Origin of the sequence: Allofranklinella schreckenbergeri (genome assembly GCF_003703475.1) — a bacterium.
Classification (GTDB): Bacteria; Pseudomonadota; Gammaproteobacteria; order Burkholderiales; family Burkholderiaceae_C; genus Lampropedia; species Lampropedia schreckenbergeri.
This window is the reverse complement of the sequence record NZ_RDQM01000015.1, coordinates 1-46,656: the sequence shown is the minus strand read 5'-3', so window position 1 is coordinate 46,656 and position 46,656 is coordinate 1. Positions and strand designations below refer to the sequence as shown.

The window sequence follows — 46,656 nt, the reverse complement described above, 5'->3', positions numbered from 1 at the left end:
GCTTGCCCATCTGGGCTTTGATACGCAACACCTCTTTCACTACCCACTGGGGCTTGGGTTGGCCGATGCGCACTTGCCCCTGGTTTTGCGCAGCCGCTTCGCTGTCGGTGGGGGTGAGAGGAGCGCGGCGATACCGGGAGGCTCTCTTGTGACATCGAATTGGGGCGAGCCAAAAATACACGAGCAGGGTGAATAGGATCAGGCAAAGCAATAGCACGGGGCTTCAAAACGTACGGGGGATAACTGGGGAATGGCCGGACGTCTGGTGCCTGACCAACAGCATATTTCCCCCTCACCGCAGAAACCAAGCCTTACGGCGTGACGCCAGCGGCGAACTGCTGCAAGCGCTGCCCCTCAGCCCGAGCCGCGGTCAACAACTGGTTCCAGTCGTCAGGAGGATGAGTACTTTCCAGCATCTTGCGGAACACCCGGTAGGTGTCGTCGTGGCTCTCGTAGACGTGCTTGGTGTCCTCGTCGTTAACCCACGCGAACACGATCAGCTTGCTGGGCGCGTGATAACGAAAGAACAATCGGTACTGCTGGAAGAACTTCGCGCGGAACCAGTGCTCGTGATCGTCGCCAAGGGTGCTGCCTTGGCGATACTCCGGTCGGGCCGGATCTTCGAAGGCCAACTTCGTGATGGCCGCCAATCGCTTGCTGGCGTTCTTTTTCACGTACCCGAGGGTCCTTTTGCTTCAAGACCTCGACCTGTTGTACCAGCGCTTCAATCTGTGCAAGGAACAGCGGATGGGCAAAGACCGTCCAACCATGAACGACCAAGGGTGCGGGCGTGCCCGTGCTCATTCATCGTCTGCTGACAGGGCTGCATCGAGATCGACTTCGACGCCGCCGACCAGGGATTGCAGACGCTGGACGAGGGCTGTGTCCACCAACTGCAGGCGCTCAGGATGGCGAGTCATGTCCTGGGCCAGGAAGCCCAGGAACTGTCCGAGCACCGGGTCATCGCCCTCGGACATCTTGGCTCGGGTCAGCACCACCTCGCCGCTGGGGCGGATGGTGTAGTGGATTTTGTCGCGCTCGCCGAGCTTGAGGACACGACGCACGGTTTCCGGCACCGTGGTCTGGTAGCGGTCGGTCAACATGGATTGGACTTCCAGGGTGGTGGGCATGGCACTCGTCGGTCAAAGAGGTGGACGCCTTCAACGCAAGTGCATTGCCTGCCGAATCCTCAATGGGTCGAAATCGCGTCCGGTGACAGCCAGCCGTGGGAGCGTAGCCGCTCTTCGGCAATGGCAAGCTGGCGCGGGGTGAACTGCTGCTTGCGTGCATTCCAGTTATAGACCTGTCGTTCTACGCTCTTGTGCTGTGTGGCCCCCTCGCGGCTTATCACCCAATGCACTGTGGCGAGGAGTTCTAGCCCGTAAGGTGATTCGAAGCCCTCGACCAGCTTAGTTACGCGCTCGAAACGGGCGCGGCTGATGTCGTGCTGATCCAGATACTTCTTGGCGTCTTCCACCGCACCGGGCACCAACGTGAGCGGCTTGTCTGGCTCATCGCCGCCATCGGCATAACCCATGATCAAATGGCCTTCCACCGCCTTCAGCACATGCCGAAGGTTCTCGGCGTAAGGGCCGTAGTGATGCTTGACGTATTGGAGTCGCAGCGGCTCGCCGGCTTCCTGCATGAAGTACATCAGCTTGTGGACTTCCAGCAGAGTGACAAAAGGGTCAAGCAGGCCGCCAAGATAGCGCTGCATCAGTTCGACCAAGGCGGCGCGACCCGCCGTCATCTTGGGTGCCTCGCGCACATGCGCCATCTTGTCGTTGGCCGGGGCTCCCTTGGGCTCAAACACCAGCACGCGTACGTCGGTAAGCTCTGCCAGTGCGCGCTCAATGCGTGGGCGCACCTCTTTCCAGTCCAGCCCACCCAAGCCTGCGCCCAGCGGCGGGATAGCGATGGAGCGAATGCCCTTGTCGCGGATGACATTGACCAGATCGACAAGACCCACATCAATGTCTTCAATGCGGCTCTTGCCGCGCCAGTGGCGCTTGGTTGGGAAGTTGATGATGAAGCGCGGCAACGTGAGCTGCCCCGTCTCAAAAACGAACATGCGACCAGGCTGCACGGCATCGCGTTTGCAGGCGGCCTCGTAAGCCTGGAAGTTTTCGGGGTAGACGTTCTTGAACTGCAAGGCGATGCCACGCCCCATCACGCCGACGCAATTGACGGTGTTGACCAGTGCGTCGGCCTCACACTGGAGGATGTCGCCCGAGGTGTACTCAATCATGGCTGTGCTCCTCTCATTCAGTAATACCAGTCCGGGCGCACTTCAACCGGAGGCCGGTGTCCGTGCGCCGGAAGGACGTTAACAACTTGTCGATAGATCGTGGCCGAGTGCACGCCGATGCGTTCGATCAGGTGCCACGGAAAATGTTGCTCCAACAGAAACTCAGCTTGTTTGCCTTCTTTCAGGCCGCCACTCCAATTGTTCGCCTGCACCGCAACCCAATTGATTTCACCAAGACGCGCCAAGTCATTGCGGTCTTCAAAAAAATACGATCCAGCGTTTGATAGCGTGAAAGCCCAGCGCACGCGTTGCGCATTAGCCCAGGCCACAGTTGCGCCCAAATCCGCCTGCAAGTGGATGATGGACGCTTGCCCACCTTGGTAAGCCAGCTCTGCGTTGCGCCGGTGGATCAAATAAAGCATCACGGATCGCGGGCAGAAGTAAAACGGCACGCAGGCACCGACGAACAAGCCGGGATGACTTGCAAGCTGAAGCTCAGTCAAACGACGCTGCTTGATGGGGTTCATCCCAATCATCGTTCCGCCCAGCGCCTGCGCTTGCACCATTGCGTCCGACAAGAGGCCACCTGTTGCCACGATGGAGGGCAGACGATCTACGTGTGCAATGTGGTAGATCTTCGGCTGCGGGGGTACGTCGTTCATGGCGCTTCGCCTCCTAACAACCCCAATGAGACCAAGGCAACTTCCTGTGCAGGCTTACCGCATCGGGCACGAGGAGCAAGCAGTTCGCTCTGCGCCACATCGCCCAAGGCGTGTTTGAGCGCTGCGCGCCAGCGCTTCTCCGGGCTCGGCGCCAACCAATTGCGCACAGCAACTGGAACCCCCTCTATCTGCTCGACGAGCCAGGCCAGTACGCATAATTCCTTGCCGAACAACCGATCCGCCGAGCTGTCGCCGACCTCCCAAGCACCGGGCTCAATGCCGTGCGCGACCAGACGAGCGTCAAAGGCTCGTTGAATTTCGGCGCGGAAGGCGGTCCATCGGGGACGACCTAGCAGATCGCGGTCGATCACCGCATTACGAAATGTGAGCGTGGCAGTCTTGACTCCGGCCATAGCCTCTCCAGAAGCCACCGTAAACGCACAGTACTTTACCGTATCGACTTGACTTCAACAATGCAAGGCAGAAATCCGCCTCGGCCTGCTGCCTTGTCGAAGTTTGAAAGAGGTGGCTCTCCAGGCGTTCGGGATGAGTGACGGGTGACTGGCATTGTTGTTGGCATGAGCACCATGAACGCGCCGTTCTGCCAAAAAGCTAAGCTGGGTGCGTTTGACGCGTTGCTTAACGGCCCTTTTGCGACCAAATCGTCAAACGCAGAATCGCTCCCGAACGGTGTACATTGCAGCTCATTGAGGCCCATTGCAACCGTATAAGGGCGCGCGGCGTCGCCTCACCACCACCAATACCTTGTACAGAGGCCGCTAGGAAAGACCACCTGGCGGCCTTTTTCATTGGGAAATCAAGGCATTACGCAGCAAGGAAGCACAAGGAAGAATATTGGCAGCCAGAGCAAGACCGGGGAACATATCGGGGAACAAAAGCCATTTTTGCCTTGATAGCCCACCGACAGACATGGGTGACCCAACTCTCCAGCGCGTTGTAGCTGTCTCTCCTGCCTACCTGCGTGGGACCCTCCTCGCCTCGAAACCTCTCTCCATCGAGCGTTACTTCGGCTGCTCAGAACACCTGCTGAAAGACTGCCAACTAAAGGGAGCGCCCTCATTTGCACTGTCCGGATGGGTACAAAAATCAAGTGGTTTTTGATCTTTCACATACTAGATGTAGTGTTTATAAAAGACAATGCACACTACATCTAGTGTCCAAGAGGATATTTATGTCGACTATCGAGATGCCCGGCAGTGTGATCGATCATGATGGGCAACGCATGGCTTTTGAGAAGGCGCGCATCTTTGCGGCGATCACGCGGGCAGGGATGGTGAGCGGGGAGTTTGGGGAGGACGAAGCGGCGCGGTTGACGGATTCGACGGTCAAGGCATTGGCACAGCGCTTTGGCAGTGGCGCACTGTCGATTGCGCAGATTCAGGATGCAGTGGAGCAATGCCTGATCATGGCCAACCACATGGTGACAGCACGTGCCTATAGGGCCTATCGTCAGCGCCATACAGCGTTGGGGGTGGACATGAAGACGCTGGTGGATGTGGAAAGCTCCATTAACGAATACCTCACCCGTGCTGATTGGCGCGTCAATGCCAACGCCAACCAAGGCTATTCGCTGGGGGGGCTGATTTTGAATGTGGCGGGCAAGGTGACGGCCAACTACTGGCTCTCACATGTGTATGCACCCGAGATTGGTCAAGCGCATCGCGAGGGCGACTTGCATATCCATGATCTGGATATGCTCAGCGGCTATTGCGCTGGCTGGTCGTTGCGCACGCTGTTGACCGAGGGCCTGAATGGCGTGCCCGGCAAGGTGGAGGCAGGCCCAGCCAAGCACATGTCCTCAGCGGTGGGGCAGATCGTCAACTTTTTAGGCACTTTGCAAAATGAGTGGGCAGGGGCGCAGGCGTTTTCTTCATTCGATACCTATATGGCGCCTTTTGTGCGCAAGGATCGGATGGACTATGCGGCAGTGCGCCAGTGCATGCAGGAGCTGATCTACAACCTCAACGTACCCTCGCGCTGGGGCACGCAAACGCCATTCACCAATTTGACGTTTGACTGGACTTGCCCGGAGGACTTGCGCGACCAGACGCCGGTGATTGGCGGACAGGAGATGCCGTTTTGCTATGGCGACCTGCAAGCGGAAATGGACGTGATCAATCGCGCATATATTGATGTGATGACCACGGGCGATGCCAAAGGCCGTGTGTTCACATTCCCCATCCCCACTTACAACATCACGCGCGATTTCCCGTGGGACAGCGAAAACGCCGCGCTGCTTTTCGATATGACGGCCAAATATGGCCTGCCGTACTTCCAGAACTTCATCAATTCTGAGTTGGAGCCACACATGGTGCGCTCCATGTGTTGCCGCTTGCAGTTGGATGTGCGCGAGCTGCTCAAGCGTGGCAACGGCTTGTTTGGCAGCGCTGAACAAACGGGCAGCCTGGGCGTCGTCACCATCAACTGCGCACGTCTGGGGTATTTGCATGCAGGCAATGAGGCCGCCCTGTGGGCTGCGCTGGACCGACTGCTGGAGCTGGGTCGGCAAAGCCTGGAGGTCAAGCGCCAGCTCATTCAGCATCTGATGGATCAGGGCTTATTCCCATACACCAAGCGCTATCTGGGCACGTTGCGCAATCACTTTTCCACGCTGGGGGTCAATGGCATCAACGAAATGGTGCGCAACTTCACTGGCGATGCACATGACATCACCAGCGCATGGGGCCACCAGTTTGCACTGCGCCTGCTGGATCACGTGCGCGAGCGCATCGTGCAGTTTCAGGAGGAAACCGGCCACCTCTACAACTTGGAGGCCACGCCCGCCGAGGGCACGACCTACCGCTTTGCCAAGGAAGATAAAAAACGCTGGCCAGATATTCTGCAAGCAGGCACAGCCGCACAACCGTACTACACCAATTCCTCCCAACTACCCGTCGGATTGACCAGCGACCCTTTTGAGGCGCTGGCGCGCCAGCAAGACCTCCAGTCCAAATACACCGGCGGCACGGTGCTGCACTTGTACATGGGAGAGCGCCTCTCCAGCGGCCACGCCTGCCGCGAGCTGGTGAGGCGGGCGCTGACGCACTTTCGCTTGCCCTATATCACCATCACGCCCACCTTCTCCATCTGCCCCGTGCATGGTTACTTGGCTGGCGAGCACGCTTACTGCCCCAAGTGCGATGAGGAGCGTTTGCAAGCCAAACGCGCGCAGCAGGCCGCCACCAGTGGCCTGGCGGGCATCGATCTGGCTGTGTCCTGACGCGCCATCGCATCGCGCATGCTGTTTCCGTTGCTTTCTCAAGCTTTTTCAACCTTGCTGCATCAAAAGGATTGACCATGACAACCCCAACCACCCCTTCTTCCCGTCTCAATGCCACACCGGATGCCCGCACGCCCAATGCTGCCGAGGTGCAACTGAGCGATGCCGAACGGCAGCCATGCGAAGTCTGGACTCGCGTCATGGGCTACCACCGCCCCGTAGCCAGCTTCAACGTTGGCAAGCAAGGCGAGCATCGCGAACGCCAATTCTTCATCGAGCCAGGCCGTGCCCAACCCCACGGCTGATGCCTTGCGCATTGGCGGCATTACGCCCTTTACCACCATTGACTTCCCCGGCCGTTTAGCTGCTGTGGTGTTCTGCCAGGGGTGTCCTTGGCGCTGCGGTTACTGCCATAACGGCACCCTGCTGCAGGCAGGCACGCCACCGCGCCATCGCTGGGCCGAGGTGGATGCTTTGCTGCGCCAGCGCCAGGGCTTGCTTGATGGCGTCGTTTTTTCGGGTGGAGAGCCTACTTTGCAAACAGCGCTGGGCTCGGCGGTGGAGGCCGTACGCAATCTGCGCATGCAAGTGGCGCTGCATACCGCTGGCATGTACCCCGAGCGCCTGGCCGCCTTGTTGCCCAAGCTCGATTGGGTAGGGCTGGACATCAAAGCGCCGCTGGCTCAATACGACGCCATTACGGCCACACCAGGCAGCGGTGCCCGTGCCTTCGAGGCGCTGGGCGCACTGTTGGCCAGCGGCGTAGCCTACGAGTGCCGCACCACATGGCATGCACAGCTATTTGGCGTGGCACAACTGCTGGACTTGGCCGACGCCTTGCGTGCACAGGGCGTGCGGCACTGGGCATTGCAGGAATGCCGCGCTCCTGGTGCGCCCGCCTGGTCGTTGACGCCGGAGGATGTCGCCCAGCTTGGCGCAGGTTTTGCCACCTTTACCTTGCGGCGCGCATAAACGCCGCCCCATGTTTTTTTCAAATCATCAGAAAATATTATTCAATATCATCAAGCCAAAACAAGCAATAAAATTTTCCTTTGAAATACAAACAATAGAACCTTGACACCTCGTTCACGGGGAGCGGCTCTGCCATCTGGCACCAAGTTCGCAACACGCTCTTGCAGGCTGCTCCCGAGAGAGAAGCCGATAATCCCCCGCTTTTTCCGCCCTCGTTGTGGGGGCGTTTAGCTCCTCTTCGCCATGTCCGAGTCCAGCCCGCCCAAGCGCCAAACGCTCTCCCTGCCCCCCAAAGATGCCCGTGCGGAGTCCGCCGCAGGTCGGCAGCCTCGCCGTGCCGCCTTGCGGCCTGGCCCTGGCGGCAAGCGGTTGCGCAAAGGCGCGGAGGCGACCAACCCAGGTGGGTTGAAGCAAGGGCCAAACAGCGGACAAAAGCCCGGCAACGGCGGGGCAGCCCGGCGCCAGTCGGCCAATGGCGCGGGGCGCGCTGCATTCACGCGGTCTGCGGCCTCGTCGGCGCAGCCGGCATCGGGCCGCGCGCCAGCCAGTGGCTCCCCGGCCGGGCGCACTGCCAAGCCCAAGCGCCCGGCAGGAGCCGCCAGTGCAGGGGCGCGATCGGGCGCACGCACGGGGAGCAGCGCTGCCCGGCCCGCGCCCACAAGCGGCCCGAATGCCCGGACGGGCGCTGCGCGCCATCGCGCGGGTGATGCGCGCGGCCGGCCCGCTCAGCCTTTCGCCGCATCGTCGCGCCCGCCGCAACACCAGGGGGATCGCCCACAAGCGCAACGGCAGGCGCGGCGCTTTGAGACGGCGGCAGCACCAACACAACCGCCAACGCCTCGCCCAATCGGCCGGGCGAACCGAGCGAACCGGGCAGACTCTGGAGCATCAGCCCCTCACTCCACCGCCTCGCACACCCCCCTCCCCCCTCAACAAGCCCAGGGCGTGCGCCTGAACAAATATTTGGCGGACGCCCAATGGTGCTCTCGCCGCGAAGCCGATGAATGGGTGGAGAAGGGCTGGGTGCGCATCAATGGGCACCCAGCCCAAATGGGGCAGCGAGTGCTGCCGGGCGATGTGGTGGATGTGGCGGAGCTGGCCCGCGCCCGCCAGGCCCGGCGCGCCACCATCGTGCTGCACAAGCCGGTGGGCTATGTCAGCGGCCAGGCCGAGGATGGCCACACGCCTGCACTGCGGCTGATCACCCACGCCAACCAGTGGATGCCCGCGCATGGCGGACGGCGCGGCGCGCCCGCCTCGCTCAAAGGCTTTGCCCCGGCGGGGCGGCTGGATATCGATTCGACGGGCCTGCTCTTGCTCACGCAAGACGGCCGTCTGGCCCGGCGCATCATTGGCGAGGACAGCACGATTGAAAAGGAATATTTGGTGCGCGTGAGTTGGCGCTCGCCCACGGGTGAGGAGGTGAGCGAAAACGTGCAAGCGGCCTTCCCCGCCGAGGGCTTGCAGCGGCTGCGCCACGGCTTGGAGCTGGACGGCAAAGCGCTGCTGCCCGCACAAGTCGATTGGCAAAACCCGGAGCAGTTGCGCTTCGTGCTGCGCGAGGGCAAAAAGCGGCAAATCCGCCGCATGTGCGCGCTGGTGGGCCTGCATGTGACGGCGCTCAAGCGCGTGCGCATCGGGCGCTTGCCGCTGGGCCAGCTCCCCCAGGGCCAGTGGCGCTATCTGGCCGATGATGAGGCGATTTAGATACACTTTTATTTCAAATCAAAAGAAATAAAACAATGTCATTTCGGCATGATGGCATTAGAATTTATTTTACTTTGATTTGTAAATAGAAGAAGGAGCAGGCATTGCGGCGCACAACAAGGTAACAAGTCGCAGCAGGCGGCGGACGAGGCCGGCGCGGCGGTGGCTTTGGGGCACAATCCGGCCCGGTGCGGCAAGGGCGCGTTCATGCCCGAGGCCCGCGCAGAAATGGGAAAACACATGAATCAGCATCGTTTGTCGCCGGGCGCGCCAACCCCAGCGATCACACGCCGCAGCGCCCTGGCAGCCGTTGTGGCGACGGGCGCAGCGCCGCAACTGTTGGCCCAAAGCCCCACTGTGCTTATCACCGGGCACAACTCGCAACATCCCATTGGCATCGCCAGCTTCCGCGGCGAGGAGCAGTCGCCCCAGCGCCTCTCGCACATCATCCGCGCCGATCTGGAGCGCAGCGGCTCGTTCAGGAATATCGACGCTGGCGGCATCCCGCTCGATGAGCAAGCCCGCCCGGATATGAACGTCTGGCGCCAACGCGGGGCGAGCTGGCTCGCCGCAGGCAGCGTCACCCGCCTGGGCGATGGCCGCTACGAAGTGCGCTTTCGCCTGTGGGACACCACCCGTGGCGATGCGGGGCAGGACTTGGGCGGGCAAAGCTACGTCGTCGCGCCCGCCGATTTGCGCCTGGCCGCACACCGCATTGCGGACTTCATTTACGAGAAGGTCATGGGCAAGCCCGGCATCTTCTCCACCCGCATCGCCTACGTCACCAAGGCCGGGCGCTACTCGCTGTGGGTGGCCGACTCGGATGGCGAAAACGCCCAGGCAGCGCTGACCAGCCCCGAGCCAATCATCTCGCCGGCCTGGTCGCCTGATGGGCGCCAGTTGGCCTACGTCTCGTTTGAGTCGCGCAAGCCCGTGGTCTATGTCCACAACGTGGCCACCGGCCAGCGCCGTTTGCTGGCCAACTTTCGCGGCTCCAACAGCGCGCCCGCCTGGGCGCCCGATGGCAGCCGCCTGGCCGTCACCCTCACGCGCGATGGCGGCTCGCAGCTCTACACCATCGCCGCTGGCGGCGGCGAGCCACGGCGCCTGATGCAAAGCCTGGGCATCGATACCGAGCCGGTCTATTCCGCCGACGGCCAATACATCTACTTCGTCAGCGACCGTGGCGGCGCGCCGCAGATCTACCGCATGGGCGCCGCTGGCGGCGGCGCGCAGCGCGTCACATTCTCTGGCGGCTACAACATTTCCCCGTCCATCAGCCCCGATGGGGCCTACCTGGCCTTTATCTCCCGCACCGGCGGCTACCGCCTGCACGTGCAGGATTTGGCCTCTGGCCGCGTGCAGGCGCTGACCGACACATCGGCCGATGAACACCCCAGCTTTGCTCCCAATAGCCAATTGATCGTCTATGCCACGCGGCAAGGCGGCTCCAGCGCATTGATGACCACCACCGTTGACGGCAAGGTCAAGGTGCGCCTCGCAGCCAAGGGAGGCGAAATCCGCGAGCCGGCCTGGGGGCCGCTGTTGCGGTAATCCCAAGGGTCGGCGATGCGCCGCCCGCGTTTTTTGAGTTGCCGAGTTCACGCACCCAAGTGCTTTTTAGAGGAGAGAGGTCCATGTTGACTTTGAAAAAAACCATCGCTTATTCCATGCTGGCCGCCGCCGTGGCGTTGGCCGGTTGCAGCTCCAAAACCCAGCTGGCCGATCAGGCCCAGGCGGGCACGGGCACGCCCACTGGCGCTTACGACCCCAACCAGGGCGCGCAAAGCACGGTGCCGGGGTTTGACGTTTCCATGTCCAGCCTTCCGGGCCAGGGGCCTGTCAACGTCTCGCACACGATTTACTTCGACTTCGACAGCTACGTCGTCAAGCCCGAATACCAGGCCACGCTGCAAAAGCACGCCGAATTCATGCGCGCCAACCGCAACATCACCGTCGCCCTGGAAGGCCACACCGATGAGCGTGGCGGCCGCGAATACAACCTGGCCCTGGGCCAGCGCCGCGCCGCAGCCGTGCAGCAAACCCTGGAGCTGATTGGCGTGTCCGCCGCGCAGCTTGAAGCCATCAGCTACGGCAAGGAAAAACCCAAAGCCATGGGCCACAACGAGGATGCGCACGCGGAGAACCGCCGCGTCGAGATCCGCTACAACAAGTGATGGCCATGAAGCGATTTGCGGCACCGTCATTGGGCGCCATTGCAGCAGCGGCCGCGCTGTTGTTGCCTGGCGCAGCCCACGCTTTGTTTGAGGATGGCGATGCCCGGCGCGCCATCCTTGACCTGCGCGCCCAGGTTGAGCAGTTGCACAAGGCCGACCAGGGCGCTATCGCCGAAATCCAGCAAGTGCGCTCCATCCTCATGGAGCTGCAAGGGCAAATCGGCGTCTTGCGCAACGAAGTGGCAAGCTTGCGCGGTCAAAACGAGGAATTGCAGCAAAACCTGCGCCGAGCCGAATCGCGCCTTCAGGCGTTTGAAGCCCAGCCCGCGCAAGGCGGTGACGCCGCATCGGCGGCCGCACAACCCGCCGAGCAACAAGCTTTTGAGGCCGCGCTGGAACACTTGCGCAAAGGCCAATACCAAGGCGCGCGCGATGCGTTCCGGCAATTTCTTGCGCAATACCCCGACAGCAGCTACGCGCCTTCGGCCCAATTCTGGTTGGGCAATTCGCTGTACGCCACGCGCGAGTACTACCGTGCCATTGAAACCTTCAACGCCATGCTCAAGCAAGCGCCGCAGCACGCGCAAGCGCCCGATGCGGCGCTGGCCATTGCCAAATCGCAAATCGAGCTGAAAAACGTGGCCGGTGCGCGCCAGACCCTGCAAAACCTCGTCAAGGTCTATCCCAACTCGTCCGCCGCCAAGGAAGCGCGCGAAAGCCTGACCCGCCTCAAATGAGCGCAGGTCCGGCATTGAAAGCACCGCAGGCACAGTCGGCAGCGCTGCCGCCTGATGACGCCCAATGGCAGCGCCGCTTCGGCGGCCTGCAACGCCTCTACGGTGTGGCGGGCGCGGCGCGGCTGCACGCAGCCCATGTGGCCGTTGTTGGCATTGGCGGCGTCGGCTCCTGGGCCGCCGAAGCGTTGGCGCGCAGTGGCGTCGGGCGCATCACGCTGATCGATCTGGATCACATCGCCGCCTCCAACATCAACCGCCAAATCCATGCGCTGACCGATACCCTGGGCCAAGCCAAGGTGCAGGCCATGCAAGCGCGCATCGCCCAGATCAACCCGTTGTGCCAGGTGCAATGCGTGGAGGAGTTTCTGGACGAAACCAATACCGCCACATGGCTGGGCCGCGCGGAGATCGATGCAGTGATTGATGCCTGCGACCAGGTGCGCGCCAAAGCCGCCATCGCCAGCCTGATGGTGGCGCGCGGCAAGCCATTCATTACCGTGGGCGCGGCGGGCGGGCGCACCCAGGCGCACAAGGTGGAGGTTCAGGACTTGGGCCTGCTCACCCACGATCCCCTGCTGGCGCAATTGCGCTACCGCCTGCGCCGTTACGACGGCTTTCCCCAGCAGGGCAAACCCATGCGCGTGCCTTGCGTGTTCAGCCGCGAACAGGTCAAAACCGCGCACGCCAGTTGCGCTGCGCAGCAGGAGAGCAGCCTCAATTGCGCGGGTTATGGCTCGTCCGTTTGTGTGACGGCGACCTTTGGCATGGTGGCAGCGGGCTGGGTGATTGAAAAAATGGTTGCCGACGCCAAAAAATAGGCTACAATGCGCGGCTTCCGGCAGTTCATACTGTTTGGAGAGAGATAACGGGTCGTTAGCTCAGCTGGTAGAGCAGCGGACTTTTAATCCGTTGGTCACAAGTTCGAATCTTGTACGACCTACCAATCGAGAAAAGGGCTTACGTCAGCGATGGCGTAAGCCCTTTTTCCATGGCAAGCAGGAGAGACGGATGAGCCAAGCCAGCCAGCCCATGCCCAGCATCACCTGGGACGATTTCACCAAAGTGCAATTGCGCGTGGGTCGCGTGATCCGCGCCGAGGCTTTCCCCCAGGCGCGCAAGCCCGCCTACATCCTCCACGTCGATTTCGGCCCCGAGCTGGGCACGCGCAAGTCCAGCGCGCAAATCACCCACCATTACCAGCCGCAGGATTTGGTGGGGCGGCTGGTGGTGGCGGTGGTCAACTTTCCGAAAAAGCAGATTGGCCCTATCCAGTCCGAATGCTTGGTCACCGGCTTTCACGATGCCCAGGGGCATGTGGCTTTGTGCGTGCCCGATAAAGAGGTGCCGCTGGGCACGCGCTTACTGTGATGCACTGGCCAAGATGGCCGCCCCCGCGCTAATGCGGGGCGTTGCAGACATCGCATGAATTTCAATTCAAAGTAAAATCGATTCAATACTCACGTTGCAGAAACAAGGGAATTTTTTATTCTTTGAAATAGAAGATATCCTCAATGCAGGCTATCCGAGCCGGGCGCTTGCGGCAGGATGCGGAAAAAGCCTGTGCCCGCAGAGCCGCGCCGCTGCTCCTCGGGCGTGGAGGGGCGCGCGCTGTGGATGCGCAAGTGCAGTTGCAAGGCCATGCCGGCCAGGGGGTGGTTGCCGTCGAGGACGACATGCTCGGGGTACAGCTCGGTCACCGTCAGCAGCACATCGGGCGCCACCTGCGAGCGCGCCTGCGGCGGCAAGGCACTGCCCTCAATCACCATGCCTTCGCTCAAGCCTTCGGGGAACAGCGCCAGCTCCTCCAGATACACCAGTTGCTCGTCGTAATCGCCAAAAGCGTCGTGCGGCTCCAATTGCAAGTCCACGCGCTCGCCCTCGCGCTTGCCCAGCAGGGCCTGCTCGATGCTGGGCAGCAGGTCGATGCCGCCCACATAGAATTCGACGGGCTGCTCCAACACATCCAGTTCTTCACCTTGGCCGTCCTTGAGCACCCAGGTCAGCGCCACTACGGTTTTCTTCATGATTTCCATGGGGGCGGATTGTCGCAGTTTGCGCGCATCCACTTCGTTACGGAGGTTCCCTGCCATGCCTTTATCCATCGACGCCCCCCTGGCCCTGCTGGGCGGCTTAAACCCGGCGCGCTTCATGCGCAAGCACTGGCAGCGCAAGCCGCTGCTGGTGCGCCAGGCCATCCCCGGCTTTGTGCCGCCGGTATCGGCCAAGGCGCTGCTGGCCCTGGCTGCGCGGGAGGACGTGCAGTCGCGGCTGGTGGAGCAAACCGGCGCGGGCTGGCAATTGCGCCAAGGCCCGTTTGCGCCCAAACAATTGCCCCCGCGCACGCAAAAAGGCTGGACGGTGCTGGTACAAGGCGTGGATTTGCACGATGAGGGCGCGCACGCCCTGTTGCAGCAATTTGCCTTCATCCCCCAGGCGCGGTTGGATGATTTGATGATCAGCTACGCCAGCGAGGAAGGCGGCGTCGGCCCGCACTTCGACAGCTACGACGTCTTTTTGCTCCAGGCCCAGGGCCAGCGGCGCTGGCGCATCGGGCGGCAAAAGGATTTGACGCTGCAACAAGGCGTGCCGCTGCGCATCCTGGAGCATTTCGAGCCGGAAGAAGAATGGGTGCTCGAGCCCGGCGACATGCTGTATCTGCCACCGGGCTACGCCCACGACGGCATTGCCCACAGCGGCGACTGCATGACGTATTCCATCGGCTTTCGCTCACCCCAGCAGGCCGAGCTGGCCACCATCTTGCTCGAACGCCTGGCCGAGCCGCAGGAGCTGGACGAGGACGAAGCATGCGCCGACGCCAGCAACCCGCACCCCGGCGTGCTCTACCGCGACCCGCGCCAGGAGGCCACCGCTCAATCGGGCTCCATTCCCCCAGCCTTGCAGGACTTTGCGCGCCAAGCCGCCATGCAACGCCTGCAACAGCCCCATGCGCTGGAGCAAATTCTGGGCGAATACCTCAGCGAGCCTGCCCCGGGCGTGGATTTCGACGCAGCGGATGCACCCGCCCAACCCGCGGCGGGGCAAGCGCTGGCGCTCAACCGCAAAACCCGCATGCTTTACGACCAGCGCTACCTCTACATCAATGGCGAGAGCTACCGCATGGGCGGCAAAGACGCGCGCCTGCTGCGCCTGCTGGCCGACCAGCGCCACCTGGATGCCAAGCAAGCCGCCCGCCTGAGCGAGCAGGCTCAGGAAGTGCTGCAAGACTGGGCTGAGCAGGCTTGGTTGTTTTTCACCCGGAGCGACTGACAGTGGAACCGACCCCACCCGAAGCGCCCCCTGCCCCAGAGCAGCGCCACACCATCACCGGCATTGCCCAATGGCGCGAAACGCTGCTGGGCAGCCTGGCCGCCGCGCAGCAGCAAGCCTGCCCGCGCATCGTCTGGTGCGACCCCAGCTTTGCCCGCTGGCCGCTCTCCGACACCGAAGTGCTCGATGCCCTGCGCGCCTGGCTGCATCCCCAGCGGCAACTGCTGCTCATCGCCAACGAGTTCGACACCCTCGTGCGCGCCCATCCGCGCTTTGTCGCCTGGCGCCAGCGCTGGGATCATCTGGTGCTGGGGCGCAAAGTCGTGCGCCAGTTCGCGGGCGACACCCCCAGCTTCATCCTGGCAGGCACGCAAGCCGCATGGCTCACGCGGCCCGAGTTTTTCATCGGCGTTTACGGCGCAGATCCCGTACTGGTGCAGCAAGTGAGCGAGCAAGCCAGCGAATGGTTGGACAGTCGCACCGTCAACGGATTCAGCAGCCAGCCGTTGGGACTCTGATTTTTTTGGCTTTGATTTTTCTCACTGAAAGGATTTGCTCATGCCATTGCGTCACATCGCCCCCGCCCTGCTGGCCGCCACCCTCATCGTCGCTTGCGGCAAGAAGGAAGAGCCCGCACCCGCGCCAGCGCCCACACCGGCCCCCGTAGCCCCCGCGCCTGTCACCCCGGCCCCCACACCCGCGCCAACCCCGGCAGCAGATGCCGCCAAGCAGGCGCTGGAAGACGCCTCCAACGCTGCAAAAGCCGCAGCAGCCGATGCCACCCAGGCCATGGACAAGACCGTCGATGCCGCCAAAGAAGCCGCCCACGACGCTGCGCAAGCGGTTGAGAAGCAGGTGGACGCCGCCAAAGAGGCGGCCAGCCAGGCTGCACAGGCCACCAGCCAAGCCATTGACAACACCATGCAAGCGGCCAAAGAAATGGCTGCTGACACAGAGCGCGCGGCCAAGAGCATGGCCGCCGATGCGGCCCAAGCCGCTGGCGCGCGCCTGAGCCAAGCAGGCGATGCGCTGCAAAACTCCGCCGCCAAGCTGGAAGAGGCCGAAAAAGCATTGAGCCAAGCTGCTGCGGCCACACAAGCGGCCACCGCAGCGCAAACGCCCGCCGCCCCTGCGCCCGTGCAAATGCCCGCTGCCGGGCAAGCCGCCGCTCAGCCAGCCGTACCGCCAGCCGTGCAACCAAGCAATGCGCTTGACGCTGCTGCTGACGTGGCCAAGTAACCCCCGCAGCGCAACAACCAGGGCGTATCGCCCCAGCGCCTGCTGCCCCTGCGCAGCAGGCGCTTTTTTTGTCTGCGTGAAATAATGCGCGCCCTTTGGAAAGCCCCCTACCCTTTAACCCTAGGAGAACCCAACGCATGTTGAAGCGGCGAGCAGTACTGACCTCTGGCGCGGCCCTTGTGGCCGCCTGCATGGTGCCTGCGGGCACGGTAGGCGCCGAGCCTGCGCGAGCGCCTGTGCAGGCTGGCGCTGGCGGCAAATCCACCCTCACCATCGGCATGGTGCTGGAGCCTTCGGGGCTGGACCCCACCAGCAACGCCGCATCGGCCGTGGGCGAAGTCACGCTCTACAACATTTACGAGACGCTCACCAAGATCAACCCCGACGGCAGCGTCATGCCGCTGCTGGCCGAGAGCTGGGATGTCTCGCCCGATTTGCGCACCTACACCTTCCGGCTGCGCCGCGGGGCGCGCTTTCACAACGGCGAGCCGTTTGACGCCAAGGCCGTGCAGTTCAGCTTTGACCGCGCCAAATCCGACAAAAGCACCAACAAGGACAAATCCGTCTTTGCCAAGCTGACCACGCAAGTCATCGACGACTACACCGTACGCATCACCAACGCCGAGATCGAGCCGGAGCTGCTGTTCATCCTCGGCCAGGCCACGGCCATCATCGTCGAGCCCAAAAGCGTGGCCAAGAACGCCAGTGCCCCCGTGGGCACCGGCCCCTACCGCCTGGCGCGCTGGATGCGCGGCACCTCGCTGACGCTGCAGCGCTGGGACGACTACCCCCGCGCCGATCAATTGCCGATCCAGACCGCCGTGTTCCGCTTCATCTCCGACCCCGCCGCCGGCGTGGCCAGCTTGTTGGCGGGCGATGTGGACGTCTTTCCACGCATGACCTCGCGCGGGCTGGAGCCGTTCAAGAGCAACCCCGCTTTCCAGGTCATCGTCAGCGGCTCGCGCGCCAAAACCATCCTCACCATCAACAACCGCCGCAAGCCCCTCAACGATGTGCGCGTGCGCCGCGCCATTGCGGCGGCCATCGACCGCAAGGCCGTGATCGAAAGCGCGGGCAACGGCTATGGCGTGCCCATTGGCAGCCACTACGTGCCCGGCGCCTTTGGCTACATCGACACCACCGGCATCAACCCTTACGACCTGGACAAAGCCCGCGCCCTGCTCAAGGAAGCAGGCGTGAGCGCGCCGCTGAAGCTGCGCATGACGCTGCCGCCCACGCCCTATGCACGCCAGGGCGGCATCGTCATCGCGGGCATGCTGGCCAAAGTGGGCATCCAGGTGCAACTGCAAAACGTGGAATGGGCACAGTGGCTGAGCAACACGTACAAAAACCACAACTTTGATCTGACCATGATCTCGCACGTGGAGCCGTTCGATCTGGACAACTACGCCAACCCCGCCTACTACTGGGGCTACGACTCGCAGACCTTCCGCGATCTATGGGAGCAAATCCGCAACGCCGTGCAGCCCGCCGAGCGCGCCCGCCTGCTGGGCCAGGCCCAGCGCATGCTGGCCGAGGACAGCGTCAACGGCTTTCTCTACCAGCCCCAGTGGGTGACGGTGGCGCGCAGCGAGTTGCGCGGCCTGTGGCGCGATATGCCGGTGTTTGTCAACGATCTCTCCGCCCTGCGTTGGGCCAACTGACGGCCCGGGCTGACGCAACCAATCAAAGAAAAATCAACTTTCTACCCAATATGCCGAAAAAGGGCAGTTTCATTTCCTTTTGATTGAGAAAATTGCAATCAACCCCTTGCAAGTTGCTTTCACATCAAAAGAAAAATTACTTCCCACCCCTGTTGCCGAAACAGGGGTTTATTTTTTCTTATTGATTTGAAAATGCCTGGAGGCCGCCACGCCATGGCGCGGCCTTCAGGCGCTGAAGTCGTTTTCCAGAAAACCGTTTTGCTTCGTCACCGCATCCAGCGCCAGCAGAGTTTCCAGCAGCGCCCTCATGTGCTTGAGCGGCACGGCGTTAGGCCCGTCGGAGAGGGCGTTGTTCGGATCCGGGTGCGTTTCCATGAACAGGCCAGCCACGCCCACGGCCACCGCCGCGCGCGCCAGCACGGGCACCATTTCGCGCTGGCCGCCGCTGCTGGTGCCTTGGCCGCCGGGCAGTTGCACGCTGTGGGTGGCATCGAACACCACGGGCGCGCCGGTCTCGCGCATGATGGCCAGGCTGCGCATGTCGCTAACCAGGTTGTTGTAGCCAAAGCTGGCGCCGCGCTCGCAAGCCATGAAGTTGTCCTCGGGCAGGCCCGCTTCGCGCGCAGCGGCGCGGGCTTTGGCGATGACGTTTTTCATGTCGTGCGGGCTGAGGAACTGGCCTTTCTTAATGTTCACCGGCTTGCCCGACTGTGCCACGGCGCGGATGAAGTCGGTCTGGCGGCACAAAAAGGCGGGGGTTTGCAGCACGTCCACCACGGCGGCCACGGCGGGGATTTCGGCCTCGGTGTGCACGTCTGTGAGCACGGGCAGCTGCAGTTCTTTCTTCACCTTGGCCAGGATTTCCAGCCCTTTTTCCATGCCCGGGCCGCGAAAGCTGGCGCCGCTGGAGCGGTTGGCCTTGTCGTAGCTGCTTTTGAAGATGAAGGGGATGCCCAGCGCGGCGGTTATTTCTTTCAACTGCCCGGCCACGTCCATTTGCAGTTGCTCGGATTCGACCACGCAGGGGCCGGCGATGAGGAAGAAGGGCCGGTCAAGGCCGATGTCGAAATGGCAGAGTTTCATGATGCTGTTGGTTGTGCAAGCGCAAAGGCGCCATTGTCGGTGCAGCGCGGTCACCGTGGCGCGCGTGGTGGGAATATGCAAGCGGCGAGCCGCGCGGGCCTAACGGGTACCTAACGGGGGTATCGACAGTGCCTCTGGCGCGCTGGCTTGGCCATGCAGCACATCACCGGCTGGAGTCGGCCTTGGCATCGGCCGCCAAGGCATGGGCGCTGCGTTTGGCGCTGGCTTTTTCCATGATGGCGGCCAGCAGCGCCGCTTTGGAGGGGGCGGCCTTCACCGCCGTCACCGCCTTCTCAGACGTGGCGGAAGCCTGGGGCGCCACGCCTTGCGCCCAACCTTGTGCAGGCGCAGCAGCGCTGGCATCCCCAGCCGCCGCGCTGGCGCGCCGGGCGCGCGCCTGGGCAGGCTGGCGGCTTTTGGCGCTCTCCAGACGGGCGTTGCGCCGTTGGTAACGCGCCAGCGCCTGGGCAGCTTGGGCCGCGCTCCAGGCCGCCCAACCCGTCGTGTCGGTCACGGGCTGCATGGCGATGCAATCGACGGGGCAGACGGGCACGCACAGCTCACAGCCCGTGCAATCGGCCTCCAAAATGGTGTGCATGGCCTTGTTGGCCCCCACGATGGCGTCCACCGGGCAGGCCTTGATGCACAGCGTGCAGCCAATGCACCAGTTTTCGTCAATGAGGGCGACAGCCCGCACGCTCTCTGCGCCATGCTCGGCGCTCAGCGGCACGATGGGCTGCTCCGTCAGGGCCGCCAGCCGGGCAATGCCCTCCGCGCCGCCGGGCGGGCACTGGTTGATGGCCGCGCCTTCAAACGCAATGGCTCTCGCGTAGCTGCGGCAGTCAGGATAGCCGCATCGCGTGCATTGCGTTTGGGGCAGTGCCGCGTCAATGGCCCGCGCCAGGGTTGCGGCATCGTCACTCATGGCATCGGGCCTCTGCGCAGCGCGCCTCAGGCTTTTTTGTCGCTGGCGTCTGTCAACTTGGCTGCAGCAGGCGCAGCGCTGGCAGGCTGGGCCTCAGCAGCTGCGGCTTGAGCTTGTGGCGCAGACGCTGCCGCAGGTGCGCTGGTTGCCGCCGCAGGAGCGGCTTCTGCAGCTTTGCGCTCGGAGGCTGGTGCTTGCGGGGCAGGCTCCTGGACTTTGGCATCCGACTGGGCGGCAGGGGCAGCCGCCGTGGCAGGCTTGGCTTCAGCCTGGGCTTGCGGCTCGGCTTTGGCGCGGCTGCTGGGCCATTGCACGGCAGGCTGCGGTGTGGCGGCTTTAGCAGCAGCAGCTTTGGGAGTTGCAGCCTTTTGGGCAGTGGCTTCAGGAGCCGCTGTTTGGGGCTTTTCCTCTTTGGCAGCGGCTGTTTGGGGCGCAGCCGCTTTGGGGGCGGTTGTTTTTGCGGCCGTGGTTTTTGAGGCGGCTGTTTTTGAAGCCGTCGTTTTCGCAGCGGTTTTAGCCGCACTCGCAGCTTTGGCTTTGGGCGCGGTGGCGGGCGTTTTTTTCACCGCAGCAGGCGCTTTGGCGGCAGCCGGGGCGGTCTGAGCAGCCTTTGGGGGCGTTGTTGGGGCCTTGGCCGCGTCGCTTTGCGACGGTTCAAAGCGCAGAATGAAGTCGCGGATTTGCGGGTACACCACTTTGCGCCAGCGGCTGCCGCTGAAAATCCCGTAGTGGCCAGCACCTTCCACTTCCACATGGGCGCGATCGCCCTTGGCGATGTTGCTGCACAGGCCGTGCGCCGCCTCGGTTTGGCCGCTGCCAGAGATATCGTCCAGCTCGCCTTCCACCGTAATCAGGCCAACGCCGCGGATATCGGCGGGCTTGACGCGCTCAAGCTTGCCTTCGGGGTTGCGCACATCCCAGGTGCCATTGACCAGCTTGAACTTCTGGAACACGGTTTCGATGGTCTGGAGGTAGTAGTTCGCATCCATGTCCAGCACCGCATTGTATTCGTCGTAGAACTTGCGGTGGAATTCCGTGGCGTCGTCATCGCCGCGGATGAGGTTGCGGAAGTAATCGTAATAGCTGCTGGCGTGGCGGTCGGGGTTCATCGCCACGAAGCCGCTGTATTGCAAAAAGCCGGGGTACACGCGGCGGCCTTCACCGGGGTAGCCGTAGGGGACGCGGTAGATGAGGTTGTTTTCAAACCATTCAAAACTGCGCTTGACGGCCAGATCGTTGACGGTGGTGGGGGTTTTGCGCGCATCAATCGGGCCGCCCATCATCACCATCGAGCGCGGCAGCTTTTCACCACGGCTGGCCATGAGCGAGATGGCAGCCAGCACGGGTACGGTGGGCTGACACACGCTCATCACGTGGCAATTGCCGTGCTTTTGTTGCAGCAGACGGATGAATTGCTGCACGTAGTTGACGTAGTCGTCCAGGTGGAATTCGCCCTCGCTCAGCGGCACCATGCGGGCGTTTTTCCAGTCGGTGATGTAGACCTTATGGCCCGCAAGCATGGTGCGCACCGTCTCGCGCAGCAAGGTCGCGTAGTGGCCCGACAGCGGCGCCACGATCAGCACCGCAGGGTGCTTGAGCATGCGCTCCAAAGTGGCGGGGTTGTCGGAGAAGCGTTTGAAGCGGCGCAGCTCACAAAAGGGCAAATCCAAATCGATACGTTCGTGAATCGCCACTTCCGTACCGCCCACATCGGCGGTTTTGATGTCAAAGGTGGGCTTGACGTAGTCTTTGCCCAGGCGGTAGAGCAGGTCATACCCTGCGGCGATGCGCTGGGCCAGCGGCGTTTCCGACATGGCCCACAAGGGGTTGGAGAACAGTTTGGATGACGCCTTGGCGAAGTCGGCAAAAGGTTCGGAAATGGCGCGTTGCGCTTCGTAAATCTGGTAGAGCATGGCGACGGATAAGAATTTTTGACTTTTATCAAAGGCGTCGCAATATAGCAGCACTCCAAGCCATTGCCTAATTGCCTGTTTTTCTTGGGATGGTGGTCCTCAAGCCCACAGCAAAGCAGGCCCGGCAATGGCTCGCCTTCAGTGGGCCGTGTGGCGGCCAATTTCGGGCCAGCGCGCGTGCAGGTACAGCCAGACCAGCAGCCCGATGGCCCAGAACAAGGCCGACGCCAGCGCCAGGGCCAGCAGCGGATCCAGCGCCCGGGTTTGCGTGGCCAGCGGCACCACAAGGCCCGCCACTAGCCCGTTCACGGCAGAGGTCATGCAGGCTTGCAGGGAGGAGGCCAGGCCCCGGCGCTGGGGGTTGAGATCCAGCACCAGCAGGGTAATGGGCGGCATCATGATGGCCCATCCCAGCGCAAGCACCCCCAGCGGCGCAATCATGACGACGGGCTGGCGCAAGCCGCCAAGGGCAATGGCGGTGTTGAGCGCCGTGGCCATCGCCATGATGAGCAAGCCCGTGCGGATTTGCCGTTTGGGGGGCATGGTGTCGGCCAGTCGCCCGCTGGCAACCGCCCCGAGCATGATTCCGCCAATGGTGCACAAAAACATCCAGAAAAATTGCGTCGGCGCCAATTGAAGGTGCACGCCCAAAAATTCCGGCGCGGCCAGGATGTACACGAACATGCTGTTGAACGGCACAGCGCTGGTGGCCGCCAGCAGCAGAAAACGCCCGCTCAGGCCCAATTCGCCATAGGCCGCCAGCAGCGGCCAGAAACGAAAAGGCTGGCGCGCCTGGCGGGGCAAGGTTTCCGGCAGCGTGCGCCAATTGATCCACCACAGCCCCCCGCCCATGCAGGCCATGAACCAGAAGATGCTTTGCCAGCCCAGCCAGGCGTAAAGCCAACCGCCCACGATGGGGGCGATGGCGGGCGCGATGCCGAAAAACAGCGTCACCTGGCTCATCACCCGTTGTGCCTGCACGGGCGCGAACACATCGCGGATGATGGCGCGCGAGACCACCATGCTGGCGCCAGCCGATAGCCCCTGCAGGGCGCGGCAGAAAATCAACTGCTCAATGGACTGGGCCAGTGCGCAGCCCACGGAGGCCAGCCCGAACGCTGCCACGCCCCAAAGCACCACGGGGCGACGCCCGAAACTGTCGGCCAAGGCGCCATGAAACAGGTTCATGAAGGCATACGCGAGCAAATACGCCGAAAGCGTTTGCTGCATGTAAATGGGCGAGGCGTGCAGGGCGCTGGCGATGCCTGCGAAGGCCGGTAAATACGTATCGATGGAAAACGGCCCCAGCATGCTCAGCGCCGCCAATAGCGCCGGCAATGCCCAGGCAGGGCCTTTCCAGAAAGAAGCAGAAGAGGAGGAGGACATGAACAATCTCGCAATGCCGTGCGGCACAGGGCGGCGCGGGGCAAATCAGAATACGCCCGTTTCACCCCAGGCGAGGCGCAATGGGGGCAATGAATGGGCCGCAATGCGCGCCAACCCCGCTATTGCCCAACCAGCTCTGGCAAGCGCGGGGGGAGCCAGCGATTTCAGCGCAGGCTGCCCGCCATCCCCTCCTGCCAGATGGCGATTTGCCCGCCACCAGCGCGCTTGGCTTGGTACATCGCGGCATCAGCTTGTATCGCCCATTCGCGCAGCGAGAGCATCTGGGGATGCGCACAGGCCAAGCCGCAACTGATGCTGCACCGCAAGCCTGGCATGTTGGCAAACGATTGCGCCGCAACTTGCTGGCAGACTGCGTTGGCAATGTGCGCAGCCTCGGGCAACGGCCCGTTGAGCACCAGCGCAAATTCGTCGCCACCCAGCCGCCCCACACACAAGGCGTCGGCAAAGCCCTGACGCAGGGTGCGCGCGATCTGGATCAGCAAATCATCGCCCACGGCATGGCCGTAGCGGTCGTTGATCTGCTTGAACTGGTCAAAGTCCACCATCACCATGACGACCTCACCGCAGCCGCCTTGCTTGAACCGCTCCAGGATGGCGCTGGCTTGGCGCACCCAAGCGTGGCGGGAGGCAAAGCCCGTCATCCCATCTTGCAAGCTGAGGGCTTTGAGCTGCTGGTTTTTCTCTTGCAACCGCAGCAGCAGGCGCTGGTGGCTCACATTCACCACAATGAAGTAGATCAGGATAAAGGGCACGCACGCAGCCACCATGGCCTTGCTGGTTTCACTGTGCCAGCGCCAGCCGCCCAGCGCCGCGCCCAGCGCCATGCCCAGCCCAATCCACGCCAGCGAGCGCTGCCAAACCCCCTCAATGCCGATGCGCACGCGATCCACCACGGCGGCCACCAACAGCAACGCCGTGGGCAGCGGATTGAAATGGATCAACCCCGCCCAGAAGCCCGCCATGACCGAATCCCATTGCAAATGCGCAATCTCGCGCCGGTGGGGATCGGCCGCGCGCAGCGCCATGTACCGCGCCAGCGGCGGCCACGCCAAGGTGGTGATGAGCAGCAGCGCCCACAACGGCCACGGGGCCTGCTGCTCAAAAAGCGATACGCCAATCGGTAGCGCTCCCAAGGCAAAGCCCATGGTGCGAAACGGATACGCCTGGCGGGGCAATTGCTCCTGCCTTTGGCGGCGCTTGTCCTGCTGCGCCATCACATCCTGCCTCATTGGTGGCTTGTCTGCGCTGGTTAACGCCTTTGCACCCCTGAGCGCCTGTTCACGCCCCTTGCGCAGCCGCTGCCAGTTCGTCGCGCGTGCGCTGCGCCTGGGCGCGCGCAGCGACCGCGAAATCGGCCCCCGCGCTGGCGTACAGCACGGCGCGCGAGGAATTGATGGCCACGCTGCCCCAGCCGGTAAAGCCCGCCCGCACGGTGGCCTGGGCATCGCCGCCTTGCGCGCCTACGCCGGGGATGAGCAAAGGCACATCCGGCGCGATGCGGCGCACCGCAGCGATTTCCTGCGGGTACGTCGCGCCCACCACCAGGCCCAGCTCGCCATTGGTGTTCCAGGGGCCTTGCGCCAATTGCGCCAGGTGCTCGTACAGGCGCGGCTGGCCGGGCACGTCCGCCAGGCGCTGGGCTTGGAAATCGTCCCCGCCGGGGTTGGAGGTGCGGCACAGCAAGAACGCGCCTTTGCCTGCATAGCGCAGATAAGGCTCGACCGAATCGCGCCCCATGAAGGGCGAGAGGGTGACGGCATCGGCGCCGTAGCGCTCGAAGGCCTCGCGCGCGTACTGCTCGGCAGTGGAGCCGATATCGCCGCGCTTGGCATCCAAAATCACCGGCACGCCCGGGGCCGCCTGGCGGATATGGGCGATCAAGCGCTCCAACTGCGCCTCCGCGCCGTGGGCGGCGAAGTAGGCGATTTGCGGCTTGAAGGCGCACACCAGATCGGCCGTGGCCTCGACGATGGCGGCGCAAAAATCGTAAATACGGGCGCTGTCGCCCTGCCAGGGGGCGGGAAAGCGCGCAGGCTCAGGATCCAGCCCCACGCACAGCATGGACTGGTTGCGCTGGGCCGCGGCGCGCAGTTGCGCCGTGAAAGAGAGCGCTTCGGGAGCGTCTGATCGGGGGGAGGAGTCATTCATGGGGGGCGATTGTGGCAGAAATCCCCCTTGCGCTTGACATCTTTTATTACATTTTTAAAGGAAACACACATAAAACACCATCATGCCAAAACAAGGCATTTTTGTTTCCTATTGATTTAAAATATAAGCAAATCCAGCCATCCTGCGGCTGTGGAACAATGCCGCGTTTGCCATTTTCAGGAAAGGGACGGGGAGCCATGACCCAAAGCGCCAAGCGCTTGGCCGCCACAGTGGCGGTGCTCGCCACTGTCGCCGCATTGGCCTACGGCGGCGCGACGTGGTACGTGGGCCTGCGCATCGAACAGCACGTGCGCGCGGGGCACGAGCACCTGGCCGCCTACGCCGCCCGCCGGGGCGTACCCGTGCGGCTGCATTACCAGCGCGGCATCGGCAGCGCCCGCGCCACATCCTTCATCGGGCCGGCGCCAGGCAGCCAAGGCCAGCCTCTGCGCATCGAGCACCACATCCACCACGGCCCCCTGCCCGGCCTGCGCAGCCTGGGGCTGGCCCGCTGGGACAGCCATATGCCGCTGCCTCAGGCCGAGAGGGCGGATGCCGCCGCTACCGCCGCCACGCCGCCACACCTGCACCTGCACCTGCAAGGGCGGCTGGGCTGGCGCGGCCAAGCCCGCCTGCACTGGTCGGCCCCAACCTGGCAATGGGCCAATGCCCAAGGGCGCTGGCGCATTGGCGCCGTGGCGCTGGCGCAAACCATCCACCCCCACACACGCCGCTACCACAGCCAGTTGCAATGGCAGGGCCTGCACTGGCAAAGCCATGCGGGCCACGCCTGGGAGCTGGGCGCCGTGCAAGGCGAGGACGATTACACCTGGCCAGCCCCCTTGCAACACCGCCGCCAGGGCCATAGCCGCTACACCGTGCAGCACCTGCGGCAACAACAACCCGTCAGCGCCCATCCCCACACCCCGCCACCGCTGCATGCGCAAGCTCTCACCTTCACGCTGAACGCACAACCAAGCGCCAGCGACGCCGCACAGCCCCCACGCCCCGCGCTGTACCTCCAGGCCCAAGCGCAAGCGGGCGCACTGCACGCCACACTGGGCGACGGGCTGGAGAGCGCCGGCCCCGCCGCCCTGGCGCTGGCCCTGCGCCCTATTGACCTGGCCGACTTCGAAAGCCTGCTGCCCTACCTCGCCCCGCTGCTGGCTGCCTGGGCCGGGCAGGAAGATCCCGCCGCCGCTCTGGCGCAATGGCCGCTGGCGCAACAGCAGCGCCTGCACGCGCTGAGCGCCGCACTGGCCGCCCGCAACCTGCGCCTGGAGTTGGAGCGGCTGGATTTGCACACCCCGCAAGGCCCGCTGCACCTGAGCGCCTGGGTCAGCGCGCCAGCGCTGGCGGCCATCGACCTGGCCTATCTGCCTTACAGCCTGCTGCCCAAGCTGCACGCCAGCGTGCACCTCCGCGTCCCCCAGGCCCTGGCCGAGCCGTGGTTGCACGACCTGAGCGAGCTGATCGCGCAAGGCTGGTTCACGCACGCGGGCAATGCGGGCAACGCGGGCGACCGTGGCGAGGGCAGCGCGCCCAGGCTCATCGAAACGCGCTGGCGCTACCAAGGCGGTTTTTCCACCCTCAACGACCGCCCTTTTGAGCCAACGCGGCTGGAGCAATGGCTGCGTTAGCGCGTGTTTTTCTCGAACGTTGACAAATCCAGGACCTGGCCGCTGACTGGCGCCGCAGTCTCGCAGGCGGCTCTCGTCATGCCCGCGAAGGCGGGCATCCAGCGCTCCCTCTTGCGCACGAGTGAGGGATTGGCCAACGGCAACGCCGCCCCTGTCAGCGTCGCGACTGGACACCCGCCTGCGCGGGCGTGACGAGAACCAGCGGCGCTTTTTGCACAACATTACCAATCAATAGGAAAAAATATTCGCCTATTTCGTCATGAATACATTGAAATCAATTTTCCATTGATTGAAATGATGCCAAAGCCGCCTGCAACAAGACCTCACCCCCTGTCTGGCCGTTGGGCGCCCGGCAGCGCCCCGGCCAACTCCTCCACCCGCTGCGGCGGAAAGCTCTCCCAACTCTGGCACCCCGGGCATTGCCAGAAATAGCGCGAAGCCTCAAAACCGCATTGCATGCAGCGGTAGCGCAACCACGGGCGCTGGGCCACATCCAGCGAGGCGCGCAGCGGGGCATCGTCGCACTGGCTTTGCACCCAGCGCGCCGCCGCCACCAGCGAAGGGCGTCGGCGCAGGTGCTCGGCGTACCACAAATCGGCGCGCGGCATCTCCAGGCAATGCTCCAGGGCCACCAGCGCCAGTAGCACATCCAGGCTGCCGTACTGCGGGTTTTGCGCATATTGCTCGTAGTGCGCGCGCAGCAGCGCATGCATGCGCTCGAGCAAATCCCGCTCGGGCTTGAGGCGCTCGAAATGCCCGCCCAACAAACCCGCCAGCAGCGGCAACACATCGGGCGCGGCCTGGCTGCGCGTCTCCAGCAACGCCAGCACCTGCTCCAGGGCTTGGCGCTCCTGCCCTTGCCGCAGGGCCAGGCGCACTTGCTCAATGGCCGGGCGCAAACTCTGGGCATCGCTGCGCTGGGCCTGCTCCAGCAGTTGCGCCGCACGCGCAAAATCGCCCCGCTGCAAGGCTTCATCGGCCTGCTCGCACCAGTAATGCATTTGGCGGCCCGCCGTGCGCACCGCGCGCGGCTCGCCGCTGGCCGCTTCTTCGGCCGTGATGCGATCGGCCAGCTCCAGCGCCTTGGGCCAATCGTGCATGCGCTCGTACACATGCAGCAAGGCCAACTGCGCCTGCTGGCGCCTGTCGCTGTTTTCCAGCGGCAGCAAGGCTTGCTCAGCCCGGTCGTAAATACCGGCTTTCAAAAAGTCCTGCGCCAGCTCCCACTGCGCGCGGGCGCGATCGGCCGCCTGCACATCCGCCCGGGCCAGCAAATGCTCATGCACGCGCACCGCCCGCAAATACTCGCCCCGGCGGCGAAACAGGCTGCCCAAGGCAAAGTGCAAATCGATGGTGTCAGGGTCGGACTGGACGGCCTGCACAAACACGTCAATCGCCTTGTCCTGCTGCTCATTGAGCAAATACGTCAGCCCCTGAAAGTAATTGCGCGGCGAATGCCGCTGCGCCACGCGCATTTGCCGCCAATCCATGCGCGAGGCCAGCCACCCCAGCACAAACGCGATGGGCAAGCCCAGCAGCAGCCAGCTCCACTCAATCTCCATGTTGCAACTCCTGCCCCTGCACCGCTGCGCGCCCTGGCGCAGTCCACTCATCCACAGGCTGCTCGCGCCCGCGTCGCCAGCGCGGAATCACCGTCGCCAAGCCCAAAGCCAACCCTAGCGCGAATGCCACCAACATCGCCAGCACCAGCGGCCCCTGCCATTGCACGCCCCAGAAACCATGGACGGTGACCGCATGCCGGTTGTTGAGCGAGAACGCAAACAGCAGAAAGAAAAAGGCTGCCCGAAGCAGCCATACAAAATATTTCATGGATATGCCGCCACGCAAAAAACCGTGGGAAAAGCGCCGTAACCAAACGCCTTGGCATCATACCGCAGGGCCTGTTGCGCCCCTGCGCCTGATCCAAGGGCCGACGCCTTATCCCCAGGATCGCCGGGCCGTTTTTTCCTCCCAGGCGCGCAACCGCTTGATTTACCGAGGGTTTACCCACTAACCCCCAAAACCTGTGGATAAGTTTGTGGAGAAACCTGTGGGCGCTGCGTGCGAAGGCCGTAGCATCAAGGGTTTCGTTAGTTTGCACACAATTTAGGCAAGGCCATTCATTCAAATAAAATCAATGGGTTACGATGAGTTTTTAAGACAGAAGGCTTTGCGCGGCAGTTTGTGCAGCAAAGCCAGCCCTGGCGCGAAACGCCTTTGATCGTGTGCATAACTAGCCGGAAAAAGTGTCACTACTTTCTTAACACGCACGCCATTCATGGTATGGCGCATCGCACACGCGCAACGGCTCGCCAACGCAGGGCTTGGCCCCTGTGCAAACGCTTGCGTGGTGACTGAGCCGTTACACTGTCGGGTTCGTTCAACCCTTCACCATCCGTGAACCCTCTTGCCATGCTGAAAATCAAGACGCTTTTGATCGCCCCCGTTATCGCCGCTGCCATGCTCACGGCCCACGCCCAGACTGCGGCGCCTGCTGCTGCTGCGGCGGAGAAAGTCTTTGTCGTTGGCCTGGACGACAACTTCCCGCCCATGGGGTTTCGCGACGAGAAAAACGAAATCGTGGGCTTTGACATCGACATGGCCCGCGAAGTGGCCAAGCGCCTGAACTTGAAGGCCGAGTTCCGCCCCATCGAGTGGAGCGCCAAAGAAGCTGAACTCAATAGCAAGCGCGTCGATGCGCTGTGGAACGGCCTGACCATCACCGAGGAGCGCAAAAAGCACATCGGCTTTACCGCCCCTTACATGGCCAACCACCAAATCGTGGTGGTGTCCACCAAATCGGGCATCAAGACCAAGGCCGATCTGGCAGGCAAGGTCGTTGGCGCGCAGGAAGGCAGCAGCGCCACGGACGCCATCGCCAAGGATCCGGCAGGCAAATCCTTCAAGCAGCTCAAGACGTTTGGCGACAACATCACCGCGCTGATGGACTTGGCCACTGGCCGCCTGGATGCCGTCGTCGTTGACGAAGTGGTGGGCCGCTACTACGTTGCCAAGCGCGCCCAGGAGCTGACGGTGCTGGACGAGCACTTCGGCACCGAAGACTACGGCGTGGGCCTGCGCAAGGACGATGCGCTGCTCAAGCAAATCGACGACACGCTGGCCGAAATGAAGAAAGACGGCACGGCGCAGAAAATCTCTGAAAAGTGGTTTGGCATCAGCGTCATCAAGTGATGCGGTGAGCGCTGGATCGCGCAGCTTCTTTTCTCTTTTTGCGATCCCACAGGGCGGCGCCCGCGCAACTGGCTGCGCAGGCGCCGTTTCTGCCGTTATTGCGCCCCTTGCGCGCGGGCGCGGCGCGCTGGCTTTCGCTGAACCTCTTTGCCGATGAACTACGTCCTCTCCATGCTGCCGTCGCTGTGGCAGGGCTTTCAGGTCACGCTCACGCTGTTTGCCATCACCATGGCGCTGTCCATCCCGCTGGGCATGCTGTTTGCGCTGCTGCGCGTCTCGCGCATCAAGCCGCTGAGCGCCCTGGTCAACGGCTATATCTGGCTCATGCGCGGCACTCCGCTGCTGTTGCAGATTTTTTTCATCTATTTCGCACTGCCGGGCATCGGCATCACGCTGCCGGACTTCCCCACCGCCGTGGTGGCCTTTGTGCTCAATTACGCCGCGTATTTCGCGGAGATCTTCCGCGCCGGCATCCAGGCGGTGGACCGCGGCCAATACGAGGGCGCCAAAGTGCTGGGCCTGAGCTATGGCCAAACCATGCGGCGCATCGTGCTGCCGCAAATGGTGCGCCATATCCTGCCGCCCATGAGCAACGAAACCATCACCCTGGTCAAGGACACCTCCTTGATCTACGTGCTGGCGCTCAACGACTTGCTGCGCGCGGCGCGCCTGATCGTGCAGCGCGACTTCAACACCACCGCCTTTGTGGTGGCGGCGCTGTTCTACCTGCTGATGACCTTGATCCTGACCTGGGCCTTCCAGCGCCTGGAGCGACACTATGCCCGATACGACGCATAAGCCTCACGCGCCTGCCCGCCGCCTGATGATCCAGGCCAGCGGCATTGGCAAATCCTTTGGCGGCCACCGTGTGCTCAATGGCGTTTCGCTTGATCTCGCACAAGGCGAAGTCGTGGCCGTGATCGGCCCTTCCGGCTCGGGCAAAAGCACGTTTTTGCGCTGCCTCAACCATTTGGAAACCATCGACGAAGGCAGCATCCACATCGCTGGCGAAGCGCTGGCCGTGCCCGGCGCCGATGGCCGCAGCCACTACGTCAGCGAGCACGAAGTGCGCCGCATCTGCCGCAAGATGGGCATGGTGTTCCAGTCGTTCAACCTGTTTCCGCACATGACTGTGCTGGAAAACATCATTGAGGCCCCCGTCACCGTCAAAGGCCAGCGGCGCGAGCAAGCCATCCCCGCCGCCGAGGCGCTGCTGGCCAAAGTGGGCCTGCTGGCCAAGCGCGACAGCTACCCCGGCCGCCTCTCCGGCGGGCAAAAGCAACGCGTGGCCATCGCCCGCGCGCTGGCGATGGAGCCGCAAATCATGCTGTTTGACGAGCCGACTTCGGCGCTGGATCCGGAACTGACCGTCGAAGTGCTGCGCACCATGCGCGAGCTGGCGCAAGAGCACATGACCATGCTGGTGGTCACGCACGAAATGGGCTTTGCGCGCGAAGTGGCCAACCGTGTGGTGTTCATGGACCAGGGCCAGCTCATCGAGCAAGCGCCCGCGGCCGAATTTTTTGCCCGCCCCCAGCACGAACGCACACGGGCGTTTTTACAGCAAATGCTGTAACCCGGCCCACGCCCGCGCCTGCTGTTCCTGCTTGCCCGTCGCCCCATGAAAATCGCCTTGATCGCGCCCAGCCCCGTTCCCTTCGTCATCGGCGGCGCGGAAAACCTGTGGACTGGCTGGATTGCCGCGCTCAATGCCCAGCCTGGCGTGCAAGCCGATCTCATCAAGCTGCCCACGCCCGAGCGCAATTTCTGGGAGATCGTGGACAGCTACCGGCGCTGGGCCGCGCTGGATTTGACGCATTTCGACCGCGTCATCAGCACCAAATACCCGGCCTGGATGGCGACCCACCCCGACCACCACGTATTCGTGCAGCACAAGCTGCGCGGCCTGTACGACACCTGGCCCGCGGGCTGGCCCACCGAAATACCCAAAGGCGAGCGCACCCCGCAGGTGCAAGCCCTGCTGCACACGCTGGCGCAGGCGGGCAGCCAGCGCGCCGCCCTGGAGGACATCTTTGGCGCCCTCGACGCGCTGCGCGCAGCCGCCGGGCTGCAACCGCCCTCGCTGCTCCAACTGCCTGGCCCGCTGATTCGCACCATCGTGCACCGGCTGGACGCCATCGGCCTGGCGCGCACCGCCATCCGCCGCTACGCCGCCATCTCCGCCACCGTGCGTGCGCGCGCCGACTACTTCCCCCCTGGCGCGCAGGTTGAAGTCATCCACCACCCCACCTTGCCCCGGCCCGAGAGCGCCCCCTGCCCCCAGGTGCCGCCCGGCGCCATCTTCACCGCCAGCCGCCTGGATGCGCCCAAACGGCTGGACTGGATCATTCAGGCCTACCAGCAAGCCGCGCGCCAAGGTGTGCGCGCGCCATTGGTGATCGCAGGCGATGGCCCGCAACGCCCGGCTTTGGAGGCGCTGTGCCAGGACCAGCCCAACATCCATCTGGTCGGGCGCTTGACCGATGCACAAATCGCCAGCGCCTACCGGCAGGCACTGTTCGTGCCCTTTGTGCCCGACCGCGAGGACTACGGCCTCATCACACTCGAAGCCCTGCAAGCGGGCCGCCCCGTGCTCACCTGCGCCGACAGCGGCGGCGTCTGCGAGCTGGTGCGCCACGGCGAAAACGGCTGGATCACCCAGGCCAGCATCCCCGCCCTGGCCGAAGGCATGCACCGTCTGGCGCAGGACGATGCGCTGCGCGACGCCCTGGCCAGCCGCGCCGCCGCCAGCGTGGCGCACATCGACTGGCCCAGCCTGGCCGCCGCCTTCAGCCAGCCCTGGCGCAAGCTGGTGGTGGTCAACACCTTCCCCATTTACCCGGCCCACAACGGCGGGCAAGTGCGCATGCAACAGCTCTACCGCAGCCTCAGCGCCTACGCCAACATCACCGTCGTCAGCCTGGGCACGGCCGCCCATGCGCGGCAGCGCCGCCGCCTGCAAGCGGGGTTGACGGAAGTGGTCATCCCCGCCACCGCCGAGCACCAGCGCGCCAGCGCCGCTCTGTCGCAGCAGTTGCGCGCCACCTGCGATGACGTGGCCGCCATGCTGCACCCCCAGCTCACGCCCGATTGGCTGCAAGCCATTGCGCACGAATGCGCCGATGCCGACGCCGTCATCGCCTGCCACCCCTACGGCTGGCCCGCCATCCGCGCCGTTTGGGACGGCCCCGTGATCTACGAATCGCTGAACGTGGAGGCCGACCTGAAAGCCGCCATCTACCCCGATGCCGCAGACACACTGGCCGCCATCGCCCGCGTCGAAGGCGAATGCGCCCGCCAGGCCCCCGTGGTGCTGTGCTGCAGCGAGGAGGACGCCCAGCGCATGCAGCAGCGCTACCAGCTCGCGCAGCGCCCCGCCGTCGTGCCCAATGGCGTGGCCGCAGGCAGCTATCCCGTGCTCACCACGCAGCAAAAAGCCGCGCTGCGCGCCAGCCTGGGCCTGCCCATGCCGCAGGGCGAGCGCGCCGCCCCCCAAGGCGGAGCAGCCCCCGCCGCGCTGGCCGTATTCGTGGGCAGCCTGCACGGCCCCAATATCGACGCCCTGCGCAGCCTGCTGCAATGGGCCGACCGTTGCCCCGACATCGCCTTCGCCGTGCTGGGCAGCGTGTGCGACGCGCCCGCGCTGCCGCCTGCGCCGCCCAACGTCTGGCTGGTGGGCCGCGTCAGCGATGCGCAGTTGCGCACCTGGCTGGCTGCTGCCGACGCGGGGCTGAACCCCGTCATCAGCGGCTCGGGCACCAACCTCAAGATGCTGGAATACGCCGCCGCCGGGCTGCCCATTCTCAGCACGCCCTTTGGCGGGCGCGGTGGCATCTTGCAAGCAGGCCAGCACTACCACGCCGCCGAGATCGAAGACTTCCCCGCCGCGCTGGAGCGCCTGCTGCACCTGCCCGCGCCCGAGCGCCAGGCTATGGTGGAAGCCGCCCGCCAACGCGCTGTGGACTTGGGCGACTGGCCAGCCATCGCCCAGCGCATGTGGGCGGCCTTGCAAGAAGCATTACAGACGGCATTGCAGACGCCCAATGGCAATTCAATTCCATTTCAAAAGAAATAAAATACCCTTGTTTCGGCATGATGGTAGTGAAATTGAATTTCTTTTGATCTGAATACCAAATCCATCCCCCAACGCGTTCGCCCTGCGTCCTGCGACGCAAAAAAGCCCGCATCCCCCCTTGAATGCCCGCCCCGCCAGCCTTATGTGCGGGGCTATCTAACACATTCATAAGGGGGTTTTTTCATGCGATTCGACAAACTCACCACCAAATTCCAGGAAGCGCTGGGCGATGCGCAGTCGCTGGCTTTGGGCAACGACCATGCCTACATCCAGCCCGAGCATTTGCTGGCGGCCATGCTGCGCCAGGAGGACGGCCCCAAGTCGCTGTTGCAGCGCGCGGGCGTGAACACGGCGCGGCTGGCACAAGAGGCGGAAGCGGCTATCAAACGCCTGCCGCAGGTGCAGGGCCAGGAGCAGGTGCAGCCCAGCCCTGATTTGATGAAGCTGTTGCAGGCCACGGAGAAGGAGGCCATCAAGCGCGGCGACCAGTTCATCCCCAGCGAGATGTTCCTGCTGGCGCTGGCCGACGCCAAAGGCGAGGCCGCGCGCATCGCCAAGGAAAGCGGCCTGAGCCGCAAGAGCCTGGAAACCGCCATTGACGCCGTGCGCGGCGGCCAGACCATGGACAGCGCCGAGGGCGAAAGCCAGCGCGAGGCGCTCAAAAAATACACGCTGGACCTGACCGAGCGCGCCGCCCAAGGCAAGCTCGACCCGGTGATTGGCCGCGACGACGAAATCCGCCGCGCCATCCAGGTGCTGCAACGGCGCAGCAAGAACAACCCGGTGCTCATTGGCGAACCGGGCGTGGGCAAGACCGCCATCGTCGAAGGGCTGGCCCAGCGCATCGTCGCCGGCGAAGTGCCCGACACGCTCAAGGACAAGCGCGTGCTGGTGCTGGACATGGCCGGCCTGCTGGCCGGGGCCAAGTACCGTGGCGAGTTCGAGGAGCGCCTCAAGTCCGTGCTGAAAGAAGTGGCGCAGGACGAGGGCCGCATCATCCTGTTCATCGATGAAATCCACACCATGGTGGGCGCGGGCAAGGCCGAGGGCGCGATGGACGCGGGCAACATGCTCAAGCCCGCGCTCTCGCGCGGTGAGCTGCACTGCATTGGCGCGACCACGCTGGACGAGTACCGCAAGTACATCGAAAAAGACGCGGCGCTGGAGCGGCGCTTCCAGAAAGTGCTGGTGGAAGAGCCGACGGTGGAAGCCACCATCGCCATCCTGCGCGGCCTGCAAGAAAAGTACGAAGTGCACCACGGCGTGGACATCACCGACCCGGCCATCGTGGCCGCGGCCGAGCTGAGCGCGCGCTACATCACCGACCGCTTCCTGCCCGACAAGGCGATTGACCTGATCGACGAGGCCGCGGCCAAGATCAAGATCGAGATCGACTCCAAGCCCGAGGCCATGGACAAGCTCGACCGCCGCATCATCCAGCTCAAGATCGAGCGCGAGGCCATGAAGAAGGAAACCGACGAGGCTTCCAAAAAGCGCCTGCAACTCATCGAGGACGACCTGGCCAAGCTGGAGAAGGAATACGCCGACCTGGAAGAAATCTGGAAAAGCGAGAAAGCCAGCGCCCAGGGCAGCGAGCAGCTGCGCAAGGAGATCGACCAGATCAAGTTCCAGATCGAGGAATTCACCCGCAAGGGCGACTTCAATCAGGTGGCCGAGCTGCAATACGGCAAGCTGCCCGCGCTGGAAAAGCAGTTGAAAGAGGCCCAGGCCAGCGAAGGCGCGCGCGAGAAAACCGCACCGCAATTGCTGCGCACCCAAGTGGGCGCGGAGGAGATTGCCGAAGTCGTCAGCCGCGCCACCGGCATCCCCGTCAGCAAGATGATGCAGGGCGAGCGCGAGAAGCTGCTGCACATGGAAGATGCGCTGCACCAGCGTGTGGTGGGCCAGAACGAGGCGGTGGACGCCGTGGCCGACGCCATCCGCCGCTCGCGCTCGGGCCTGTCTGACCCCAACCGGCCGCTGGGCAGCTTTTTGTTCCTGGGCCCCACGGGCGTGGGCAAGACCGAGCTGAGCAAAGCGCTGGCGGGCTTTTTGTTCGACAGCGAAGACCACCTCATCCGCATCGACATGAGCGAGTTCATGGAGAAGCACTCCGTGGCCCGGCTCATCGGCGCGCCGCCCGGCTACGTGGGCTATGACGAGGGCGGGTATCTCACCGAAGCCGTGCGCCGCAAGCCCTACAGCGTGGTGCTGCTCGACGAGGTGGAAAAAGCCCACCCGGACGTGTTCAACGTGCTGCTGCAAGTGCTGGACGACGGCCGCCTGACCGACGGCCAGGGCCGCACCGTGGACTTCAAGAACACCGTCATCATCATGACCAGCAACATCGGCTCGCACCGCATCCAGGAGATGGCGGGCAAGCCGTATGAAGAGGTCAAGGACGCGGTGTGGGAGGAGCTGAAAAACCACTTCCGCCCCGAGTTCCTCAACCGCATCGACGAGACGGTGGTCTTCCACGGCCTGGATGCCAAGCACATTGGCGAGATCGCCAAGATCCAACTGGCCACGCTGCAAAAGCGGCTGGAGAAGATGGAGCTGCACCTGCAAGTCTCGGACGCGGCCCTGGCCGAGCTGGCCAAGGTCGGCTTCGATCCGGTGTTCGGCGCGCGGCCGCTCAAGCGGGCGATTCAGCAGCGCATCGAAAACCCGCTGTCCAAGGCGCTGCTCGAAGGCCGCTTCGATCCCAAGAGCGTGATCCGCGTCGAGGTCGATCCCATACGGGCTCCGGGCCAGTTCCAGTTCAGCTAAGACCTGCTGTCGGCCTGCGCCAGTGCGTTTTGGCGCAGCGCCCATGAAAAACGCGTCTTCGGCTAGGCAGAAGACGCGTTTTTTCTTGTGGGGCCGCAGCCCCGATCAGGGCGCAGCCCGGGGCTTTACAGGCTGGCGCACTGATCCTCCTTGTTGCCAGCGACGCGGTTGCCGCCGCCTTGCGGTTGGCGGCGGTTGGATTTGCATTGCAGATTGCCGTCTATCGCGTTGTCCTGCACGCGCTGCGCGCCGCGGTTGCTGGTCAGTTGCACATCGCCGTCCACTTTGTTGCCGGTGAGGGTGGCGCTGCCGCCTTGTTTGAGCTGGATGTCGCCGCCGATCTGGCTGTTGCGCACTTGTACGTCGGCGTGCCCTTCAGCCTGCACGTTGCCGTTCACCCGCACGCCCTCGGCTTGCAGGCGGGCGCCTTTTTGCAACTTGATGTTGCCATCGATCTGCGTGCCGCGCATGACGCATTGCGCGCCGTCGGGCACCTGCACATTGCCGTCTATCGACTCGCTGCCCAGGCTGCCCGTGCAGCGGCGATCGTCGGCATGGGCGCTTGCAGCCGCCAGCGCGGCCAGGGCCAGGCCCGCAAGCAAACGGCTAATGGTAGGGTGAGCCAAGGGTGTGTTGCGCATCTATCTCTCCTTTGAAAAAGCTGGAAGCTGCGCGGCATGGCAGCCGCGCGCCAGGGCCGAAGTGTGCCGCCTGGCGGCGGCTGCCCGTGCAACAGCGCTTTTCAGGCGTAAGCGGGCGTTTTGTGATGGGTTGCCGTTTTTTGATGCAAGTTTGAGCAGGGACGGGCGATCAAGGCCGAAGGCGCCATGGACCGCGGGCAACATGCCCAAGCCCGCCTTTTCGCGCGGCGATAGTTCCCGCCCAAGTCGCAGATCGCCGTGACCGTCGATCCCTTCAATGCGCCGGGGCAGTTCCAGTTCTCCTGATTGAGCTGGTGGCGCGGCCACGCTGCGGGGGCACAGCCACCCGCAGCGGCAAGCCGCACCGAAATAGCAATCAAAGGAAACCCTTGTTTATTCACATCATGCCAAAACAAGGGTTTTTTATTTCCTATTGATTTGCAATTTCAGGGGCATTCAGGCTGCGCCGGGCCAAATACCGCCTCCCACAATTGCCGCCCGGCTTGTTGCAGGGCCTGGGCCTGCTCCAGCGGGAGCGTGGCGGGGCATTCATCCAGCCGGGCGGTGTGCTGGCTGCGGCGCATGGCGCGGTAGCTGTCGGCGGCAGCGTAGCCCAGGCCAGCGGGCAGCAGGCCAGCGTCTTCGGCCATGCGCAGCAAGGCGGTGTTGCCCGCGTTGCGGATGAGCTGGCGGTGCTCGCCCGCGTGGGCCAGCACCAGGTATTGGGTGGCAAATTCGATGTCGATCATGCCGCCCGGGCTGTGCTTCAAATCGAACTGGCCGGGGGCGATAGGGCGGGCGTGGCGCATTTTTTCGCGCATGGCGACGATTTCCGCGCGCAGGGCGGCGCGGTCACGCGGGGCGCAGATGACGGCTTCGCGCACGGCGTCAAAACGCTGGCGCAATTGCTCGCAACCGTGGACGAAGCGCGCCCGCGTCATGGCCTGGTGCTCCCAGGTCCAGGCGGTGTTGCTGCCGCGCTGCTGCTGATAGTCGGCATAGGCTTTGAAGCTGGTGACCAGCAGGCCGGAGTTGCCATTGGGGCGCAAGGCGGTGTCGATTTCGTAGAGCGTGCCTTCGGCGGTGGCGGTGCTGAGCCAGGCGATGAGCTTGCGCACCAGGTTGGCATAGACCTGGGGGGCGTCCTCATGCTCGTCGTCATAGACGAAAACAATGTCCAGATCGCTGCCGTAGCCCAGCTCTTTGCCGCCGAGCTTGCCGTAACCGATGATGGCAAATTGCGGCGCCTCACGATGGCGCTTGCGCAAATACGGCCAGCACCAGGCGCAAGCGGTTTGCAGCACGGTGTCGGCCAAGGCGCTGAGGTCATCGGCCACTTCTTCCACGGTGATGCGCCCGTCCACATCGCGCGCCAGGGTGCGGAAGGTTTCGGCATGCTGGGCGCGGCGCAGCACGTCCATCAGGGCTTCTTCGTCGGCCTCGCCGGTTTCGCGCAGGCTGTCGCGGCGGCGTTGCAGCTCGTCAAGAAACCACTCGGGGTCAAAGCGCTCGCGCAGCATGGCGCCGCTGGCCAGCTCATCCACCACGCCAGGGTGGGTGTGCATATAGCGCAGCGGCCATTTGCTGCTGCCCAGCAGTTGCAGCAGGCGAGCGTGGATGGCGGGGCGCTCCATCAGCAAGGCGAAATAGATTTCGCGCCCCAGCAGCGATTCCATCCAGTCGCAAAACCGCGTGGCGGCCTCGGGCGTGGCCTCGCCCGAGGCCAGGCGCTGGCCGGTGGCTGCCAGCAGCGCCAACGCGCGCGCGCGCGCACCTTCACGCAGGGTTTGAAAGCGCGCCAAATCGGTGCGTGTGCGCAAGTGCTCGGCCATCACGGGCGGCACTTGCGCCAGCAATTGCGTGAAGGAGGCGGGCACGTTTTGCAGGTTGCGCCGACCGTGGGTGTTTTCGTGGACGAAGGTTTCATCCTCATCGGCGCGGCCCTGCTGGGCGCCCAGCAGGGCGTCGAACTCTTGCGCCACGCGCTCGCGGTGCGCCGCCAGCGCTTGCAAATAGCTGGCGCTATCGGCAAAGCCCATGCTGGCGGCCAGCCAGGCCAGATCGGCGCTTTGGGTGGGCAGGATGTGGGTTTGCTGATCGTCCAGGTATTGGATGCGGTGCTCGCTTTGGCGCAAAAAGATGTAGGCCTGCTGCAATTGGGCGGCGGTGGCCTCGGGCATCAAATCGGCGCGCGCCAGGCGCTCCAGCGCCTCCAGCGTAGGGCGGCAGCGCAGCTCGGGGAAGTTGCCGCCGCGCACCACTTGCAGCAACTGCACGATGAATTCAATTTCCCGAATGCCCCCGCGCGCAATCTTCAAATCGTTGGCGCGCTCGGGCCGCCCGGCGCTGCGGGCGCTGGCGTGTTCGCGAATCTGGCGGTGCAAATCGCGCAGGGCATCGAAGATGGCGTAATCCAGATAACGCCGGAACACGAACGGCAGCACCGTCTCGCGCAGCTTGAGCACGCCGGGCATGCGCACGCATTTGCCCGGCGCCACGATGCGGCTTTTCAGCCAGGCAAAGCGCTCCCACTCGCGCCCGTGCACCAGGAAATACTGGTGCAGCGCCCCTAGCGAGATCGTGGGCGGCCCCGATTTGCCGTGCGGGCGCAAAGCCAAGTCCATGCGGAAAACAAAGCCGTGCTCCGTGGCATCGCCCACCAGCGTCTGGATGTGGCGCACCAAATGCGCGAAATACTCCTGGTTGCTGATGACGCCACGGCCATCGTCGCGCCCGCTGGTCTGGCCCTCGCGCTCATAAACGTAGATCAAGTCGATGTCGCTGGAGACATTCAACTCGCGCGCGCCCAGTTTGCCCATGCCCACCACCCAAAATTGCACAGGACGGCCTTGCTCGTCACAAGGCTGGCCGTAGCGCGCCTGCAATTGGGCCTGGCCCCAGGCGCAAGCGTGATCGAGCGCCAGCTCGGCCAGGGCCGTCATGCTGTGCACCACCTCTTGCATGGGCGCGCCCTGCTCCACATCGCGCTCGATCAAGCGCACCAGCACCAACTGCCGCAAGATGCGCAAGGCCTCGCCCAACGAGCGCTGCACCAGCAGCGCTTGCAAAGCCTGCTCCATGCACTCGCGCGTGGCCTGGCCTGGCGGCAGCAGCGCCCATTCCTGGGCATAACGGCGCTGAATGCGCTGGTAATAACGGGAATAGGCAGCAAGAGCAGTCATCGGCAAAAGTCCGTCAAAAACAGTAAAAAGGGCGCAATTGGTGCATGTTAGTGCATATTTCCCGCGATATGAGGTTGGTTTAAAGATGCACCCAAGCCCGCTGGGCAGGGCGCATTTTTTTGTTTTGGCGATCTTGAAAGGCCATTTTTCAGCCCTATCATTAGCACTCGTTGCGGGCGAGTGCTAATGAAAAAGCGCCGCCCGCACCTACGGTTTTAACCCTCAACCCCATCTATAGAGATCAAGTTCTCAGGAGAGAAACATCATGGCATTGCGTCCTCTGCACGATCGCGTGATCGTCAAGCGTCTGGAAAACGAAACCACCACAGCTTCGGGCATCGTCATCCCCGACAACGCCGCTGAAAAGCCCGATCAAGGTGAAGTGCTGGCCGTTGGCCCCGGCAAGCGCGATGACGATGGCGACCGCCTGGCAATGGATGTGAAAGTGGGCGATCGCGTGCTGTTTGGCAAGTACAGCGGCCAATCCGTCAAGGTGGACGGCCAGGAAGTGCTGGTGCTCAAGGAAGAAGACATCTTCGCCATCGTCGAGAAGTAATCGGCCAATCCCTTCGCCTCGGCGCTTGACCGCTTGGGTCGGGCGCATTTTTTTACCCCCTCAATCTGTTCCGTCGAGCCGTTGCTCGACGCCCCCGGAGAAATCAAATGGCAGCAAAAGACGTAGTTTTCGGCACCGATGCACGCACCCGCATCGTCGAAGGTGTCAACATCCTGGCCAACGCCGTGAAAGTCACCCTCGGCCCCAAAGGCCGCAACGTGGTGCTGGAGCGCTCCTTCGGCGCCCCCACCGTGACCAAGGACGGTGTTTCGGTCGCCAAGGAAATCGAACTCAAGGACAAGCTCCAGAACATCGGCGCGCAACTGGTCAAGGAAGTGGCTTCCAAGACCAACGACATCGCCGGTGACGGCACCACCACCGCCACCGTGCTGGCCCAGTCCGTGGTGCGCGAAGGCCTGAAGTATGTGGCCGCCGGCCACAGCCCCATCGAAGTCAAGCGCGGTATCGACAAGGCCGTCGCTGCCCTGGTGGAAGAGCTGAAAAAGCAATCCAAGCAAATCACCACTTCCAAGGAAATCGCCCAGGTCGGCTCCATCTCCGCCAACAGCGATGAGGACGTGGGCAAAATCATCGCCGAAGCCATGGACAAAGTGGGCAAGGAAGGCGTGATCACCGTGGAAGAAGGCAAGAGCCTGAACAACGAGCTGGACGTCGTTGAAGGCATGCAGTTCGACCGCGGCTACCTCAGCCCCTACTTCATCAACAACCCCGACAAGCAAGTGGCGGTGCTGGACAACCCCTTCGTGCTGCTGTTCGACAAGAAGATCAGCAACATCCGCGATCTGCTGCCCACGCTGGAAGCCGTCGCCAAGGCTGGCCGCCCGCTGCTGATCATCGCCGAAGACGTTGAAGGCGAAGCCCTGGCTACGCTGGTGGTCAACACCATCCGCGGCATCCTGAAAGTCGTCGCCGTCAAGGCCCCTGGCTTTGGCGACCGCCGCAAAGCCATGCTGGAAGACATCGCCATCCTCACCGGCGGCAAGGTCATCGCCGAAGAAGTGGGCCTGAGCCTGGAGAAAGTCACCCTGGCCGACCTGGGCCAGGCCAAGACCATCGAAGTCGCCAAGGAAAACACCACCATCATCGATGGCGCTGGCAAGGCCGAAGACATCGAAGCGCGCGTCAAGCAAATCCGCGTGCAGATCGAAGAAGCCACCAGCGACTACGACCGTGAGAAGCTGCAAGAGCGCGTGGCCAAGCTCGCTGGCGGCGTGGCCGTGATCAAGGTCGGCGCAGCCACCGAAGTGGAAATGAAAGAGAAGAAAGCCCGCGTGGAAGACGCCCTGCACGCCACCCGCGCTGCCGTGGAAGAAGGCATCGTCGCCGGCGGCGGCGTGGCCCTGCTGCGCGCCAAGGCAGCCGTGGAAGGCAAGATCAAGGGCGACAACGCCGAGCAGGAAGCCGGTGTGCGCCTGATCCTCAAAGCCATCGAAGCGCCGCTGCGCGAAATCGTGGCCAACGCCGGCGGCGAACCTTCCGTGGTGGTCAACAAGGTGTACGAAGGCACGGGCAACTTCGGCTTCAACGCCGCCAACGACACCTATGGCGACATGCTGGAGCTGGGCATTCTGGACCCCACCAAAGTCACCCGCACCGCGCTGCAAAACGCCGCTTCCGTGGCTTCGCTGCTGCTGACGACCGAAGCCGTCGTGGCCGAAGCTCCGAAAGACGACGCTCCCGCAGCGCCTGCCATGCCCGACATGGGCGGCATGGGCGGCTTCTGATGCGCTGATGCGCTAACGCCAACCAGCCCTCTGCGCAAGCGGGGGCTGGTTCCAGCTTCGCAAAACCCCGGTGCGGTCGATGACTGCGCCGGGGTTTTGCTTTGCAGCACACGCGCTCAAACCACGCCTGCCCCAGAGCCGCCACATGGGACAATCGCCCCCCATGACCCCACAGCAGTACGTCGAGCAAAAAGCGGCCCAATCGGGCAGCAGTTTTTATTACGCCTTTCGCTTTTTGCCGCCCCAGCGGCGCGCTGCCATTACGGCGTTTTACGTGTACTGCCGCGAAATCGACGATGTGGTCGATGAAGTCAGCGATGCGGGCGTGGCCGCGGCCAAGCTGCAATGGTGGCGCGGCGAAGTGGCGCAGGCCTACGCGGGCCAGCCCACGCACCCGGTGATGCAGGCTTTCATGCCTGCGGCGCAGGCTTACGGGATTGAGGCGGCGCACCTGCTGGCCGTCATCGAAGGCTGCGAGATGGATTTGCAGCAAACGCGTTATCTGGACTTCCCCGCGCTGCGGCGCTATTGCCATTTGGTGGCGGGCGTGGTGGGCGAGGTTTCGGCGTGCATTTTCGGCTGCCGCCCCGAAGATGTGGCGCAGACCACGCAGTACGCCCACACGCTGGGGCTGGCGCTGCAATTGACCAACATCATCCGCGACGTGGGCGAGGACGCCATGCGCGGGCGCATTTATTTGCCCATCAACGAGTTGCAGCGCTTTGGGGTCAAGGCGCATGAAATCCTCCAGCGCGAATACTCCGAGCGCTTCACCGCGCTGATGCGTTTTCAGGCCGAGCGTGCCCAGCAGTTTTACGACCAGGCGCTGGACGCCTTGCCCGCCGCCGACCGCCGCAGCCAAAAACCCGGCTTGATGATGGCCCACATCTACCGCACGCTGCTGCGCGAGATCGAGCGCAGCGACTTCCGCGTGCTGCACCAGCGCATCCAGCTCACGCCCTTGCGCAAGCTCTGGCTGGCCTGGCAGGTGCAGGCCCTGGGCCGCATGCCGCGCTGAGTGGCGCGCCTTGTACGCCGTGCCTTGTACGCCGCGCTTTTTTTGCACCTCCCCACGCCACTTCGGCCCCGCCATCTGCCCGCCCCCATGCCTGCCATGCCCACTTCTCTTTCCCCGACCGCGCCGCGCCCGCAGCGGCTGGCGGTGATTGGCGCAGGCTGGGCCGGGCTGGCCGCTGCGGTGGCCGCTTGCCAGCGCGGCATGGCCGTCACGGTGTGGGAGGCCGCCCGCACCCCCGGCGGACGGGCGCGCAGCGTGGCAGTGCGCTCGCCCACTGGCGCGGCGCTGACGCTGGATAACGGCCAGCACATCCTGATCGGGGCCTACCGCGACTCGCTCGCCCTGATGCGCACCGTGGGCGCAGACCCCGCCCACTGTTTGCAGCGGCTGCCGCTGGATTTGCGCGACACCCGCAACCACGGCTTGGCCTTGCCCGCCTTGCCGCGCTGGTGGCCCGCCGCCTGGCAGGGCGTGGCCGGGGCCATCGGCATTGCCCGCGCCCGCGGCTGGCCGCTGGCCGAGCGCTGGGCCTTGCTGCGCACCCTCGCCGCCTGGCAGCGGGCGGGCTTTCGCTGCGCGCCACAGGCCAGCGTGGCGCAGTTGTGCCAGCGCCTGCCCGCGCGGCTGGTGCAGCAGCTCATCGAGCCGCTGTGCACCGCCGCCCTCAACACCCCCATCGAGCACGCCAGCGCCGAGGTGTTTTTGCGCGTGCTGCAAGAGAGTTTTGATGGCGGCCCTGGCAGCGCCGATCTACTGCTGCCCACCGTGCCGCTGGGCGCGCTGCTGGCCGAGCCAGCCTGCGACTGGTTGCGCCGCCACGGCGCGCAGATGCGGCTGGGCGAGCGGGTCACGCACCTGGCCCGCCCCCCCGGCCAGACAACAGGCTGGCTGGTGGAGGGCGAGGCGTTTGATGCCGTCGCCATCGCCACGCCTGCGCCGGAGGCGGCGCGGCTGCTGCACAGCCTGGCCCACACGGCCAACGACGCAAACGGTGTAAACGACGCACCCAGCCCCGCAACCCAAGCCGCGCTGGCCTGGGTGCGCACCGCCCAAGCCTTGCAGCACGAGCCGATCGGCACCGTGTACCTGCAAGCGCAAAGCCCCGATGGCCGCCCTCTGCCGCCTGCGGGCGCGCCCCTGCTGGCGCGGCCCATGCTGGCCAGCAGCCTCGGCGGCGCGGATGCGCCCGCCCAATTCATCTTCGATCGCCAGCGCCTCAGCGGCGATGCGGGCGTGGTGGCCTGGGTCGCCAGCACCTTGCGGCTGGACAAGCCCGCGCTGGAGCGCGCCATCTGCCAGCAAGCCCTGCACGAGATGGCGCAGCCGCACTTGCTCGCCCCCGGCCTGGGGCCGCTGCGCTGGCAGGCGCTGGCCACCATCGTGGAAAAGCGCGCCACCTTCGCCTGCACCACGGGCTTGCAGCGCCCGCCACCCACGCTGCCCCATCCGGCCTGGCAGGGCCTGGCCTTGTGCGGCGACTATGTGCAAGGCCCCTACCCCGCCACGCTGGAAGGCGCGGTGCGCAGCGGCCAGCAGGCCATCGCCGCCTTGACGCCCGATGCATGATTGCAAAACAGAAGAAAACAAACTTCACGCCCATCATGCCGAAATAGGGTGGTTTTATTGCTTTTGATATATAAACAAAGCACAATATTACAAATCAAAAAGAAAATAAATAACCTTGTTTCGGCATGACAGGCATCAAACCCCATTCACTTTGAAATAGAATGGAAGCAAGCCGCCTCAACCCGCCCTATCATCGCCCGCATGAGCAAAGCATTCACCAAGGAAGACAGCCCCGCCGACCCAGGCGAAGCACCGCCCGCCGCCGCGCTGCCAGCGGGTGTGAAAAACTACCTCACCCCCGCTGGCTACGCCCGCTTGCAGGCTGAGCTGCGGCAGTTGCTGGAGACCGAGCGCCCGCAAATCGTCGAAACCGTGCACTGGGCCGCCAAAAATGGCGACCGCTCGGAAAACGGCGACTACCTCTACGGCAAAAAACGCCTGCGCGAAATCGACCGCCGCGTGCGCTTTCTGACCAAACGGCTGGAAATCGCGCAAGTGGTGGACCCCAGCCTCCACCACGGCAACGACCAAATCTTCTTCGGCGCCACCGTGCGCTATGAGGACGACGAGGGCCAGGAGCACACCATCACCATCGTCGGCGTCGATGAGGCCGACAGCCTGCAACAGCGCATCAGCTGGATCGCCCCGGTGGCCCGTGCGCTACTCAAAGCCCGCACCGGCGATGAAGTCACGCTGCGCACTCCGGCGGGCGTGCAGCACCTGCTGGTGCTGGAGGTCAGCTACCCCGCCCCAGCCTAGAGCGTGTTATGCACTTTTCCGAGAGGTGGTGCTGAGCTTGGATACAGTGCCAGCATGTCTCGCAAGCCTTACCCCAGTGATGTCAGCGATGAAGAATGGAGCTTTGTCGCCCCTTATCTGATC

39 protein-coding genes, 1 tRNA gene and 2 pseudogenes are annotated in these 46,656 nt (G+C 63.8%); 25 read left to right on the top strand and 17 right to left on the bottom strand.

Features of this window, described 5'->3' with window-relative positions:
• Positions 1-311: 311 nt before the first annotated feature.
• The 5 genes and pseudogenes from EBQ26_RS10895 to EBQ26_RS10875 all read right to left on the bottom strand — a co-directional run bounded on the left by EBQ26_RS10895 (position 312) and on the right by EBQ26_RS10875 (position 3,323).
• A pseudogene (locus EBQ26_RS10895) lies at positions 312-804 on the bottom strand (type II toxin-antitoxin system YhaV family toxin).
• Positions 801-1,130: a type II toxin-antitoxin system PrlF family antitoxin gene (locus tag EBQ26_RS10890; RefSeq protein WP_122239072.1), complete on the bottom strand. Its 330-nt coding sequence runs from the start codon at positions 1,128-1,130 to the stop codon at positions 801-803. Before EBQ26_RS10890 ends, EBQ26_RS10895 begins: the two are co-directional and overlap by 4 nt.
• Before the next feature lie 59 nt (positions 1,131-1,189).
• Positions 1,190-2,248 (bottom strand): type II toxin-antitoxin system antitoxin DNA ADP-ribosyl glycohydrolase DarG, encoded by a 1,059-nt coding sequence (darG, locus tag EBQ26_RS10885; protein WP_122239070.1) that lies wholly within the window; start codon positions 2,246-2,248, stop codon positions 1,190-1,192.
• Between the two features lie 17 nt (positions 2,249-2,265).
• Positions 2,266-2,910 carry a type II toxin-antitoxin system toxin DNA ADP-ribosyl transferase DarT gene (darT, locus tag EBQ26_RS10880; RefSeq protein ID WP_122239068.1) on the bottom strand — a complete coding sequence of 215 codons (645 nt, stop codon included), beginning with the start codon at positions 2,908-2,910 and terminating at the stop codon, positions 2,266-2,268.
• Positions 2,907-3,323: a DUF3780 domain-containing protein gene (locus EBQ26_RS10875; RefSeq protein ID WP_122239066.1), complete on the bottom strand. Its 417-nt coding sequence runs from the start codon at positions 3,321-3,323 to the stop codon at positions 2,907-2,909. The genes darT and EBQ26_RS10875 overlap by 4 nt, the downstream gene beginning before the upstream one ends.
• A 779-nt stretch (positions 3,324-4,102) precedes the next feature.
• On the opposite strand from EBQ26_RS10875, the gene EBQ26_RS10870 reads away from it, so the two are divergent.
• From EBQ26_RS10870 to EBQ26_RS10825, 10 genes are all read left to right on the top strand, one after another.
• Positions 4,103-6,151, top strand: a complete 2,049-nt coding sequence (locus EBQ26_RS10870) for a ribonucleoside triphosphate reductase (protein WP_122239065.1) — start codon at positions 4,103-4,105, stop codon at positions 6,149-6,151.
• 77 nt (positions 6,152-6,228) lie between these two features.
• The gene (gene nrdD / locus EBQ26_RS10865; RefSeq protein WP_238944317.1) at positions 6,229-6,456 is read left to right on the top strand and encodes an anaerobic ribonucleoside-triphosphate reductase; all 228 of its coding nucleotides are present in this window, start codon (positions 6,229-6,231) and stop codon (positions 6,454-6,456) included.
• Positions 6,437-7,123: an anaerobic ribonucleoside-triphosphate reductase activating protein gene (locus tag EBQ26_RS10860; RefSeq protein WP_238944316.1), complete on the top strand. Its 687-nt coding sequence runs from the start codon at positions 6,437-6,439 to the stop codon at positions 7,121-7,123. The genes nrdD and EBQ26_RS10860 overlap by 20 nt, the downstream gene beginning before the upstream one ends.
• A 945-nt stretch (positions 7,124-8,068) precedes the next feature.
• Positions 8,069-8,830, top strand: coding sequence for a pseudouridine synthase (locus tag EBQ26_RS13065; RefSeq protein WP_238944315.1), 762 nt, complete (start codon positions 8,069-8,071; stop codon positions 8,828-8,830).
• Between the two features lie 240 nt (positions 8,831-9,070).
• The gene (tolB, locus tag EBQ26_RS10850; RefSeq protein ID WP_122239062.1) at positions 9,071-10,384 is read left to right on the top strand and encodes a Tol-Pal system beta propeller repeat protein TolB; all 1,314 of its coding nucleotides are present in this window, start codon (positions 9,071-9,073) and stop codon (positions 10,382-10,384) included.
• Positions 10,385-10,467: 83 nt separating this feature from the next.
• Positions 10,468-11,007 carry a peptidoglycan-associated lipoprotein Pal gene (gene pal / locus EBQ26_RS10845; RefSeq protein WP_122239060.1) on the top strand — a complete coding sequence of 180 codons (540 nt, stop codon included), beginning with the start codon at positions 10,468-10,470 and terminating at the stop codon, positions 11,005-11,007.
• A 5-nt stretch (positions 11,008-11,012) separates the two neighbouring features.
• Positions 11,013-11,744 (top strand): tol-pal system protein YbgF, encoded by a 732-nt coding sequence (gene ybgF, locus EBQ26_RS10840; protein ID WP_238944314.1) that lies wholly within the window; start codon positions 11,013-11,015, stop codon positions 11,742-11,744.
• The gene (locus tag EBQ26_RS10835) at positions 11,741-12,562 is read left to right on the top strand and encodes a tRNA threonylcarbamoyladenosine dehydratase (protein ID WP_122239057.1); all 822 of its coding nucleotides are present in this window, start codon (positions 11,741-11,743) and stop codon (positions 12,560-12,562) included. The genes ybgF and EBQ26_RS10835 overlap by 4 nt, the downstream gene beginning before the upstream one ends.
• A gap of 49 nt (positions 12,563-12,611) precedes the next feature.
• Positions 12,612-12,687: transfer RNA gene (locus tag EBQ26_RS10830), tRNA-Lys, on the top strand.
• A gap of 65 nt (positions 12,688-12,752) precedes the next feature.
• Positions 12,753-13,112 carry a tRNA-binding protein gene (locus EBQ26_RS10825; protein WP_122239055.1) on the top strand — a complete coding sequence of 120 codons (360 nt, stop codon included), beginning with the start codon at positions 12,753-12,755 and terminating at the stop codon, positions 13,110-13,112.
• Positions 13,113-13,252: 140 nt separating this feature from the next.
• Here EBQ26_RS10825 and EBQ26_RS10820 read toward each other — a convergent pair whose 3' ends face one another.
• Positions 13,253-13,777, bottom strand: coding sequence for an FKBP-type peptidyl-prolyl cis-trans isomerase (locus tag EBQ26_RS10820; RefSeq protein ID WP_122239080.1), 525 nt, complete (start codon positions 13,775-13,777; stop codon positions 13,253-13,255).
• 55 nt (positions 13,778-13,832) lie between these two features.
• Between EBQ26_RS10820 and EBQ26_RS10815 the strand changes: the two genes are divergently transcribed.
• The 4 genes from EBQ26_RS10815 to EBQ26_RS10800 all read left to right on the top strand — a co-directional run bounded on the left by EBQ26_RS10815 (position 13,833) and on the right by EBQ26_RS10800 (position 17,914).
• Positions 13,833-15,011, top strand: a complete 1,179-nt coding sequence (locus EBQ26_RS10815) for a JmjC domain-containing protein (protein WP_122239053.1) — start codon at positions 13,833-13,835, stop codon at positions 15,009-15,011.
• A 2-nt stretch (positions 15,012-15,013) separates the two neighbouring features.
• Positions 15,014-15,529, top strand: coding sequence for a hypothetical protein (locus tag EBQ26_RS10810; RefSeq protein WP_122239051.1), 516 nt, complete (start codon positions 15,014-15,016; stop codon positions 15,527-15,529).
• Positions 15,530-15,569: 40 nt separating this feature from the next.
• The gene (locus EBQ26_RS13060) at positions 15,570-16,250 is read left to right on the top strand and encodes a hypothetical protein (RefSeq protein WP_122239049.1); all 681 of its coding nucleotides are present in this window, start codon (positions 15,570-15,572) and stop codon (positions 16,248-16,250) included.
• 137 nt (positions 16,251-16,387) lie between these two features.
• Complete coding sequence (locus tag EBQ26_RS10800; RefSeq protein WP_122239047.1) at positions 16,388-17,914, top strand: ABC transporter substrate-binding protein; 1,527 nt, start codon at positions 16,388-16,390, stop codon at positions 17,912-17,914.
• A gap of 225 nt (positions 17,915-18,139) precedes the next feature.
• Here the strand turns inward: EBQ26_RS10800 and kdsA are convergent, their stop codons facing one another.
• From kdsA to EBQ26_RS13055, 7 genes and pseudogenes are all read right to left on the bottom strand, one after another.
• Positions 18,140-18,997 carry a 3-deoxy-8-phosphooctulonate synthase gene (gene kdsA / locus EBQ26_RS10795; RefSeq protein WP_122239045.1) on the bottom strand — a complete coding sequence of 286 codons (858 nt, stop codon included), beginning with the start codon at positions 18,995-18,997 and terminating at the stop codon, positions 18,140-18,142.
• Positions 18,998-19,160: 163 nt separating this feature from the next.
• A complete protein-coding gene (gene rsxB / locus EBQ26_RS10790; RefSeq protein ID WP_122239043.1) occupies positions 19,161-19,922 on the bottom strand; it encodes an electron transport complex subunit RsxB in 762 nt (253 codons plus the stop codon).
• A gap of 359 nt (positions 19,923-20,281) precedes the next feature.
• Positions 20,282-21,835, bottom strand: a pseudogene (locus EBQ26_RS10785) (polyhydroxyalkanoate depolymerase); the annotation flags it as partial.
• Positions 21,836-21,973: 138 nt separating this feature from the next.
• Complete coding sequence (locus EBQ26_RS10780; protein WP_122239039.1) at positions 21,974-23,221, bottom strand: multidrug effflux MFS transporter; 1,248 nt, start codon at positions 23,219-23,221, stop codon at positions 21,974-21,976.
• A 164-nt stretch (positions 23,222-23,385) separates the two neighbouring features.
• Positions 23,386-24,456 carry a diguanylate cyclase gene (locus EBQ26_RS10775; RefSeq protein ID WP_238944319.1) on the bottom strand — a complete coding sequence of 357 codons (1,071 nt, stop codon included), beginning with the start codon at positions 24,454-24,456 and terminating at the stop codon, positions 23,386-23,388.
• A gap of 64 nt (positions 24,457-24,520) precedes the next feature.
• Positions 24,521-25,390, bottom strand: coding sequence for an orotidine-5'-phosphate decarboxylase (gene pyrF / locus EBQ26_RS10770; protein ID WP_122239036.1), 870 nt, complete (start codon positions 25,388-25,390; stop codon positions 24,521-24,523).
• Between the two features lie 46 nt (positions 25,391-25,436).
• Positions 25,437-25,589 (bottom strand): hypothetical protein, encoded by a 153-nt coding sequence (locus tag EBQ26_RS13055; protein ID WP_238944313.1) that lies wholly within the window; start codon positions 25,587-25,589, stop codon positions 25,437-25,439.
• Between EBQ26_RS13055 and EBQ26_RS10765 the strand changes: the two genes are divergently transcribed.
• Entirely contained in the window at positions 25,588-27,030 is a 1,443-nt protein-coding gene (locus EBQ26_RS10765; RefSeq protein ID WP_238944312.1) for a DUF945 family protein, read from the top strand. The genes EBQ26_RS13055 and EBQ26_RS10765 overlap by 2 nt on opposite strands.
• 323 nt (positions 27,031-27,353) lie before the next feature.
• Here EBQ26_RS10765 and EBQ26_RS10755 read toward each other — a convergent pair whose 3' ends face one another.
• Both EBQ26_RS10755 and EBQ26_RS10750 read right to left on the bottom strand, forming a co-directional pair.
• Positions 27,354-28,592, bottom strand: a complete 1,239-nt coding sequence (locus EBQ26_RS10755; protein WP_122239030.1) for a lipopolysaccharide assembly protein LapB — start codon at positions 28,590-28,592, stop codon at positions 27,354-27,356.
• Positions 28,582-28,860 (bottom strand): LapA family protein, encoded by a 279-nt coding sequence (locus EBQ26_RS10750; RefSeq protein ID WP_122239028.1) that lies wholly within the window; start codon positions 28,858-28,860, stop codon positions 28,582-28,584. The genes EBQ26_RS10755 and EBQ26_RS10750 overlap by 11 nt, the downstream gene beginning before the upstream one ends.
• 582 nt (positions 28,861-29,442) lie before the next feature.
• On the opposite strand from EBQ26_RS10750, the gene EBQ26_RS10740 reads away from it, so the two are divergent.
• The 5 genes from EBQ26_RS10740 (at position 29,443) to clpB (ending at position 37,066) form a co-directional block, all read left to right on the top strand.
• Positions 29,443-30,222 carry an amino acid ABC transporter substrate-binding protein gene (locus tag EBQ26_RS10740; RefSeq protein WP_122239024.1) on the top strand — a complete coding sequence of 260 codons (780 nt, stop codon included), beginning with the start codon at positions 29,443-29,445 and terminating at the stop codon, positions 30,220-30,222.
• Positions 30,223-30,375: 153 nt separating this feature from the next.
• Positions 30,376-31,020 carry an amino acid ABC transporter permease gene (locus tag EBQ26_RS10735; protein WP_122239022.1) on the top strand — a complete coding sequence of 215 codons (645 nt, stop codon included), beginning with the start codon at positions 30,376-30,378 and terminating at the stop codon, positions 31,018-31,020.
• 25 nt (positions 31,021-31,045) lie between these two features.
• The gene (locus EBQ26_RS10730; protein ID WP_122239078.1) at positions 31,046-31,798 is read left to right on the top strand and encodes an amino acid ABC transporter ATP-binding protein; all 753 of its coding nucleotides are present in this window, start codon (positions 31,046-31,048) and stop codon (positions 31,796-31,798) included.
• 45 nt (positions 31,799-31,843) lie between these two features.
• Complete coding sequence (locus EBQ26_RS10725) at positions 31,844-34,297, top strand: glycosyltransferase family 4 protein (protein ID WP_122239020.1); 2,454 nt, start codon at positions 31,844-31,846, stop codon at positions 34,295-34,297.
• Between the two features lie 183 nt (positions 34,298-34,480).
• Entirely contained in the window at positions 34,481-37,066 is a 2,586-nt protein-coding gene (gene clpB / locus EBQ26_RS10720; RefSeq protein WP_122239018.1) for an ATP-dependent chaperone ClpB, read from the top strand.
• Positions 37,067-37,191: 125 nt separating this feature from the next.
• On the opposite strand, the gene EBQ26_RS10715 is transcribed toward clpB, so the two are convergent.
• Both EBQ26_RS10715 and glnE read right to left on the bottom strand, forming a co-directional pair.
• A complete protein-coding gene (locus EBQ26_RS10715) occupies positions 37,192-37,707 on the bottom strand; it encodes a hypothetical protein (RefSeq protein WP_122239017.1) in 516 nt (171 codons plus the stop codon).
• Positions 37,708-38,153: 446 nt separating this feature from the next.
• Entirely contained in the window at positions 38,154-40,889 is a 2,736-nt protein-coding gene (glnE, locus tag EBQ26_RS10710; protein WP_122239016.1) for a bifunctional [glutamate--ammonia ligase]-adenylyl-L-tyrosine phosphorylase/[glutamate--ammonia-ligase] adenylyltransferase, read from the bottom strand.
• 265 nt (positions 40,890-41,154) lie between these two features.
• Between glnE and groES the strand changes: the two genes are divergently transcribed.
• From groES to greB, 5 genes are all read left to right on the top strand, one after another.
• Positions 41,155-41,445: a co-chaperone GroES gene (gene groES, locus EBQ26_RS10705; RefSeq protein ID WP_122239014.1), complete on the top strand. Its 291-nt coding sequence runs from the start codon at positions 41,155-41,157 to the stop codon at positions 41,443-41,445.
• 107 nt (positions 41,446-41,552) lie between these two features.
• Positions 41,553-43,190: a chaperonin GroEL gene (gene groL, locus EBQ26_RS10700; protein WP_122239012.1), complete on the top strand. Its 1,638-nt coding sequence runs from the start codon at positions 41,553-41,555 to the stop codon at positions 43,188-43,190.
• Between the two features lie 163 nt (positions 43,191-43,353).
• Positions 43,354-44,208 (top strand): presqualene diphosphate synthase HpnD, encoded by an 855-nt coding sequence (hpnD, locus tag EBQ26_RS10695; protein ID WP_122239076.1) that lies wholly within the window; start codon positions 43,354-43,356, stop codon positions 44,206-44,208.
• 96 nt (positions 44,209-44,304) lie between these two features.
• On the top strand, positions 44,305-45,774 hold the full coding sequence (gene hpnE / locus EBQ26_RS10690; protein ID WP_122239074.1) for a hydroxysqualene dehydroxylase HpnE: 1,470 nt from the start codon (positions 44,305-44,307) through the stop codon (positions 45,772-45,774).
• Between the two features lie 201 nt (positions 45,775-45,975).
• Entirely contained in the window at positions 45,976-46,533 is a 558-nt protein-coding gene (gene greB / locus EBQ26_RS10685) for a transcription elongation factor GreB (RefSeq protein WP_122239010.1), read from the top strand.
• Positions 46,534-46,656: the final 123 nt, after the last annotated feature.

What these genes read in the sequence shown, in the direction of transcription:
- EBQ26_RS10890 (WP_122239072.1), bottom strand. Translation starts at nt 1,130, where the DNA reads ATGCCCACCACCCTGGAAGTCCAATCCATGTTGACCGACCGCTACCAG.
- darG (WP_122239070.1), bottom strand. Translation starts at nt 2,248, where the DNA reads ATGATTGAGTACACCTCGGGCGACATCCTCCAGTGTGAGGCCGACGCA.
- darT (WP_122239068.1), bottom strand. Translation starts at nt 2,910, where the DNA reads ATGAACGACGTACCCCCGCAGCCGAAGATCTACCACATTGCACACGTA.
- EBQ26_RS10875 (WP_122239066.1), bottom strand. Translation starts at nt 3,323, where the DNA reads ATGGCCGGAGTCAAGACTGCCACGCTCACATTTCGTAATGCGGTGATC.
- EBQ26_RS10870 (WP_122239065.1), top strand. Translation starts at nt 4,103, where the DNA reads ATGTCGACTATCGAGATGCCCGGCAGTGTGATCGATCATGATGGGCAA.
- nrdD (WP_238944317.1), top strand. Translation starts at nt 6,229, where the DNA reads ATGACAACCCCAACCACCCCTTCTTCCCGTCTCAATGCCACACCGGAT.
- tolB (WP_122239062.1), top strand. Translation starts at nt 9,071, where the DNA reads ATGAATCAGCATCGTTTGTCGCCGGGCGCGCCAACCCCAGCGATCACA.
- pal (WP_122239060.1), top strand. Translation starts at nt 10,468, where the DNA reads ATGTTGACTTTGAAAAAAACCATCGCTTATTCCATGCTGGCCGCCGCC.
- ybgF (WP_238944314.1), top strand. Translation starts at nt 11,013, where the DNA reads ATGAAGCGATTTGCGGCACCGTCATTGGGCGCCATTGCAGCAGCGGCC.
- EBQ26_RS10835 (WP_122239057.1), top strand. Translation starts at nt 11,741, where the DNA reads ATGAGCGCAGGTCCGGCATTGAAAGCACCGCAGGCACAGTCGGCAGCG.
- EBQ26_RS10825 (WP_122239055.1), top strand. Translation starts at nt 12,753, where the DNA reads ATGAGCCAAGCCAGCCAGCCCATGCCCAGCATCACCTGGGACGATTTC.
- EBQ26_RS10820 (WP_122239080.1), bottom strand. Translation starts at nt 13,777, where the DNA reads ATGGAAATCATGAAGAAAACCGTAGTGGCGCTGACCTGGGTGCTCAAG.
- EBQ26_RS10815 (WP_122239053.1), top strand. Translation starts at nt 13,833, where the DNA reads ATGCCTTTATCCATCGACGCCCCCCTGGCCCTGCTGGGCGGCTTAAAC.
- EBQ26_RS13060 (WP_122239049.1), top strand. Translation starts at nt 15,570, where the DNA reads ATGCCATTGCGTCACATCGCCCCCGCCCTGCTGGCCGCCACCCTCATC.
- EBQ26_RS10800 (WP_122239047.1), top strand. Translation starts at nt 16,388, where the DNA reads ATGTTGAAGCGGCGAGCAGTACTGACCTCTGGCGCGGCCCTTGTGGCC.
- kdsA (WP_122239045.1), bottom strand. Translation starts at nt 18,997, where the DNA reads ATGAAACTCTGCCATTTCGACATCGGCCTTGACCGGCCCTTCTTCCTC.
- rsxB (WP_122239043.1), bottom strand. Translation starts at nt 19,922, where the DNA reads ATGAGTGACGATGCCGCAACCCTGGCGCGGGCCATTGACGCGGCACTG.
- EBQ26_RS10780 (WP_122239039.1), bottom strand. Translation starts at nt 23,221, where the DNA reads ATGTCCTCCTCCTCTTCTGCTTCTTTCTGGAAAGGCCCTGCCTGGGCA.
- EBQ26_RS10775 (WP_238944319.1), bottom strand. Translation starts at nt 24,456, where the DNA reads ATGGCGCAGCAGGACAAGCGCCGCCAAAGGCAGGAGCAATTGCCCCGC.
- pyrF (WP_122239036.1), bottom strand. Translation starts at nt 25,390, where the DNA reads ATGAATGACTCCTCCCCCCGATCAGACGCTCCCGAAGCGCTCTCTTTC.
- EBQ26_RS10765 (WP_238944312.1), top strand. Translation starts at nt 25,588, where the DNA reads ATGACCCAAAGCGCCAAGCGCTTGGCCGCCACAGTGGCGGTGCTCGCC.
- EBQ26_RS13055 (WP_238944313.1), bottom strand. Translation starts at nt 25,589, where the DNA reads ATGGCTCCCCGTCCCTTTCCTGAAAATGGCAAACGCGGCATTGTTCCA.
- EBQ26_RS10755 (WP_122239030.1), bottom strand. Translation starts at nt 28,592, where the DNA reads ATGGAGATTGAGTGGAGCTGGCTGCTGCTGGGCTTGCCCATCGCGTTT.
- EBQ26_RS10750 (WP_122239028.1), bottom strand. Translation starts at nt 28,860, where the DNA reads ATGAAATATTTTGTATGGCTGCTTCGGGCAGCCTTTTTCTTTCTGCTG.
- EBQ26_RS10740 (WP_122239024.1), top strand. Translation starts at nt 29,443, where the DNA reads ATGCTGAAAATCAAGACGCTTTTGATCGCCCCCGTTATCGCCGCTGCC.
- EBQ26_RS10735 (WP_122239022.1), top strand. Translation starts at nt 30,376, where the DNA reads ATGAACTACGTCCTCTCCATGCTGCCGTCGCTGTGGCAGGGCTTTCAG.
- EBQ26_RS10730 (WP_122239078.1), top strand. Translation starts at nt 31,046, where the DNA reads ATGATCCAGGCCAGCGGCATTGGCAAATCCTTTGGCGGCCACCGTGTG.
- EBQ26_RS10725 (WP_122239020.1), top strand. Translation starts at nt 31,844, where the DNA reads ATGAAAATCGCCTTGATCGCGCCCAGCCCCGTTCCCTTCGTCATCGGC.
- clpB (WP_122239018.1), top strand. Translation starts at nt 34,481, where the DNA reads ATGCGATTCGACAAACTCACCACCAAATTCCAGGAAGCGCTGGGCGAT.
- EBQ26_RS10715 (WP_122239017.1), bottom strand. Translation starts at nt 37,707, where the DNA reads ATGCGCAACACACCCTTGGCTCACCCTACCATTAGCCGTTTGCTTGCG.
- glnE (WP_122239016.1), bottom strand. Translation starts at nt 40,889, where the DNA reads ATGACTGCTCTTGCTGCCTATTCCCGTTATTACCAGCGCATTCAGCGC.
- groES (WP_122239014.1), top strand. Translation starts at nt 41,155, where the DNA reads ATGGCATTGCGTCCTCTGCACGATCGCGTGATCGTCAAGCGTCTGGAA.
- groL (WP_122239012.1), top strand. Translation starts at nt 41,553, where the DNA reads ATGGCAGCAAAAGACGTAGTTTTCGGCACCGATGCACGCACCCGCATC.
- hpnD (WP_122239076.1), top strand. Translation starts at nt 43,354, where the DNA reads ATGACCCCACAGCAGTACGTCGAGCAAAAAGCGGCCCAATCGGGCAGC.
- hpnE (WP_122239074.1), top strand. Translation starts at nt 44,305, where the DNA reads ATGCCCACTTCTCTTTCCCCGACCGCGCCGCGCCCGCAGCGGCTGGCG.
- greB (WP_122239010.1), top strand. Translation starts at nt 45,976, where the DNA reads ATGAGCAAAGCATTCACCAAGGAAGACAGCCCCGCCGACCCAGGCGAA.